General features: G+C 55.8%; 53 protein-coding genes (2 of these 53 only partly in view). 29 read left to right on the top strand and 24 right to left on the bottom strand.

The annotated features are described in order from the left end of the window. From rph to DBV39_RS05625, 4 genes are all read left to right on the top strand, one after another. Positions 1–637: the 3' portion of a ribonuclease PH gene (gene rph / locus DBV39_RS05640; protein ID WP_322348748.1), read on the top strand. The gene continues 116 nt to the left of window position 1, outside the view; 637 of the gene's 753 nt are visible here — the last part of the coding sequence; its start codon lies beyond the left edge, outside the window; the stop codon is at positions 635–637. Positions 638–885: 248 nt separating this feature from the next. Next, positions 886–1,386, top strand: coding sequence for a MaoC family dehydratase (locus DBV39_RS05635; protein WP_108620702.1), 501 nt, complete (start codon positions 886–888; stop codon positions 1,384–1,386). A gap of 61 nt (positions 1,387–1,447) precedes the next feature. Then, on the top strand, positions 1,448–2,242 hold the full coding sequence (locus DBV39_RS20425; RefSeq protein WP_108620701.1) for a GntR family transcriptional regulator: 795 nt from the start codon (positions 1,448–1,450) through the stop codon (positions 2,240–2,242). Between the two features lie 179 nt (positions 2,243–2,421). After that, a complete protein-coding gene (locus DBV39_RS05625; RefSeq protein ID WP_108620700.1) occupies positions 2,422–3,378 on the top strand; it encodes a methylated-DNA--[protein]-cysteine S-methyltransferase in 957 nt (318 codons plus the stop codon). 136 nt (positions 3,379–3,514) lie between these two features. Here the strand turns inward: DBV39_RS05625 and DBV39_RS05620 are convergent, their stop codons facing one another. From DBV39_RS05620 to DBV39_RS05605, 3 genes are all read right to left on the bottom strand, one after another. Next, on the bottom strand, positions 3,515–5,257 hold the full coding sequence (locus DBV39_RS05620) for a serine hydrolase (RefSeq protein ID WP_227870832.1): 1,743 nt from the start codon (positions 5,255–5,257) through the stop codon (positions 3,515–3,517). A 427-nt stretch (positions 5,258–5,684) separates the two neighbouring features. After that, the gene (locus tag DBV39_RS05610) at positions 5,685–6,128 is read right to left on the bottom strand and encodes a RidA family protein (protein WP_108620698.1); all 444 of its coding nucleotides are present in this window, start codon (positions 6,126–6,128) and stop codon (positions 5,685–5,687) included. 222 nt (positions 6,129–6,350) lie between these two features. Continuing rightward, positions 6,351–7,325, bottom strand: a complete 975-nt coding sequence (locus DBV39_RS05605) for an arsenic resistance protein (protein ID WP_108620697.1) — start codon at positions 7,323–7,325, stop codon at positions 6,351–6,353. Between the two features lie 359 nt (positions 7,326–7,684). Between DBV39_RS05605 and DBV39_RS05600 the strand changes: the two genes are divergently transcribed. After that, positions 7,685–8,356, top strand: coding sequence for a hypothetical protein (locus tag DBV39_RS05600; protein WP_108620696.1), 672 nt, complete (start codon positions 7,685–7,687; stop codon positions 8,354–8,356). Positions 8,357–8,446: 90 nt separating this feature from the next. Here the strand turns inward: DBV39_RS05600 and DBV39_RS05595 are convergent, their stop codons facing one another. Genes DBV39_RS05595 through DBV39_RS05585 form a run of 3 tightly spaced genes read right to left on the bottom strand, consistent with a single transcriptional unit; the run spans position 8,447 to position 11,792 of the window. Continuing rightward, positions 8,447–9,196 (bottom strand): glucose 1-dehydrogenase, encoded by a 750-nt coding sequence (locus DBV39_RS05595; protein WP_108620695.1) that lies wholly within the window; start codon positions 9,194–9,196, stop codon positions 8,447–8,449. A gap of 36 nt (positions 9,197–9,232) precedes the next feature. After that, entirely contained in the window at positions 9,233–10,618 is a 1,386-nt protein-coding gene (locus tag DBV39_RS05590) for an MmgE/PrpD family protein (RefSeq protein ID WP_227870831.1), read from the bottom strand. Positions 10,619–10,631: 13 nt separating this feature from the next. Beyond that, complete coding sequence (locus DBV39_RS05585; RefSeq protein ID WP_108620693.1) at positions 10,632–11,792, bottom strand: acyl-CoA dehydrogenase family protein; 1,161 nt, start codon at positions 11,790–11,792, stop codon at positions 10,632–10,634. A 433-nt stretch (positions 11,793–12,225) separates the two neighbouring features. On the opposite strand from DBV39_RS05585, the gene DBV39_RS05575 reads away from it, so the two are divergent. From DBV39_RS05575 to ntrC, 6 genes are all read left to right on the top strand, one after another. Further along, complete coding sequence (locus DBV39_RS05575; protein WP_108620691.1) at positions 12,226–13,176, top strand: LysR substrate-binding domain-containing protein; 951 nt, start codon at positions 12,226–12,228, stop codon at positions 13,174–13,176. Beyond that, the gene (gene rdgB, locus DBV39_RS05570) at positions 13,173–13,799 is read left to right on the top strand and encodes an RdgB/HAM1 family non-canonical purine NTP pyrophosphatase (protein ID WP_159078823.1); all 627 of its coding nucleotides are present in this window, start codon (positions 13,173–13,175) and stop codon (positions 13,797–13,799) included. Before DBV39_RS05575 ends, rdgB begins: the two co-directional genes overlap by 4 nt. Before the next feature lie 175 nt (positions 13,800–13,974). Next, positions 13,975–15,183: a radical SAM family heme chaperone HemW gene (gene hemW / locus DBV39_RS05565; RefSeq protein WP_407669277.1), complete on the top strand. Its 1,209-nt coding sequence runs from the start codon at positions 13,975–13,977 to the stop codon at positions 15,181–15,183. Positions 15,184–15,621: 438 nt separating this feature from the next. Next, the gene (gene glnA, locus DBV39_RS05560) at positions 15,622–17,034 is read left to right on the top strand and encodes a type I glutamate--ammonia ligase (protein WP_108623115.1); all 1,413 of its coding nucleotides are present in this window, start codon (positions 15,622–15,624) and stop codon (positions 17,032–17,034) included. Positions 17,035–17,076: 42 nt separating this feature from the next. Continuing rightward, complete coding sequence (gene glnL / locus DBV39_RS05555; protein ID WP_108620689.1) at positions 17,077–18,129, top strand: nitrogen regulation protein NR(II); 1,053 nt, start codon at positions 17,077–17,079, stop codon at positions 18,127–18,129. Further along, a complete protein-coding gene (gene ntrC, locus DBV39_RS05550; RefSeq protein WP_108620688.1) occupies positions 18,126–19,706 on the top strand; it encodes a nitrogen regulation protein NR(I) in 1,581 nt (526 codons plus the stop codon). The genes glnL and ntrC overlap by 4 nt, the downstream gene beginning before the upstream one ends. On the opposite strand, the gene DBV39_RS05545 is transcribed toward ntrC, so the two are convergent. The 3 genes from DBV39_RS05545 to DBV39_RS05535 form a co-directional block, all read right to left on the bottom strand. After that, a complete protein-coding gene (locus DBV39_RS05545) occupies positions 19,697–20,494 on the bottom strand; it encodes an ABC transporter ATP-binding protein (protein WP_108620687.1) in 798 nt (265 codons plus the stop codon). The two genes, ntrC and DBV39_RS05545, sit on opposite strands and share 10 nt — an antisense overlap. A gap of 3 nt (positions 20,495–20,497) precedes the next feature. Then, positions 20,498–22,192: an ABC transporter permease gene (locus DBV39_RS05540; RefSeq protein WP_108620686.1), complete on the bottom strand. Its 1,695-nt coding sequence runs from the start codon at positions 22,190–22,192 to the stop codon at positions 20,498–20,500. Positions 22,193–22,301: 109 nt separating this feature from the next. Continuing rightward, complete coding sequence (locus DBV39_RS05535) at positions 22,302–23,375, bottom strand: extracellular solute-binding protein (RefSeq protein WP_108620685.1); 1,074 nt, start codon at positions 23,373–23,375, stop codon at positions 22,302–22,304. 691 nt (positions 23,376–24,066) lie between these two features. Here DBV39_RS05535 and DBV39_RS05530 point away from each other — a divergent pair. The 9 genes from DBV39_RS05530 to DBV39_RS05490 all read left to right on the top strand — a co-directional run bounded on the left by DBV39_RS05530 (position 24,067) and on the right by DBV39_RS05490 (position 33,336). Beyond that, positions 24,067–24,453 carry a RidA family protein gene (locus DBV39_RS05530; RefSeq protein WP_108620684.1) on the top strand — a complete coding sequence of 129 codons (387 nt, stop codon included), beginning with the start codon at positions 24,067–24,069 and terminating at the stop codon, positions 24,451–24,453. Positions 24,454–24,573: 120 nt separating this feature from the next. Continuing rightward, positions 24,574–26,619, top strand: a complete 2,046-nt coding sequence (gene recG / locus DBV39_RS05525) for an ATP-dependent DNA helicase RecG (RefSeq protein WP_108620683.1) — start codon at positions 24,574–24,576, stop codon at positions 26,617–26,619. Positions 26,620–26,744: 125 nt separating this feature from the next. Further along, a complete protein-coding gene (locus DBV39_RS05520; protein WP_108620682.1) occupies positions 26,745–27,710 on the top strand; it encodes a LysR substrate-binding domain-containing protein in 966 nt (321 codons plus the stop codon). 350 nt (positions 27,711–28,060) lie between these two features. After that, on the top strand, positions 28,061–28,561 hold the full coding sequence (locus DBV39_RS05515) for a Dps family protein (protein ID WP_108620681.1): 501 nt from the start codon (positions 28,061–28,063) through the stop codon (positions 28,559–28,561). Between the two features lie 8 nt (positions 28,562–28,569). Continuing rightward, complete coding sequence (ubiA, locus tag DBV39_RS05510; protein ID WP_227870830.1) at positions 28,570–29,442, top strand: 4-hydroxybenzoate octaprenyltransferase; 873 nt, start codon at positions 28,570–28,572, stop codon at positions 29,440–29,442. Positions 29,443–29,498: 56 nt separating this feature from the next. Further along, positions 29,499–30,356, top strand: a complete 858-nt coding sequence (gene proC / locus DBV39_RS05505) for a pyrroline-5-carboxylate reductase (RefSeq protein ID WP_108620680.1) — start codon at positions 29,499–29,501, stop codon at positions 30,354–30,356. 256 nt (positions 30,357–30,612) lie between these two features. Further along, positions 30,613–31,707, top strand: a complete 1,095-nt coding sequence (locus tag DBV39_RS05500) for a tartrate dehydrogenase (protein ID WP_108620679.1) — start codon at positions 30,613–30,615, stop codon at positions 31,705–31,707. Between the two features lie 155 nt (positions 31,708–31,862). Continuing rightward, on the top strand, positions 31,863–32,666 hold the full coding sequence (locus DBV39_RS05495; RefSeq protein WP_108620678.1) for an aldolase/citrate lyase family protein: 804 nt from the start codon (positions 31,863–31,865) through the stop codon (positions 32,664–32,666). Between the two features lie 139 nt (positions 32,667–32,805). Beyond that, positions 32,806–33,336 carry a c-type cytochrome gene (locus DBV39_RS05490; protein ID WP_159078822.1) on the top strand — a complete coding sequence of 177 codons (531 nt, stop codon included), beginning with the start codon at positions 32,806–32,808 and terminating at the stop codon, positions 33,334–33,336. Between the two features lie 118 nt (positions 33,337–33,454). Here DBV39_RS05490 and DBV39_RS20420 read toward each other — a convergent pair whose 3' ends face one another. Together DBV39_RS20420 and DBV39_RS05485 are read right to left on the bottom strand one after the other, a co-directional pair. After that, positions 33,455–33,745, bottom strand: coding sequence for a tyrosine-type recombinase/integrase (locus DBV39_RS20420; protein ID WP_322348747.1), 291 nt, complete (start codon positions 33,743–33,745; stop codon positions 33,455–33,457). Beyond that, entirely contained in the window at positions 33,742–34,692 is a 951-nt protein-coding gene (locus DBV39_RS05485) for a tyrosine-type recombinase/integrase (protein ID WP_322348746.1), read from the bottom strand. The genes DBV39_RS20420 and DBV39_RS05485 overlap by 4 nt, the downstream gene beginning before the upstream one ends. A 381-nt stretch (positions 34,693–35,073) precedes the next feature. Here DBV39_RS05485 and DBV39_RS19435 point away from each other — a divergent pair, with 381 nt between their 5' ends. Beyond that, positions 35,074–35,409, top strand: coding sequence for a DNA-binding protein (locus tag DBV39_RS19435; protein ID WP_159078821.1), 336 nt, complete (start codon positions 35,074–35,076; stop codon positions 35,407–35,409). A 137-nt stretch (positions 35,410–35,546) separates the two neighbouring features. Further along, the gene (locus DBV39_RS19430) at positions 35,547–36,182 is read left to right on the top strand and encodes a hypothetical protein (protein WP_159078820.1); all 636 of its coding nucleotides are present in this window, start codon (positions 35,547–35,549) and stop codon (positions 36,180–36,182) included. 266 nt (positions 36,183–36,448) lie between these two features. Here DBV39_RS19430 and DBV39_RS05475 read toward each other — a convergent pair whose 3' ends face one another. The 3 genes from DBV39_RS05475 to DBV39_RS05465 form a co-directional block, all read right to left on the bottom strand. After that, entirely contained in the window at positions 36,449–37,948 is a 1,500-nt protein-coding gene (locus tag DBV39_RS05475) for a thymidine phosphorylase family protein (RefSeq protein WP_108620677.1), read from the bottom strand. A 232-nt stretch (positions 37,949–38,180) separates the two neighbouring features. After that, entirely contained in the window at positions 38,181–39,572 is a 1,392-nt protein-coding gene (locus DBV39_RS05470) for an MBL fold metallo-hydrolase RNA specificity domain-containing protein (RefSeq protein WP_227870829.1), read from the bottom strand. Between the two features lie 242 nt (positions 39,573–39,814). Next, the gene (locus DBV39_RS05465; RefSeq protein WP_108620676.1) at positions 39,815–40,192 is read right to left on the bottom strand and encodes a hypothetical protein; all 378 of its coding nucleotides are present in this window, start codon (positions 40,190–40,192) and stop codon (positions 39,815–39,817) included. A gap of 454 nt (positions 40,193–40,646) precedes the next feature. Between DBV39_RS05465 and DBV39_RS05460 the strand changes: the two genes are divergently transcribed. The 5 genes from DBV39_RS05460 to DBV39_RS05440 all read left to right on the top strand — a co-directional run bounded on the left by DBV39_RS05460 (position 40,647) and on the right by DBV39_RS05440 (position 44,838). Beyond that, a complete protein-coding gene (locus DBV39_RS05460) occupies positions 40,647–41,303 on the top strand; it encodes a peroxiredoxin (protein ID WP_227870828.1) in 657 nt (218 codons plus the stop codon). Positions 41,304–41,322: 19 nt separating this feature from the next. Then, positions 41,323–42,756 (top strand): deoxyribodipyrimidine photo-lyase, encoded by a 1,434-nt coding sequence (gene phrB, locus DBV39_RS05455; RefSeq protein WP_108620675.1) that lies wholly within the window; start codon positions 41,323–41,325, stop codon positions 42,754–42,756. Positions 42,757–42,778: 22 nt separating this feature from the next. Further along, positions 42,779–43,258 carry a glutathione peroxidase gene (locus DBV39_RS05450; RefSeq protein WP_108620674.1) on the top strand — a complete coding sequence of 160 codons (480 nt, stop codon included), beginning with the start codon at positions 42,779–42,781 and terminating at the stop codon, positions 43,256–43,258. Positions 43,259–43,361: 103 nt separating this feature from the next. Continuing rightward, positions 43,362–44,021, top strand: a complete 660-nt coding sequence (locus DBV39_RS05445) for a glutathione S-transferase N-terminal domain-containing protein (protein WP_108620673.1) — start codon at positions 43,362–43,364, stop codon at positions 44,019–44,021. Between the two features lie 22 nt (positions 44,022–44,043). After that, positions 44,044–44,838, top strand: a complete 795-nt coding sequence (locus tag DBV39_RS05440) for an RsiV family protein (protein WP_159078819.1) — start codon at positions 44,044–44,046, stop codon at positions 44,836–44,838. A gap of 186 nt (positions 44,839–45,024) precedes the next feature. On the opposite strand, the gene DBV39_RS05435 is transcribed toward DBV39_RS05440, so the two are convergent. The 6 genes from DBV39_RS05435 to mltG form a co-directional block, all read right to left on the bottom strand. Next, a complete protein-coding gene (locus DBV39_RS05435) occupies positions 45,025–46,446 on the bottom strand; it encodes a dihydrolipoyl dehydrogenase (RefSeq protein WP_108620671.1) in 1,422 nt (473 codons plus the stop codon). Between the two features lie 255 nt (positions 46,447–46,701). Next, a complete protein-coding gene (locus DBV39_RS05430; RefSeq protein ID WP_159078818.1) occupies positions 46,702–47,331 on the bottom strand; it encodes an ankyrin repeat domain-containing protein in 630 nt (209 codons plus the stop codon). 126 nt (positions 47,332–47,457) lie between these two features. Further along, positions 47,458–48,243 carry a TatD family hydrolase gene (locus DBV39_RS05425; RefSeq protein WP_108623110.1) on the bottom strand — a complete coding sequence of 262 codons (786 nt, stop codon included), beginning with the start codon at positions 48,241–48,243 and terminating at the stop codon, positions 47,458–47,460. Between the two features lie 343 nt (positions 48,244–48,586). Beyond that, the gene (gene holB / locus DBV39_RS05420; protein WP_159078817.1) at positions 48,587–49,630 is read right to left on the bottom strand and encodes a DNA polymerase III subunit delta'; all 1,044 of its coding nucleotides are present in this window, start codon (positions 49,628–49,630) and stop codon (positions 48,587–48,589) included. Next, the gene (gene tmk / locus DBV39_RS05415; RefSeq protein WP_108620668.1) at positions 49,627–50,265 is read right to left on the bottom strand and encodes a dTMP kinase; all 639 of its coding nucleotides are present in this window, start codon (positions 50,263–50,265) and stop codon (positions 49,627–49,629) included. The genes holB and tmk overlap by 4 nt, the downstream gene beginning before the upstream one ends. A 1-nt stretch (position 50,266) precedes the next feature. Next, positions 50,267–51,280: an endolytic transglycosylase MltG gene (gene mltG, locus DBV39_RS05410; protein WP_108620667.1), complete on the bottom strand. Its 1,014-nt coding sequence runs from the start codon at positions 51,278–51,280 to the stop codon at positions 50,267–50,269. A gap of 545 nt (positions 51,281–51,825) precedes the next feature. On the opposite strand from mltG, the gene ygfZ reads away from it, so the two are divergent. After that, entirely contained in the window at positions 51,826–52,809 is a 984-nt protein-coding gene (gene ygfZ, locus DBV39_RS05405) for a CAF17-like 4Fe-4S cluster assembly/insertion protein YgfZ (protein WP_108620666.1), read from the top strand. 211 nt (positions 52,810–53,020) lie between these two features. On the opposite strand, the gene DBV39_RS05400 is transcribed toward ygfZ, so the two are convergent. From DBV39_RS05400 to DBV39_RS05390, 3 genes are read right to left on the bottom strand one after another with little or no spacing between them, the layout of a single operon-like run. Further along, complete coding sequence (locus DBV39_RS05400; protein ID WP_108620665.1) at positions 53,021–54,169, bottom strand: enoyl-CoA hydratase/isomerase family protein; 1,149 nt, start codon at positions 54,167–54,169, stop codon at positions 53,021–53,023. After that, complete coding sequence (locus tag DBV39_RS05395) at positions 54,150–54,521, bottom strand: RnfH family protein (protein WP_227870827.1); 372 nt, start codon at positions 54,519–54,521, stop codon at positions 54,150–54,152. Before DBV39_RS05395 ends, DBV39_RS05400 begins: the two co-directional genes overlap by 20 nt. Further along, positions 54,518–54,955 (bottom strand): type II toxin-antitoxin system RatA family toxin, encoded by a 438-nt coding sequence (locus tag DBV39_RS05390; protein ID WP_108620664.1) that lies wholly within the window; start codon positions 54,953–54,955, stop codon positions 54,518–54,520. Before DBV39_RS05390 ends, DBV39_RS05395 begins: the two co-directional genes overlap by 4 nt. Positions 54,956–55,011: 56 nt before the next feature. On the opposite strand from DBV39_RS05390, the gene smpB reads away from it, so the two are divergent. Then, the gene (smpB, locus tag DBV39_RS05385) at positions 55,012–55,479 is read left to right on the top strand and encodes an SsrA-binding protein SmpB (protein WP_108620663.1); all 468 of its coding nucleotides are present in this window, start codon (positions 55,012–55,014) and stop codon (positions 55,477–55,479) included. 118 nt (positions 55,480–55,597) lie between these two features. Here the strand turns inward: smpB and ppsA are convergent, their stop codons facing one another. Next, positions 55,598–57,671, bottom strand: partial view of a phosphoenolpyruvate synthase gene (gene ppsA, locus DBV39_RS05380; RefSeq protein ID WP_108620662.1) — the 3' portion only. Its footprint extends 293 nt past the window's final position; only the last 2,074 of its 2,367 coding nucleotides appear in the window; its start codon lies beyond the right edge, outside the window; the stop codon is at positions 55,598–55,600.

The following is a 57,671-nucleotide window of genomic DNA, read 5'->3' as shown; positions in this document are numbered from 1 at the left end:
CAGCATGGGTGAAACCAAAGTCCTGTGCACGGCGAGTGTCCAGGAAAAGGTACCGCCATTTCTGAAAGGGAAGGGGCAAGGCTGGGTGACCGCTGAATATGGCATGTTGCCGCGCTCTACACACACCCGGTCGGATCGGGAGGCGGCCCGAGGCAAGCAATCGGGTCGGACCCAGGAAATCCAGCGTCTGATCGGACGCAGCCTCAGGGCTGTGATCGACATGAAAGCGCTGGGCGAGCGCACGATCCAGATTGACTGCGATGTACTCCAGGCCGATGGTGGTACTCGTTGCGCAAGCATCACCGGCGCATGGGTGGCTTTGGCCGACGCCATTGACGGTCTGCTGGCCCGGGGTGCGATCACCGCCAGTCCGCTGCTCGATAGTGTTGCCGCTGTTTCGGTCGGTGTGGTCAATGGTCAGCCCAGACTGGATCTGGACTATGAAGAAGATTCATCATGTGACGCCGATGTCAACGTTGTGATGACAGGGTCAGGACGGTTTGTCGAGGTGCAGGGTACGGCAGAAGGCCACACGTTTGATCGTGAGATGCTAGGTCAGTTGCTTGATCTGGCAGATAAAGGCATCCGGGAGCTGAATCAGGCTGCTGCTCACGCCAGAGTCAGTCAGAGAGGCTGAGCGCCACGCCCCGGACTGTGTGCGAGGGGCCATAGTGAGGGTTCTCTTGCATTGACGACCTGGAACGCGTGGGCGTCCTTGCGGACAATCCTGGCGCACTGGCCCCGTCTACCTCTATTGATACGTTGACATTCATGACGCACAGTGGCATCGTTTGTCCAGACAAACCTATTAACCATATGTTTGATTTGTTCCTCCCCGTCAGTGTCCGGAACAACTCTTTTTTATCTAACTGGAGCCAGTGAGCCATGCATGTCAAGACCGTCGGACCCAAGCGTTATCGGGCTGTTTATGGGCGTTATCTGGAAGATTTCGAGGTTGGGGCGGTCTACGAGCATTCTCCTGGTCGAACCATCACCGAGACGGACAACATTCATTTCTCGCTGCTGACCATGAATCAGCACCCGATGCATTGTGATGCCGAGTTTTCCGGGAAGAGCCAGTTTGGCAAACCGCTCGTGAACAGTACACTCACGCTGGCCGTGGTGGTCGGCCTTTCGGTCAATGACATTAGCGGCAAGGCCATCGCCAATCTGGGATGGAAGGAAATCAATCTGACCGCGCCGGTATTTGCTGGTGACACCTTGTACGCAGAATCTGAAGTGCTTGATGTGAGAGAGTCCCGCAGCGACAACACCCGCGGCATTGTGACGGTACGCACCCGAGGATCCAAGCAGGATGGAACCGAGGTGGTCTCGTTTGTCCGGAGTGCGCTGGTCCCCAAACGCGGTTACGGTGTCGGGGATTGAATTGTTCGTCAATCCACGTTTGAACTTGATCGACGATATTTGAAATGGAGTCAGTTCTTTGATGAAAGGTGCTGCGGGTCAACTGGGGACTTCTCTGGCTGCTATGCCGCGTTACGTGCAGCTCGCGACCACTTTGCTCAATGAAATCCAGACCGGGAAGTTTCCGGTAGGCAGTTTGCTACCGACCGAACACGTACTGTGTCAGCAATTTGGGGTCTCCAGGTTCACCGTGCGAGAAGCTATCAAGTTGCTGGTGCAACAAGGACTGGTTAACCGCCAGCCAGGTGTAGGGACTCGCGTGCAGGCCGTCGCGCCGACCGGACAATATACGCAGACCATGTCAGGTTTGACAGACCTTCAACAGTATGCGGTCGAGACCATGCTGGAGATTACCCGTCAGGAGGTGGTTGCGCTATCCCCGGAGAAAGCCGAGTCGCTTGACACCTCAGTCGGTGAGACCTGGCTCGAGATCGAGGGTCTGCGTTATGCGCCCGGTCAACCGCTGCCGTTTGCCTGGACGCGGGTCCATATTGCACCCAGATTTCGGGCGCTGGCCGGACTGACAGGGCAGGTTGACCAGCCGCTCTATCTGTTGATCGAACAACAGTTCGGTTGTCGCATACAGGTTGTCCATCAGGAGATCAAGGCGATGTCGCTTGATGCTGATCTGGCCCGGCAACTCAAGGTGCCTGCCCGAAGTGCAGGCATCTGGATACAGCGCCGGTACATGGACACTCACGATGAACTAGTCGAGCAGGCGGTCAATATTCACCCGGCCGATCGCTTCACTTACCGGGAGTCCTTCAGGCGCGAGTTCGCGGTGATGGCGCCTCAGGTCGGGGGCATCAAGCTGTAGTCTGATCGGTTACGCGGGCGTGATAGTGGTTACCGTTGTAGTGGTTACCGTTGTAGTGGCCACCATGACAGCGTGTGTGTTCTGCAGGCGACTGTCTATCAACACCGCAAGTTTCGGATTGAGCATGATGCTGATGCGGGATATGGTGAGTCAATACCAGACACGAACAGGGCGTCGCCATGTCAGCACAGCATCCAGAGGATATCCGTTCCTATCAGCAGGTTGCCCGCGCAATCGAATTCATCCGGGCGCATGCGCGCGAGCAACCAGGACTTGAGACGGTCGCAAGAGCGGTGGGCATGAGTCCATATCATTTTCAGCGGCTGTTTGCGCGATGGGCAGGTATCAGCCCCAAGCGATTCCTGCAAGTACTGACCCGAGACCATGCACGGTCGCTACTGCTTGAGCACGGCTCGACGCTTGAGATCTCGCATGAGCTGGGCCTGAGTGGTCCAAGCCGCTTGCACGACTTGATGATTTCCTGCGAGGCGATGACTCCCGGAGAAATCCGGTCGCAGGGAGGAGGGCTGAGTCTCCGGTATGCCAGGGCGGTTTCGCCGTTCGGTGTCACCCTGCTGGGGTGGTCGGAACGAGGTGTGTGCCACCTGTCATTCGAGGACGAGGACAGCGATATACCGCAGAGTGCGCGCGTATCTCCCGGTTCGGGAACGAATGACGGGCTTGTGCCTGGCTGCCTGCGATCCTTGTTGCCTGCTGCAGGCTGGATCGAGGACCGCGATGGGGCACAGGATCTGGTCAGACGAATATTTTCCGGGTTTGCCATCATGGGAGCCAACCCGGCGGAGCCTGCTCACGGCGTGTCGGCTGAACCTCACAAAGAAAAAAAAGATCACAGGATCCATTTACTGCTCAAAGGGACGAACTATCAGGTGAAAGTCTGGGAGGCATTGATCCAGCTAGGTGATCGTCCTGTCGTCTCCTACCAGCAGCTTGCCCGGGGGATTGGTCAGCCCGGAGCTCAGCGTGCCGTTGCCAGTGCGGTGGCCTCCAATCCGATCGGATGGCTGATCCCCTGTCATCGCGTCATACGGCAACAGGGGGAGTTTGGGCAATATCGGTGGGGTGCGACCCGCAAGCAGGCAATGCTGGGTTGGGAAATGGCCTCCCGAAGGTGACCAACTGTGAGCGCAAGCCCATGACTTTAGTCATGGGGTGGTTCAGGCTCAGTCAGAGGCCAGGAATCAGAGACCAGGAATCAGAAGCCAGAGAAATGGGTATCCGGGTCTGGAGAATTGTCGCGTTCGTGTCCGCTTATCTCGGTTTGCGTGTGAACGTGCCCAGATTGTTCTCGTTCAGCAGTTCAATCGAGACCCGTTGAGCCTGGCCTTTGCGGATATCCTCAAATTGCACCTTTGAGATTGATCCAATTGGCGCATTTTCGTTAAAGGGTATGAAGGTGAACGTATTGCCATCCCAGTGCGAGAGCTGCTTGACATCACGGCCAGGGCCGATCACAAGCGATAGCGAGTCACTCTGGGCCGTGTTGCTCTGTGACCGAACCTCGATATCCCCGAAATAGTCATTCTGATAAGTCCCTGCGTAGGTTTGCATGGATTGAGGTGGTGTCGGGGATGACGGGTGAAGGGCGCCCACCAGTTCGCCTGCTGGTGCGACCAGCGGGGCCATGACGGGTTGGTAGGCCGCCAGCCAGTCACGAGTGACGTGACCGAATTGCGCCATGTCCATGAAGGTGGCGCTAACGGCCTCAGCGGCGCCGATCGGTGATGCATTGGTGAGAACGACGATGCCCAGATCCAGAGAAGGAATCATGGCAAACGTGGTGCCAGTACCCAGATAGAACCCTCCTGAGTGACCGAGCATGACCCGTCCGGAGGGCTGCACACCGACATTAAAGCCATACCCATAGCTTGCGGCACGGGCGGCCGGAGAGGATGGCTGACCGGTGATCATCTTAGGGGTGATGGCAGGTAGCAATGCCTCTTTCGCAATGATAGTACTGTTCTCGTATTGACCATTTTGCAGGACCATCTGCATCCATCTGGCGACATCGCGAATGTTTGAGCTCACGCCTCCAGCAGGCGATTGTGCGTCTGGTTGACGCAGATCTGATACCTGATAGCCAGTTCCATTTTTGGCGAGAATATGGCCAGATGCCCGATTGGCTTGTGCCATGTAGTCGGCGTGACGGGAACTTGTGGAATGCATGCCAAGGGGTTCGTATAAGGCATCGCGCGAAAGCGTCGCCCAGTCGGTGCCTGCAGCCTGTGCAACGGATTGTGCCGCAGCCGTAATGCCGAAGTTAGTGTACGCGTAATGGGCCCGAAATGGCTTGAGCGGGATCAGTCGCAATCTTCGCAAAATCTCCTCTCGGCCATAGCCCAGGTCCTCCAGGTCGTCCCCCGCATGATCGGGCAGCCCTGAGCGGTGGGCGTAGAGGTCAGCAATCGTGACGTGTTTACTAACCCAGGGGTCAGACAGCCTGAACCAGGGCAGCAGTTTGCTGATCGGAGTATCCCATGTCACCTTCTCCTGATCGACTTGTGTGGCGATCACTGTCGCCCCGATTGGTTTGGATAGTGACGCCAGTTGAAAGACTGTCTGTGCATCGACAGGCAGAGCGGAGTCGATGCGTCTGACTCCGAAGCCCTTTTCAAACAGGAGTTCTTCGCCTTGAACCACGGCAACTGCCATGCCTGGAATACTGCTGCGTTTGAGGACGTCCTGGGCAACGGCATCAAGTCGTGCGATCGCACGACTGACGCGTTCGCTTGAGACTGTGACCGCTGAGTACACAGAAGGGGACGTGTGCGAGGCGGGGTAGGGAGTGTGTTGGCCGCCGCCGGGATAGTTGGTTTGTGTTGCATGTGCAGCGGTGACTGTTGCAATAATCCCGATACAGATCCCGACTGAAACCATGCGTGATGCCCGTGACATCGTTGCAGGCTCTACGTGCGCTTGTTCGAAACTTCTCTGTGCTTTGGTAAAACCGGACGAGAATGACATTTGCTCAGAATCTGAGATTTCATTCGACATGTCGTGTTTTCCTTATGAGGCAGTTTATGCACCGTCGATCTGCATGCTGGCGAATGTTTCGAGATGGGCCAGAGATCGTTGCATGCTTGGCGCTGGATGTGCTGTCAGTCCTGAAAACATCAGCCCAGACAAAATGAGAATGGCTACCTCGATGTCAGTTCTGACTGAAAAGACACGGGGGCTTTGCGTTTGCACCCAACACTGCAAGTCCAGCACAATCATGCGTAAGGCTCTTTGCCGTTGGCTTTGGCACCGGCTGGCGTGTTCGAGAAGAGCCAGGCTTTGCGGTAATGCACAACTGTGCAATGTGCAAACTACAAGCTGTTGATCCGGGAAAATCGGTCCTGGCCTGTGCCGACCCCGGGCAACGATTGCATTGTTGCCGGCAACGGCTCGAGGGCGACTGGCCAGGGGCTGGCGGCTCGCGTTATTCGATTCGGAAAAACGCTTCGACTTCGACCGCCGCGTTGCCGGGTAGGGCGCTGACACCAACGGCCGAGCGTGCATGGCGCCCTGCATCACCCATCATTTCTACGACCAGATCGGAGGCGCCATTCATGACCAGCGGCGTTTTAGTGAAAGGTGCCTCTGAGTTGATGTACCCAGTCAGGCGTACGCACTCCTTGACGCGGGACCAGTCACCATCGACAGCCTGACGCAGTGCTGCAAACAGGTTTTCCATACATATACGTGCAGCAGCATAGCCATCTTCTACACTCAGGTCAGATCCGATACGACCTTGATAGCGCATCTGCCCATCTCTCGAGCAAGTCTGACCGGACAGATAGACAATGTTGCCGACGGTTTTGTACAGCAGAAAATTGCCGACTGGCTTGGGAAGAACAATGGCGTCAATGGCGCTGGTATCCATGCAGAACTCCTTGTGAGACAGGTTGTTGAGTCAGTGTGTGAGAGCGCTACCCCCTGACAGGGATGGCGCTCTCACATCAGGGTCATGCAAATGTTGCACACATTGCCCGCGGGTTCAAGCCATTTTATGGAGAGGACCGTAACGAGTGACTGTCTTTGTAGAAGGTCATTGATAGGGGCGAACCGAAGATAATCGCTACGAACTCTTCGTACTTCGCTCAATTCACGACGGACCAGAGCGGATTGCCTGAGGAACCAGTCGCTCAGGTACCCACTTCAGATAGGCCACCATGCCAAACAATTCGATCAGTGACTGAAATATTACGATGGTGGCCACACCTTGCCAGGCGGGTGGCAATGTGAGTGCAATCGGTAGCATAACGAACGAATTGCGGGTACCGAAACTAAAGCAAAGTGTTCTGGTGATTGATGAAGGCAGATCAAACACACGTCCCAGAATCCTGCCCAGATACGCCGCGAAAACCAGATAAACCAGAAAAATCAACAGCAGCTGAATCCAGACCGCGCCAAGAAGGGCGACTGACTTCACTTGCGACGCGGCGATCACTAACACGACCAGTGCCAGCAGGGGCACAGGCAGATAGCTCAGTAATTCGATCGATTGGCGAGCGATTCTGTTTCGCTGAGCCAGTTGCTCGGTCATCCATGCCAGTATCAGCGGCGCGAGAATCAACCCCAGAAATGCGCCCAGCAAGCGCGTGTTGAGTGTTTCAAGCAACCAGTCTGATCCCAGGAACAGCCAGAGGTACATAGGCAACAGGACGAGTTGCATGAGTAGTAGCACGGGTGTCGCAGCCACAGCTCGTGCACCGTCTCCTTTACCCTGGTGGGTGAAGCTGATAAACCAGTCAGTGCAGGGCACGAGCAGCACCAGCAGGACGCCCGCCTGGACAGCAGGCGACAGCACAAACAGCGTTGTCAGAGCCCCCACAAAGAGCGGAATCACCACAAAATTGCCCAGTAACAAGGCGCCTAGAAACCGCCAGTCTTTCAGGCCGTGTCCAATCTGGGTAAATGGTATCTGGGTAAACGTGGTGTAGAGCAATACGGCAAGCAGTGGCCACACCGCCACGTCGAATCGGGCTGCAGTAGCGGGCTGACTGAGTCCGAGCAGCAATCCGGCGATAATGCACAGCAGATAGATCCAGGATTGCCGGATTTCCAGCCAGGCTCGCACTTGGTAGTTCCTCCCTCTGCATCGATTGGATGCGGCAGGCGCAATTGTCTCATCTTGATCGGACGTTGATTGCTCACGCGTTGTCCGTTTTATGTGTATTGTTTCGATTGTCTGAGGAACAGCGATCCCGCATCCTGCTGGATGTTGGCGCGGGTGAATGAAGGGGGTCGGGTTTTCAGATCGGAATGCGCGGCAAACCTCGTCCAAGTGATTTGGTTGCGTAGCAACCTTTAGGCGAACCCGCCGAAGCGACTACGCAGGAGCTTGCTCTTGTTTAGCGCCGTAGGAATTGCCTTCCTTCAGGTGGGCGAGAATGTCAAAATGCCGGTTTTCGTCAATACCTTCCAAGGAGTCCTTCTGTGACGACCAGACAAGATCCAGCGCAAACGTCAGATTTTGAGACGGCCCAGGTTACCAATTCGTCTGACAAGTCAGCATTGCCGGATTCACCAGAACTGACCGTTCGGCCGGCGCCATTCAGAAAGACTCGTTTCTACCGTCTCGATGGCGATGTGTTGCACTGGACGCTTGCCAGTCGGTCCTATCAGCTACGGTTGGCCGATATCAAGTCAATCCGTGTTCACATGCCGGGTGAGAGCCTGGAGTTGACTGCGCGTTGCATGATTGTCGATCGTTCCGGAAAGAAATTCGACATTGGAGATCGTCACTGGTTTGAGCCAGGAATGCGCCCACCCGGTTCACCCAGACGATTCGAGCGCAGGACCAGGGAGTTTGTGGCGCTTGTGCGAAGTATCGTTTCAAGGCTTGAAGCCATCAACCCGGAGACTGAGTTTGTCAAGGGGCCAGGATGGATCGAGTGGGGGTTCTCTGCCTTGGCGGGCGTGGCAGGCGTTGCCATTTTTACAACGGGAGCCTACTTCATGCTCTCAAAGGGCGTCTGGGATATCGCAGCGATTGCATTCATGTTGATGGTGGTGGCCTACATGCCATTTCTGTGGCCCATCATCCGGTCAGGTGGGCCCAGGCGGGTACCATCCCGGGAACTGGGTCTCGTTCTGGACAAATGCTAGGGGCGCTGGGCAGTCAGGATCTCACGACTGGTTTTATTCAGGTAGCATGCACTGGCCTGCAAGGACAGTGCACTACTTCTTCAGAAAATCTCAGACCGTGCGGCCGCCATCAACCGGGAGTTCCAGTCCGGTCAGGAAGTTTGAGCTGTCTTGTGCAAGAAACAGTGCCGCATTGGCAATATCGCCTGGCTGACTCATGCGACCCATTGGAATAGTGGCAACAAACTTGGCTCGATTCTCGGGAGTGTCGGGTACGCCCATGAAGTCGGCCAGCATCCCCGTGTCACCCATGACCGGACAGATTGCATTGACCCGGATGCCATCTGGAGCCAGTTCGACCGCGAGTGACTTGGACATCAGGTTGGCTGCACCTTTTGATGCGTTGTACCAGGTCAGCCCTGGTCGGGGACGAATCCCGGCGGTCGAACCAATGTTGATAATGCAGCCGCTCTTGCGTTCGCGCATCGCCGGTACGACAGCCATGATCATGTGATAGATCGCCTTGACGTTGACGTCGAACACCCGGTCAAAGGTGGCTTCGTCCACGTTGAGCAGCGGCTGGTTGCGATGCGTGAAACCCGCGTTGTTGACCACGATGTCCGGGACACCAAACCTGGAGATCGTCGCAGTCAGGACATGATCGATGTCAGGCCGCTTGCTGACATCGCACTTGACGGCAAGTGCCGCGGGACCAATTTCTTGCGCAACTTTCTGCGCACCGGCTTCATTGAGGTCCGCAATCACGACTTTGGCGCCCTCACGGGCGTAAGCACGGGCAATTTCGGCCCCGAATCCACTGGCTGCACCAGTTACGATCGCAATCTTGCCTTCAAGTAGCATGTCCTGTCTCCTGATCGTTGTCTGTTCAAACTCCGATTAGGCCGCAGATACCAGGATTGCGTCAAGGCTTTCTTGGTCCCGAAGTGCCCAGACGCGTGCAATGATGCTATCGATCTCCTGCTCGGTGGCAGCACCCTGGTAAGTCCCCAGACGACGGGTCTTGTCTTCGATTTCCGGGCGGCTCAGGGTGTTGCCAGGATCACCTTTGGGCTCATCGACACGGCCAGAAAGCGTGCGACCGTCCCTGGTGGTAACGGTCACTTTGCCGATCCAGCGCTGCGGATAGGCGTCATCGACTTCTTTGTCCAGCTCCATCGTCACCAGATCACGGAAGCGTTCAACCGATCCGTCACCGAGCGCCTGATCAAACCCGGCGAGGTCGGCCGAGTTGCGCAGGGCGATCAGCGCGAGCACGGTTCCCATCGAAAACTTTGACTGGTGCACGGTCTGCGGATCCGTGACAGGTCCGAGCACATCGATGGCACCTTGGTGTACGTGCGTCACGACCGAGACAATGTCGTCGACCTTCAGGCCGTGCTCGCGCATGACGGCCTGCAGTGCATCGGCCGCTGGATGGGTGTGACGGCAGGATGCGTGGAACTTGAACGATGTTTCCGCCAGTGTCCAGCGCGAACCGAGGCGGTCGACCAGCTTCTCGGGGTTGGCGTCATCGGACATGCCGGCACCCATGCCCTGTGCGCCCTCAAGGATGTGTTGCGCACCGGTGAAGCCTTCCTTGGCCAGGTACGCCGCCTGCATGCCTGCGGTGGCGGCATGTGCAGTGTGCAGTTGCTTGGAGTCGGCCGCATCACGCAGGAACTCCCACAGGCCGGCTGCAGTGGTGCCAGCCGAACCGATGGCATTGAGCATCTGGTCTGCGTCAAGCTTGAGCAAACGGCCAACTGCCACGGCTGCAGCCAGTGTTCCGGCTGTGCCAGTGGTGTGAAAGATTTTGTAGTGAGAGCGCCCAAGGAATTCACCTACGCGGATACCCACCTCGTAGCCCGCAACGCAGGCAGTGATGAATTCGCGTCCGCTGGCACCAATCGCCTGGGCGACTGCCAGTGCCGGCGGGAATACCACTGCGGCCGGGTGAAACACCGCGCCATTGTGAACGTCATCCTGCTCGACCACATGGGCTGCAGCCGCGTTAACCATTGCAGCAAAGTAGGGCGATGTCCTCGTACGGCGTACAAAGTCTTCGCTGGGGCCGTCAGCCGGTGCCATCTGGCCAGCAAAGCTGCCCATGCTGCGAACCGGTTTGGCGGACGATCCAGCGAGGATCGAACCCATGGTGTCCAGGAACAGGTCTTCACAGCGCCCGACCACGTTGGTCGGGATGTCTTCAAACTTCAGGCCAGCCGCAAACCCTGCGAGCGTGGCGCTCGGGTGCAGCATGGCAGTGGTAGATTCATTGGACATTTTTGTTGTCTCCTCAGAAGGAACGTGGCAGGCCCAGAATGTGCTCAGCAACATACGACAGAATCAGATTGGTCGAAATCGGAGCGACCTGATACAGACGGGTTTCACGGAACTTGCGCTCGACGTCGTATTCGCACGCAAATCCGAAGCCGCCGTGGAACTGCAGGCAGGCGTTAGCAGCTTCCCAGGAAGCATCCGCGGCCAGCATTTTGGCCATGTTGGCCTGCGCACCGCAAGGCTTGCCCTCGTCAAACAGGCGAGTTGCCTCGTAGCGCATCAAGCTGGCGGCTTCGACGTTGATGTATGCCTTGGCAATCGGGAATTGCACACCCTGGTTCTGGCCGATCGGGCGACCAAAAACCATTCTCTCCTTGGCGTACTTGGTGACGCGGTCGATGAACCAGTAGCCGTCACCGATACACTCGCCAGCAATCAGCGCGCGCTCGGCATTCAGACCGTCCAGAATGTAACGGAATCCCTTGCCTTCCTCGCCGATCAGGTTTTCTTCAGGAATCTCGAGATTGTCAAAGAACAGTTCGTTGGTCTCGTGGTTGACCATGTTCGGGATCGGGCGAACCGTCATGCCGCTCTTGACAGCGTCATGAATGTTGACGATGAAGATCGACATACCATCGGCCTTGCGGGTGACCTCTGCAAGCGGCGTGGTGCGGGCAAGCAGGATCATCAGGTCTGAGTGCTGAACGCGTGAGATCCACACTTTCTGACCGTTGATCACGTAGCGATCACCCTTCTTGACGGCGGTGGTCTTGATCTTGGTGGTGTCGGTGCCTGTTGTCGGCTCGGTCACACCCATTGACTGCAGACGCAGCTCGCCTGAGGCAATCTTGGGCAGATAGAGATCCTTCTGGGCCTTGGATCCATGGCGCAGCAGCGTGCCCATGTTATACATCTGACCGTGGCAGGCACCGGAGTTGCCGCCCGCGCGATTGATCTCTTCCATGATGACGGAAGCCTCGGTCATTGACAGGCCAGAGCCACCGTATTCCTGGGGAATCAGTGCTGCGAGCCATCCAGCTTCAGTCAGTGCCTTGACGAACTCTTCGGGGTAACCCCTCTCTTCATCGACTTTGCGGAAGTATTCATCAGAGAACTGGGCGCACAGGCTGCGAACCCCTTCACGGATATCTTGGTATTTCTCGGCGTGAGTAGTCATAGTCGGCTTAAAATCATGGTTTCAGACAGAATGACACTGTGCCCCATGGCACGCATGTTGCCAATTGATGATTCCTTAAGCCCGGGTTTTCCTGACATGAACTGGCGGCAAGATTCATGTGTCTGATGGATGGTTGCATGGCGCGCGTACTGGATCAGGTGGGCTGCTGAACTGCCTGCGGGAGTTTTGTTTAAAGGACTTCGCTCAAACTTTTAACAGTGTGAGTAATCGTCTGCGCGAGTGATGCATGCTGGTTGTCCCGAATCATCTGGCACGGCCCGCAGTGCAGAGAAGTTCGTAGCGGATTTTTCTCAAGCCTGAATCGAGTTCGTACGCCCTTGTTCAGTGTTTCCTGCTTTCTATTGCGTTCTATTGCGTTGTGCTCGTCACTGATCATTTTGATCTGCATTTCTTTACTTTTTTATAAGCATCCATGGCCAGCCATTTCGATCTGACAGATCTCCAACTTATCGTCAACATTGGCGATGCCAGCAGTCTGACGCGAGGGGCCGAGAAGTCACACCTCTCGCTGCCTGCTGCAAGCAACAGGGTCAAGAACCTGGAAGAGCATTTCGGGACCCGGTTGTTCAACCGCAATAGCCAGGGTGTCACGCTCACACCTTCAGGCGAAGCGTTTCTAAGGCATGCACGCAAGGTCCTTCAGCAGATTGACCAGTTGCGCGGTGATATTCACGAGTACTCTCGAGGGATCAAGGGCCAGGTCAGGATTTTTGCCAATACAACCGCCATGACCGAGTTCATGCCGGCAGTGCTCAGCCGCTATCTGGCTTCGCACGAGGACGTAAACGTCAACCTGCGGGAACGATTGAGTTATCTGGTTGCCAAAGGTGTGGCTGACGGGTCGGCTGATATAGGTATCGTGGCGGGACAACCTGCTGCCAATGGCATCGAGTATCTGCCGTATCGCAAGGACCGGTTGATTCTGGTCACGCATCCCGATCATCCACTGTCTGAACTCGAAGAGGTTTCTTTCGCGGACACGCTGGAGTACGACTATGTTGGCCTTTCTGAATGGAGTGCAATTCACGCCTTCTTGCTACAGGCTGCCGAGAATATTGGCTTTCCTTTAAAGTTTCGGGTGGAGGTCGCCAGTTTTGAGGCAGTCTGCCGGATGATTGAGGCCAGAGTTGGTATCGGTGTGGTTCCCGAGCGGGCTGCACGCCGGTACGCCCGCAATATGGATATCCGTCTGGTGCGTATTTCTGATGGCTGGGCCGAACGCAAATTACATATCTGTGTGCGCGATCTGGAGGCGTTGCCCGCGTTTGCCAGGGACCTTGTGGACCTGTTGCTCGAAGATGTGCCATGCGAAGCGCAAGGCCAGGCTAACTCGACGTCGAAGCAGTCAAAGGAGTCCCTATGATTCAAAAGCTGGTGCTGGCATCCGGTAACGCCGGCAAGCTGCGCGAGTTTGCGCGTCTGCTGACGCCGCTGGGCGTAGAGGTGGTATCGCAAAAAACTTTGGGAATTGAGCCCGTCCCGGAGCCTCACTGTACGTTCCTGGAAAACGCACTGGCCAAGGCGCGCCATGCTAGCGAGCAAAGCGGACTGCCTGCTCTGGCTGATGATTCTGGCCTTTGCGTGCCGGCACTTGGCGGTGCGCCTGGGGTACTGTCAGCCCGCTTTGCAACGCCACAGGCGGGTCAGGATCAGGATAGTCTCAATAACCAGAAGCTTGTCGAGTCAATGGCGGCGCAGTCCGATCGCAGGGGTTTTTATGTTGCGCTGCTGGTTCTGGTGCGCCATGCACAGGATCCGCTTCCGGTCGTGGCGCAGGCAGTCTGGCATGGTGAGATCGTGGATCAGGCCAGGGGCCAGAATGGGTTTGGCTATGATCCGCATTTCTGGCTGCCGGCGCGGCAGATGACCGTTGCGCAGCTTGATCCAGAGGTCAAGAACCGGATCAGCCACCGTGCCATGGCAACCGATGACCTGATCGCCCAAACGCAGACACTCGGTTTGATTGAGCCAGTTACCCCGCGCTGACAGCCAGGTGGTGACTCCCGGCCCCTGGGGGGGGTCAGCACCCGCAACGTTGCGGACAGGGTCATTCGGACCGAATTTCAGCACCATGATCCAGTACCCTATGCTGGTATCAGCATCAGTTGCTGGTGATTGTTTTTCAGGAGGGCAGGTGGCCCAACCGCATCGCATCATTCCCATCGTTGAGGCCTCCCGGATTCAGACATCCGGAGACCGTTCTGTCGTCTGGAAGGGTTTGCAGACGCTTCCGCCGCTGACTTTGTATATTCATGTGCCCTGGTGCGTGCGGAAATGTCCTTACTGTGACTTCAACTCGCATGAGGCTCCTGCTGATCTGCCTGAGGCCGACTATCTTGCAGCCCTCACCGCCGATCTCGAGCAGGCGCTGCCTCACATCTGGGGACGCCAGATTCACGCAGTTTTTTTCGGGGGAGGGACCCCGAGTCTGCTCTCCGAACAAACCATGGATCAGATTCTTTCCATGGTGCGCGCGCGAGTGGCATTGTGGGCCGATGCCGAGATCACGATTGAGGCCAACCCTGGTGCAGCAGAGATTGACCGGTTCAAAGGTTACGCTGCGAGCGGCATTAATCGCATCTCGCTGGGTATCCAGTCGCTTGATGACGCACAACTGATCGCGCTTGGCCGCATTCATGATGTTAGTCAGGCGCTTGCGGCGATCGAAATGGCTCGCTCGAGTTTTGGGAGGGTCAATCTTGACTTGATGTATGGTCTGCCTGGTCAGAGTGCAGAGCAGTGGTGCCAGACTTTGCGGCAGATCCGGCAGTTTGACACCGAGCACCTCAGTCTTTATCAGCTGACTCTTGAGCCGCAGACCGTGTTCGCGAAGTATCCGCCAGTACTACCTGACGAGGATGTGATCGACCAGATGGAGTCGGTGATCCAGGAGGAGATCGTTGCACAAGGCTGGGACCGTTACGAAGTTTCGGCGTATGCCAAACCAGGGGCTACCAGTCGCCACAACATGAATTACTGGACGTTCGGGGATTATCTGGGCATCGGACCGGGTGCGCACAGCAAGATTTCGTTTCCGGACCGGATTGTGCGTGAGGCGCGTACGCGCAGCCCGCTTCAGTGGATGCAGCGAGCCGTGCAGTGGGATGGCTCGCATATACCAGAGTCGGTTTCGATAGCCGAAGCCGAGTTGCCCTTTGAGTTTATGCTCAATGCGTTGCGTTTGCGCGAAGGGGTTTCGTCCAGTCTGTTCGAGCAGCGCACCGGTATGCCCCTGCACCAGATTCATCCACAGATCCAGAAGGCAATTGACAAGGGGCTTCTGGCACCTTGGGCTGACCGCATCGTGGCGAGTCCGCTTGGGTGGCGTCATCTCAACACGCTACAGTCCCAGTTTCTATCAGAGAGTTGATCTGCCAGTACAGTGGATCGTGCGCTGCATTGCAAAGATTCATGACTTGTCGCAAGGAAGATCATCTCTGGCCATCTCGGGCTGCGCGCAACTGGGCGACGTCAAGTGAGTGATGCGAATAGATGACGCCAGGAATGGGTGCAAACACGGAGGACAGCTACCAGACGGGCGATATCGATCTAAGTGTTTGCACTCAAACAGTGCCATAAATGGTGCACAAAGCACTTGTCTGGTGCATTATGCTGGTTTGATCGTGCGCGCTTCGGGTGCGTTCAAGTTGGCACGGAAGTTGCTTGATGTGTTTCAAGCATCAAAACGAGTCATCAACAAATCACCTGACTTGCATTGAGCAGCAGAATGAGAGGTCTCTCAGAAGAACCGCTCGTTCCTGATTTTAAAGTTAATTTTTACACTGAACCTGTCATCACCGGAGTCAACATGAGCACCACTGAAGACGTTTTGAAATTGATCGCTGATAACGACGTCAAGTTTGTCGACTTGCGTTTCACCGACACACTTGGCAAGGAACAGCACGTTTCCATTCCCGCTAAACTGGTCGATGCTGACAAGCTGGAATCCGGACAGGCTTTTGATGGATCTTCAATTGCCGGCTGGAAGGGCATCGAAGCGTCAGACATGTTGCTGATGCCCGATCCTGCAACAGCCCACATGGACCCCTTCCGTGAGGAGTCCACACTGATCCTGACGTGTGACGTGCTTGAGCCGTCTGACATGAAGGGATACGACCGTGATCCACGTTCGCTCGCCAAACGTGCGGAAGCCTATCTGAAATCGAGTGGACTTGGCGATACGGCCTACTTTGGTCCCGAGCCTGAGTTCTTCGTGTTTGACGGCGTGTCCTGGGACGACGACATGTCGGGCTGCTTCGTAAAAATTCACTCGGAAGAGGGTTCGTGGAGCCGTGGCAAGGACATGGATGGCGCCAACATGGGCCACCGTCCCAAGGTTAAAGGCGGTTACTTCCCGGTTCCCCCGGTTGATACCTTCCAGGACATGCGTTCGGAAATGTGTCTGCTGCTCGAAGAGCAGGGCGTGCCAGTGGAAGTCCACCACCACGAAGTGGCCGGCGCAGGACAGTCTGAAATTGGTACGGTCTTCAACACACTGTTGCGTCGCGCTGACTGGAACCAGATTTTGAAGTACACGGTTCACAATGTGGCCCACGCGTACGGCAAGACGGCAACCTTCATGCCCAAGCCTGTCGTTGGTGACAACGGGTCCGGCATGCACGTTCACCAGTCAATCTGGAAAGATGGTCAGAACCTGTTTGCAGGTAATGGGTACGCCGGTCTGTCCGAATTCGCGCTGTATTACATCGGCGGCATCATCAAGCATGCCCGTGCTCTGAATGCCATCACCAACCCGGGTACGAACTCGTACAAGCGTCTGGTTCCTCACTTCGAAGCACCGGTCAAACTGGCTTACTCAGCCCGTAACCGTTCCGCATCTATCCGGATTCCTTACGTCGGCAACCCCAAGGCGCGCCGGATCGAGGCCCGCTTCCCGGATCCTCTGGCCAACCCGTATCTCGCATTCTCTGCTCTGATGATGGCTGGTCTTGATGGGGTGCAGAACAAGATCCATCCTGGCGATCCAGCGGACAAGAACCTGTACGACCTGGCGCCTGAAGAAGATGCAAAGATCCCGACCGTATGCAGTTCGCTCGAGCAGGCACTCGAGGCGCTCGACAGCGATCGCGAGTTCCTCACCCGTGGCGGCGTGTTCAGCAACGAAATGCTTGATGCATACATCGAGCTGAAGATGCAGGAGGTTACTCGCATGCGTGTGACTGCCCATCCGGTTGAGTTCGACATGTACTACAGCCTGTGATTGACTTTGTATAAGGGGTCGGGCCACCCCGGCCCGACAACCATGAAAGTTGCTGAAATACTGAATCTGCTCTCGACAACAGTGTTGTTGCTGGACCGCGATGGCGTGGTGTCCCATGCCAACGCGGCTTCCGAAGACTTGTTTGGACGGTCAAGACGTCAGATCGAAGGGCAGATGGCGATTGCGCTCTTTGACGAAGACCTTGCGCTGGCCCAGTCAGTGCATCACGCCTGTGAAGGCTCGCTAGAAGGTATGCGGCAGGTCGTGAAGATGCACCGTAACGGGGTTTCTTCCGAAGTGTCTGTTACCACCATGAGTCTGGTTCATCAGCCCTGGGTGGCAATCATGGAAGTCACCGATCTGGAGCATCGTCTCATCGTGGATCGCACGCAGCGTCTGGCCGACGAAATCGCGGCCCAGCGTGAATTGCTGAGAAATCTTGCCCACGAAGTCAAGAATCCACTTGGTGGGTTGCGTGGTGCGGCGCAGTTGCTTGAATCCGAATTGCCCGACGAGCGTCTGACAGAGTACACACGGGTGATTATTTCCGAGGCTGATCGCCTTCAGGGACTGGTCGATAGACTGACAGCACCTGGCAATACGCCCTTGCATAAAGAACACATCAATATCCACGAGGTGTGCGAGCGGGTGTGTTCACTGGTAGCAGCCGAGTTTCCCGGTATTCATCTGATACGGGATTACGACGCGTCGATGCCCGATGTTTATGCTGATCCGGCCCGTCTGGTGCAGGCGCTTTTGAATGTGGTGCGAAATGCAGCGCAGATTCTTGCCCAGCACCCCGAGGTTCAGGATGCGAGGATTCAGGTCAGAACACGGATTGCCCGGCAGGTCCTGATGCATCGTCGACAGCACCGTCTGGCTGCTCAGATTTCCGTGATCGACAACGGTCCTGGCGTTTCGGATGCGGTGCGGGAACGGATATTCCATCCGCTGGTCACGGACCGGCAGGGGGGCACAGGCCTGGGGTTGAGCCTGGCTCAGGATCTGCTGCAACAGCACGATGGTTTGATCGAATTCGATTCGAGGCCAGGCCGCACAGAATTTAAATTGTTGTTACCACTGGAGCTCTCATGAAACCCGTATGGATCGTAGACGATGATCAAGCCATTCGCTGGGTGCTCGAGAAGGCGCTGACCCGTGCTGGAATCGAGACGGTCAGTTTCTCTAGTGCGCAGGAAGTGCAGACCGCGCTGCATGATGATGTCCCGGCAGCACTTGTGTCAGATATCCGGATGCCAGGTAAGGATGGACTGGCGCTCCTGAAAGACGTCAAGCGGGCTCATCCCGCACTGCCTGTCATCATCATGACCGCGTTTGGTGATCTGGATAGCACCGTCTCGGCGTTCCAGGGAGGTGCTTTTGACTATCTCCCCAAGCCCTTCGATGTAAACGAAGCTGTATCGCTTATCAGCCGGGCCATTCAGGAGTCCAGCCAGGCAGAGCCAGGTGCCCAGGACGCTGGAACAACTGACGGGGCCGGCGAGTCTTCGCCCAAAGCGATGCTGACTCAGTCAGCGTCACCTGCGATGCAGGAGGTGTTTCGGGCCATTGGGCGACTGGCCCAGTCCAACGTCACAGTGTTGATTACGGGTGAGTCGGGCAGTGGTAAAGAATTGGTGGCAAGGGCCTTGCACCAGCATGGTATGCGTTCAAAGGGACCGTTTGTAGCGCTTAATACGGCAGCGATTCCTCGTGATCTGCTTGAGGCCGAATTGTTTGGTCACGAGCGCGGGGCGTTTACCGGAGCCAACACTACCCGTCGTGGCCGTTTTGAAGAGGCCAGTGGCGGCACCTTGTTTCTGGATGAGATCGGGGACATGCCGTTTGAACTGCAGACACGGTTGTTGCGTGTGTTGTCAGATGGTACGTTTTACCGGGTTGGCGGGTCGCAGCCTGTGCGTGCGGACGTTCGCATCGTGGCAGCGACTCACCAGCCCCTGGAAGAGCGTGTGCGTGAAGGCAAGTTCCGGGAAGATCTGTTTCACCGTCTGAACGTGATTCGTCTGCGTCTTCCGCCTTTACGAGAAAGACGTGAAGATATTGAGCAGCTTGCCAGACACTTTCTGGCAGTCAGTGCCAACACGCTGGGTGTGCCAGTGAAGAGGCTCTCGGACGCGGCGCTTGATGCACTCAAACAATTTGATTTTCCGGGGAACGTCAGACAACTGGAAAACTTTTGTCACTGGTTAACAGTGATGGCTCCCGGTCAGACGATTAATCTGGATGATCTGCCACCGGAGATTCACACCCCCAGCATGCTGGTGAGCGATTCCCCTGTTGCAGTTTCAATGGATGCCCAGGCCCCTGTGCCTGAGTCGATGACGCCCGGGCGATGGACTGACCGGCTTGTGCGCGACGCCACTGAGCGCCTGATGAAGGCTGAGCCCGATCTCTGGGGGTCCTTGACCAACGAATTCGAACGGGCAATTCTGCAAGCTGCACTGGATGTCTGCCGAGGTCGCAGGGTTGAGGCAGCGGCGCGCCTGGGGATGGGGCGTAACACGATCACACGCAAACTGCGCGAGCTTGGCATGGATCAATCGTCTCTGGATCAACCGATACAGTCTCCAGGGGCCATTGGTGATCGGGCTGAAGAGCCTGACGATTCACACCGGGCTGCCAGGGAATCGGCGACCGCTGATCATTCCTGATCGTCTCTGATCGTTTCTACCGGTTTGCCGCGAAGGCGTGCTGCCGCACGCTTCTCGGCGAGCACCTCGCGGTGCAAAATATCACTCACATACGAGTTGACCGGGTGATCGTACAGGATGGCAGGCGAAGCCCACTGTTGTAGTTTGCCCTTTGCCATGACGCCGATCTGGTCTGCAAGCGCGAAGGCTTCATCATGATTATGCGTCACGAGCAGCGCAGTGTGGCCTGTCTGTTTGAGGATGTCTCGCAGCTCGAAAGCGAGTCTTTCTCTCGTGTCCACATCAAGATTGGAAAATGGTTCGTCCAGCAACAGGAGTTGCGGTTCGGGGGCGAGCGCTCTGGCCAGAGCCACGCGCTGTTGCTGACCGCCTGACAGTTCATGCGGATAGCGATCTTCGTAGGCCTTGAGTCCAACGAGTTGCAGCATTTCGTCGATCCGGACCTGGCGCTGCTGTCTGGGAAGCTTTCTAAGTCCGAATCCGATATTCTCGCCGACTTTCAAGTGAGGGAAGAGGGCGTAATCCTGAAACATCATGCCGACCTGGCGCTGCTCGGGAGGCAGTACCTGGGTCGGGGATGAGATGACTTCGCCGTTGAGCAAAATCGTTCCCTTCTGTAGCGGTTCAAATCCGGCAATGCTGCGCAGGATCGTGGTTTTACCGCAACCAGACTCGCCTAGCAGGCAACCGATCTCACCTTGCCCGAGTTGAAAGCTGACATCCTGGGCGACAGGGACGAATTGGCCACGGGCGTTGTAGCCGACAGTGATGTGATTGACATCAAGCATAAATCAGGAGGAAAGCAGAGGTTTTGATTGTGTCCGAGCCAGAAGGATAACCGGTATCAGTCCTACCAGTACAATCAGGAGCGCTGCGATCGCGCCTTCCTCGTAGGTTCCACGCGACGCCTCCGCGTAAAGCCAGGTGGCCAGTGTCTCGAAATTCATCGGGCGCAACATCAACGTGGCTGGCAGCTCCTTCATGGTGTCCACAAACACTAGCAAGGCCGCCGAAGCGAGCGCCGGGCGAAGCAGCGGCAAGTGAATCTTCCACAACGTCAAGCTTGGGGGCGTGCCAAGTAGTCGCGATGCTTGCTCGATCGAAGGCGGAATCCGTGATAATCCTGCCTCGATCGAACCGACCGATATGGCAAGAAAGCGGATGGTGTAGGCCACCAGAAGGCCGCCCACAGACCCAAGGAAAACAAGTTCTGTGATCGGATTTCCCAGCAGGGTTGATACCCATTCGATCACGTGATCGACAAACAGCAGAGGGGCGAGCAGACCAATGGCCAGAACCGTTCCGGGAATCGCGTAGCCAAGGCTTGCGGCCTTGGCCAGCCAGTTGACCCAGTTGTGAGTGGTGGCACTTTCTCTTATCCTTCTGGTGGCCCATGCCACGACCAGTCCACACGTCAGCGTCAGTATCGTTGCCACCACCGAAATCGAGATGGTGTTGAAGGTTGCCGCAAGGATCTGGTCGGATACCGCCCCGGCCAGCTCAAAACGCTTGATTGCCTCGTTCAGCAGGTAGCCTGCAGGCATCAGAAAACCGATCGTGACCGGGATCCATCCGAGCATGACTGCGATCCATTTTCCCCAGCCCTTGAGTTGGTAGGGTGCCATGGGCCGCATCCGCTGAACGGTCGAGTAGCGTTGCCTGGCGCGTGCCTGGCGCTCGACCTGGATCAGAAACACGACGATGAGCAACATGGTCAGCGCGATCTGGGCGGCGCCAGCGAGATCGCTGCGCGTGACCCAGGTGGTGTAAACAGCAACCGTCAATGTCTGTACACCGAGAAACTCGGACGCACCGATGTCGTTGAGTGTTTCAAGCAGTGCCAGGCTTACTCCAACGGCAATGGCTGGCCGCGCCAGCGGTAACGCTACGCGAGTGACGACTCCGAACCGTGATTCGCCCAGTGCTCTCGCTGCCTCAATCATGCCGGCGGCCTGGGTCAGGAACATGAAGCGAGTGCTGAGATAGACGTAGGGATAGAGGACAAATCCCAGCAGGATGACGGCACCCGGCAAGGACCGGACATCAGGCAATCGCAGGCCTCTGGGAGAATCAATGCCAAGAATCTCGCGCATGATGGTCTGGATTGGTCCTATCGGGTGCCACAAATCCAGATAGGCAAACGCGATGATGTAAGTCGGTACCGCCAGCGGTAGCAGCAGTGCCCAGCTGAGCCATCGCCGGGTCGGAAACTCGTAGGCAGTAACTAGCCAGGCTGCGCCGGTGCCGAGGCACGTTACCAGAATTCCGACGCCAGTCAGGAGCAAGAGGGTGTTCCAGGTGGCCTGGGGGAGCACTGTCTGAAAGAGGTGGTCCCAGTGATCGAAGTTGCCTTGCAGGGCAGATGTCAGTAGCGACACCACAGGCGCAAAAACCGCGATTGCAATAGTGATTGCAATCACGGTCCAGAGAAAGCCGCCTTCGAAATGACGATTCAGACGGCGGTTCAGACTAGCGCTAAAAGACAATATGGCTTCCTTGTCAGGAACTTCTCCGACGAACCACCACCGGAGAAGTCAGAACAGGAACCGAAGTGTAAACGCAGGCGGTACACCTCAGATCCGTCAGTTCGCCGACTCAATCGTTAAAGCGTACCGTGTCAACCATTTCGCTGGCCTGCTTGCGGTACTTGGCGACTTCTGTCAGTGGCAAGTTGTCCACAACCAGTTCGCCAAACGATTCCACGGTCGGGTTTGTCGGTACACCCGCCTTGACCGGGTACTCGAAGTTGGCGTTTGCATACATCGTCTGAGCATCGTCTGACACCAGAAACTCGAGCAGCTTGATTGCTTCGTCACGATTCGGAGCAGATTGTGCAACGGCTGCACCGGTGATGTTCACAAACGTGCCGCCTGACTTCTGAAAAGTCGGACGGATCACTTCAATCGCGTCACCCCACTGGCGATTGTCGGAACCGGGCTCGGCTGTTTTCATTTGCCCGGCGTAGTACGCATTGGCCACACCCAGGTCGCAGATGCCACCCAGAATGTCGCGTGCAACGTGGCGATCTCCACCTGTTGCCTGGCGAGCCAGGTTGGCTTTAAGGCCACGCAGCCATTGCTCGGTCGCCTCAGCACCGTTGTGCGCGATCATGGCAGCAAACAGGGCCGTATTGTACGGGTGCTGGCCGGAGCGGATGCATACCTTGCCTTTGTATTTCGGGTCAGCGAGTTCCTCGTATGTGATCTCGGTCAAGCCACTGTCCTTGTCTGTATAGACCACCCGGTCACGCAGCGAAAGGGCATACCAGTTGCCGTCGGGACCACGCAGGTTCTCAGGAATGGCGGCGTTGAGAACGTCGGAACTGATCGGTTGTGTGACACCGTTCTCGACCAGGTCAATCAGGTTACCCACGTCTACGGTCATCAGCACGTCGGCAGGGGACTTGTCGCCCTCGGCCTTGACGCGCTCGATTAACCCGTCCTTGACAAACACAGTGTTGACTTTGACACCGCTTTGTTTGGTGTATTCCTCCAGAATCGGCACGATCAACTTGGGTTCACGGGTGGTGTACAGGTTGACTTCCTGTGCGCTGGCTACAGTCGGTGCTGCACTGGCGGTCGCGAGTACCACGGCTGCTGCGCCGAGCAGGACACGCCCTGATTGCTTGAGCGAAACAGGGGGTGAACGGTCAAAATTCACGAATCTCATCAATCAAACTCCGGAATATCGGGTTGTTTTCTGGGTGGAAATGTCAGATAGCCATCCTCTGGAACACCTGGGCGCACTAGCGTGCACGAGGACAAGGGACTAGATCTGTCATGTATTTAAAAAAGCTCTAACGGTATTGCGGAAGGTTTCGCCGGTGGCAAGCATTGCCTGAAATCAAACCGCAAACACCTGAGAGATTTCTATCATTAATGAAATCGAAACCGAAAGATAAACACGAACGATAATAAATCTCAATAAATCAATATTACTACAAAGGACTCAAATTGCGGTTACGCTTAGCCAGTTCGCCTGGATTGCACCTGTTTCTCCTTGGTGCTGTTCGTGAGGGCTGAGGGTGGTTCACTGGTTGCGTGGCCCTGATTGGCCGCCAGCACCGTCTTTGTCACGTTTTGATGGTGTGTATGCATCGATGTTGGCAGAATGACCGGTGAAAGACGCTGGCCGCATCAGTGAGCGCACAAGCAGGACATATTTATGGGGGAAATTGGTTGGGAAATTGTCTGAGTCTATTAAACTCTATGCATCTATAAATGTTCTTGAAGTGGTGTCTTGCCCAGCCCGGTTGAACAACTGACCTGTCAATGTCTGATTCGGGTTGAGTGAGTTGGCACCTGATGAGTAAAACCCTCCGGCGCAATCAGTGACGGAGAATCTGCTGTATGAGGACTGTATGAGTAAGCAAATCATTCACACCGAAAGAGCACCGAGCGCGGTTGGGCCCTATTCTCAGGCCGTTGGTGCACCCCAAGGAAAGACGTTTTATCTCTCTGGTCAGATCGGACTGGAGCCGCAGACGGGCTCTCTGATTGAAGGCAGCTTCCAGGATCAGGTGCGTCAGGCGTTTGACAACATGCAGGCTGTCATCGAGGCTTGCGGGGGAGACCTGAGCCATGTCGTCAAGCTGACCCTGTTTCTGACCGATCTGTCCCGTTTCGGTGAGGTCAATAGCATCATGGCCGAAGTGTTTTCCGAGCCATACCCTGCTCGCTCCACGGTTGGGGTCTCGAGCCTGCCAAAGGGGGCTGAGTTCGAAGTTGAAGCGATTGTTGTCGTGTAATGAATGAACGCGTGGAATGACCGCGTGGAATGAACGCGTGCGGTCGACGCGAAACTGTTGTTTGATCGCGCGTCAAGCCTTGTTCACAACATAGATCAATCAAGGTACAGGCATCCAGCCATGACCCAGTCAGGTGTTTCCTCTCAGTCCGTACTCGAGCGACTTGGACTGTCAACACCCATGGATCTCGTGTTGCACTTTCCGCTTCGCTATGAGGACGAAACCCGGTTAGCGAGCCTGGCGCAAGCTCGTCCGGGTCGTAGCCTCAATGCAGAAGGTGAAGTGGTCAGCGCGCACGTGGTGACTCGACCCAGACGTCAGCTCGTGGCGCAACTGCGTGATGATACTGGGGAAATACAACTGCGCTGGCTGCATTTCTATCCCAGCCAGCTCCAGCAGATGCAGCCCGGAAAACGCTGGCGGGTCAGGGGAGAGGTACGATCCGGGTTCAACGGGATCCTCGAGCTGGTTCACCCCAAGGTCTCTCAGGCCAGTGCGCCTTTGCCGCAGCGTCTGACACCAGTTTATTCATCCAGCGAGGGGCTGGCCCAGAAAAGCATCATGCGGGCGATCGAGTCAGCGTGCGCCCAGCTGCAACTCACGGATACGCTGCCTGAACCGGTTCTTGCCGAGCTCGGTCTGATGAGTTTTGAGGATGCCATCCGGACATTGCACTGGCCCAGACCGCAAGAGGATATTCATGCTCTCGAGTTGCGCACACACCCGGCGTGGGTTCGGGTCAAATTCGACGAACTGCTCGCCCAGCAGCTTAGTCTGGCCAACGCGCGCGCGTCCCGGCAGTTGCGTCGCGCTACACCGTTGCCACCTGTCCCGGCCAGCAAGTCTGAAGCACCTTCTCTCACCGAGGCGCTACTGGCGCATTTGCCGTTTGAGCTGACCGGTAGCCAGACACGATGCCTGCAGGAGATTTATGCCGATCTGCTCAAGCCACATCCAATGCATCGTTTGCTTCAGGGTGACGTAGGTAGTGGCAAGACGATTGTGGCGATGCTTGCGGCTTTGCGTGCGGTCGAGAACGGTCAACAGGCAGCGGTCATGGCACCCACCGAAATTCTGGCCGGGCAGCACTATCTCAAGTTTGACGCCTGGTCCAAAGCGCTCGGTTTGCGTTGTGTCTGGCTGTGCGCAGGATTGGGGGCAAAGGTCAAGCGCCAGGCTCTGGCCGATATTGAGTCTGGCCAGGCGCATCTGATTGTTGGCACGCAAGCATTGATTCAGGACGGTGTCGTGTTTCACAATCTCGGACTGGCAATTGTGGATGAACAGCACAGGTTTGGCGTGTCGCAAAGACTGGCGCTGAGCAGAAAGTCCGATCACGATCTGTTGCCTCATCAGCTGACCATGAGTGCCACGCCGATTCCGCGTACGCTTGCCATGACATTTTTTGCTGATCTGGATGTATCAGTGATCGATGAGCGCCCGCCGGGGCGCAAACCTGTCAAGACCAAGCTGGTGAGCGCCGGGCGTCGCGACGAAGTGATTGCCTCGATCGGTCACGCAGTACGTGACGGAGGGCAGGCATACTGGGTTTGTCCGCTGGTTGAGGAAAGCGAGGCTCTGGAATTGCAGACCGCAACCCAGACCTATGAAACGCTGGCGTCGATGCTGCCAGACCTGCGAGTTGGTATGGTGCACGGAAGATTGCACCCCAATGAAAAAAGTCAGGTCATGCAGAATTTTTCCGCCGGCGAAATTGATCTGCTGGTGGCCACTACCGTGATCGAGGTGGGCGTGGATGTGCCCAACGCGGCGCTCATGGTAATCGAGCACGCCGAACGTTTCGGGCTCGCGCAGTTGCATCAGTTGCGTGGCAGGGTTGGGCGCGGTAGTGAACAGTCGGTTTGCATCCTGCTTTACGAACAGCCACTGTCCCAGCAGGCCCAGGTGCGGCTGCGAGCCATGTACGAAACAGAGGACGGGTTTGAAATAGCAAGACGGGACCTGCAGTTGCGCGGACCGGGAGAGATTCTGGGCTCCAGGCAATCCGGACTGGCATTGCTACGGTTCGCCGATTATGAGGCCGATGCGCTGTGGGTCGAGAAAGCCCGGGATCTTGCTGCGCATCTTCGTGAGACTTATCCCGAGATCGCTCAGGCGCATCTTGATCGCTGGTTGCAGGGGCGACAGGAGTTTCTCAACGGGTGAAGCAGTGCCGATAGAAAGGCAGAGCGAAATGACGAAAGAGCTGACGACAGTTGGAAGAACGCAGCGGTTGTTGCAGTGGTCCAAGACTGGGTCCAGTCCGCAGGAATGAGCGGGAGTATCAGGTTATGACGTTGACAGAATTGAAGTACATCGTGGCGGTGGCTCGGGAGAAGCACTTCGGGCGTGCAGCAGAGAGCTGTTTTGTGAGCCAGCCGACATTGTCGGTTGCTATCCGCAAGCTTGAGGACGAACTCGGGGTCACGTTATTTGAACGTGGTGGCTCGGAGGTGAGCACCACGTCGATTGGCGAACGGATTGTGGCGCAGGCGCACAAGGTTTTGCAGGAAAGTGCAACGATCAAGGAAATCGCCAGGCTCGGTCATGATCCGCTGGCTGGTCCATTGAGAGTGGGCGTGATTTACACCATCGGCCCTTATCTATTGCCCAAGCTGATTCCGGTTCAGGTGCAAAGAACGCCTCAAATGCCTTTGATTCTGCAAGAGAACTTCACCGCCCGCCTGGTCGAACTACTGCGCCAGGGCGAACTCGACTGTGCCATCATGGCGCTGCCGCTGCCCGACGCGGGACTCGTTACCATGCCACTGTATGACGAGCCTTTTGTGGTGGCCATGCCGGCATCGCATCCTTGGGCCAGTCGAGAATCGATCTCTGCAGAGGATCTCAAGCAGGAGAACATGCTGCTATTAGGCAGTGGCCATTGCTTCCGGGATCAGGTCCTGGGTGTGTGCCCCGAGCTGTCACGTTACTCGGATACGACAGAGGGCATGCAGCGCACGTTTGAGGGTTCTTCGCTCGAAACAATTCGTCACATGGTGGCAGCCGGAATTGGTCTGACGGTCATGCCGGTCACTGCACTCTCGACGACAGACGTCAACGAGTCTGCACTCATTCGGTACGTGCCGTTTGAAGAGCCTGTGCCGGATCGACGTATTGTGCTGGCCTGGCGCAAGACTTTCACCCGGTATGCGGCAGTAGAGGCGCTCGCTCAGGCGGTCCAGGCGTCAGATCTGCGAGGAGTCAGAATGATCGAGGCAGACTCCCCGGTGCGGGCCATTGTCGATGCGACGTGAGTCCGGGTATGTTTGGCAAGGGGATGTCAGGAGGCCGCGCTTGATGGCGGACCAGATTTTGGTGATCGGGTGTTTGAGGGACGTGAGAGACGGTTTTTTCAGGCGTACTCGTGTTTGACTAATTGTGATCGCAAGCCCCTGACTTTAGTCATGGGGTGGTTCAGAATGTCGACACGTCAGCGGCTGTCGTCAAAAGCCGGCGCAGTCTGATTCGAATGTCAAATTCAGTCTGAATTGCATTCGATCTGTATGCGACTGTCAGCACAGAATTCACATTGCCGAGTCGCTACCGTCTGGCTCGTGGTGTTATGCTGAGAAGGGTATCTCAGCTTTTATAAAAGGGAGTTTTTATGGGTAAAAAATCGAATTCAACCGCCAGTGCTCCGAATATCAACATCGGGATTTCCGATAAGGACCGAGCATCGGTCGCCAAGGAACTGTCCAAGCTGCTGGCAGACTCTTATACGCTTTACCTGATGACGCATAACTTTCACTGGAACGTTACGGGTCCCATGTTCAATGCCCTGCACCAGATGTTCATGACGCAGTACACCGAAGAGTGGACGGCGCTTGATGACATCGCGGAACGGATCCGTGCACTCGGACACTACGCTCCCGGCACCTATGCTGAATACTCCAAGCTGACCTCGATTTCCGAGCCGACCTCGGTGCCCGATGCTGCTGCAATGATTCAGATGCTGGTTGAAGGCAATGAGGCCGTCGCCAAGACAGCGCGTGCTGCATTTGACAAGGCGGATGCTGCTAACGATCAGCCTACTGCAGACCTGCTGACCCAGCGTCTGGACATTCATGAGAAGAATGCCTGGATGCTTCGCTCAATGTTGCAGTGATGGAAGTAATGGGTTCTTCTGCCGTTATGCACCGGCTCGGGCTCTATGCCCGGCTGGTTCGGATAGACAAGCCGATCGGCACACTCCTGCTGCTGTGGCCCACTTTGTGGGCGCTCTGGATGGCAAGCGAGGGTGTGCCCTCATTGCATTTTCTGGTGATCTTTGTTGCCGGAACCTTCTTGATGCGTTCGGCCGGTTGTGCGATCAATGATTACTTTGACCGGGACTTCGATCTGCATGTGGAACGCACGCAGCACAGGGTCCTGACAACAGGCCAGATCAAGCCGAAAGAAGCGCTTTACGTCGCTGCAGGTCTGGCGTTGTGTGCGTTCGCACTGGTGCTTACGCTTAATGCCTTGACGATTGCTCTGTCATTCCTGGCATTGTTCATTGCGGCCACCTATCCGCTCATGAAGCGTATTTTCGGGGTGCCTCAAGCTTACCTGGGTATTGCCTTTGGGTTCGGCATGCCGATGGCGTTTGCAGCAGTCAACGCAGAAGTTCCAGCCATTGCCTGGATCATGCTGGTGGCGAACCTTTTCTGGGCAGTTGCCTACGACACCGAGTATGCCATGGTAGACAAGGAAGATGACATTCGTCTGGGCCTGAAGACTGCAGCCATCACCTTTGGCAGATTTGATGTGCTGTTCATTGGTGTGTGCTATGCAATGACACTGGCACTCATGGGCTGGGTTGGTGTGTTGTTGTCCTACGGATGGCCGTTCGTGCTCGGTCTTGTGACGGCTGGGGCAATTGCGTGCGTGCATCTTTACTGGATCCGTGGTCGGGATCGGGCGGCTTGCTTCAGGGCCTTCCGGCACAATAACTGGTTCGGCGCTGCCTTGTTTGCAGGGGTTGCGCTGGAGTATCTCAACGTCTGAACCAGTGGTTCAGTGCTAGCCAGTCATTCGTATGACCGGTTTTTTTGCGAAAGATCATGGTTGAATTTCCTCGAATTGCGTTTGTTGGTGGCGGTAACATGGCTGGAGCCTTGATTGAGGGGTTGCTGGCAAGAGGTTGCCCGCCTTCAAGACTGGTGGTGCTGGATGTGCACGAACCGACACGCCAGAAGTGGCAGGCTCGCGGCCTGGAAGTGCTGGAAGGGCCGGATTCGAGCCTGACCGGGTGCGATGTCTGGCTGCTTGCCGTCAAGCCACAGCAACTCAAGGAAGTTGCGCAGGCTGCCAGACCCTGCCTGGGGTCGGATACGCTCGTGGTGAGTATTGCCGCTGGCATTGCACTGTCGAGTCTGTGTGCCTGGTTCGGAACGGCGGATCACCCGTGGGCAAGTGTGATTCGTGCCATGCCTAACACACCAGCCCTGGTAGGGCAGGGCGTGACCGGTCTTGCTGCCGCTTCAGGTGTGACCGACGATCAGCGTCAATTGGCGACACAGATCCTGTCCACCGTGGGCGAGGTGGTCTGGGTGGACAGTGACGATCAGATTGATGCCGTGACCGCTTTGTCAGGAAGTGGACCGGCCTATGTTTTTCGGTTTATCGAGGGGATGGTTGCTGGCGGACAAAAGCTTGGATTGAGTGCTCAGCAGTCGCAGTCTCTGGCCATTGCGACAGTGGCCGGGGCGGCACGCCTGGCTGCCCAGTCAGGTGATCCTGTCGAGACCTTGCGTGAGAAAGTCACGTCCAAAGGCGGGACGACTGCCGCCGCCCTGGATGTCATGCAGCAGCGACAGTTTCTTGAAACGCTGGTTGCTGCCATGCAGGCAGCACACCAGCGAGCAGGGGAGTTGTCTGCCGAATTCGGACGCACCGAGATTGGACGTGCCGAAGGCTGATGTGCTTTTGCGGCAAGTGATTGTCTAGCGTCTGATCCCTGGTGGCCAGTCAGATCAGATTGCCCGTTCCGACCGGTCGCTTGTGCGGACCGATACCCGGTGTGCATACCTCTCTATGCCAGTGGCGACATCTGCTTGGTATGTGGGTCGCCACACGTTACAGTTACGTTCGGATTCTGTGGCGCCGATTCAATCGGAACGCGGCGACACCAGCGTTTGCATAGTCATCGAAACAAAAATTGGAGATTCATTAGAAATGAGCCAGCCATTGCGTATTGCAGTACTACCCGGGGACGGTATTGGCAAGGAAGTCATGCCGGAAGGACTGAAGATTCTGGAGAAAGCGGCCAGTCAGTTCAATCTCAAGCTGAGCTTCGAGCATCACGACTGGGCGAGTTGCGATTACTACGCGGAACATGGTCAGATGATGCCAGATGACTGGAAGGCACGAATCCAGGACTGCCAGGCTCTGTATTTTGGGGCTGTCGGCTGGCCCGACACCGTGCCTGATCACGTCTCACTCTGGGGTTCTTTGCTGAAGTTCCGGAGAGAGTTTGACCAATACATCAATTTGCGTCCGGTACGCCTGTTTGATGGCGTGCCTTGCCCGCTTGCTGGCAGAAAGGCGGGTGACATCGATTTTCTGGTCGTGCGCGAGAACACCGAAGGTGAGTACACATCACTCGGTGGAACCATGTTTGCCGGAACTGAACGAGAGATTGTGATTCAGGAGTCAGTGTTCAGTCGTATCGGAACCGATCGCGTGCTGAAGTATGCGTTTGAAGTTGCAAAGCAACGGGCGCGCAAGCATCTGACCATTGCCACCAAATCCAATGGCATCGCAATCAGCATGCCTTACTGGGATGGTCGCGCCGAGGAGATGGGCAAGAACTATCCTGAGGTCACGACAGACAAGCAGCATATCGATATCCTCTCTGCGCGCTTTGTTCTTCAGCCTGATCGCTTTGATGTGGTAGTGGCGTCAAACTTGTTTGGAGACATCCTGTCCGATCTGGGCCCCGCTTGCACTGGGACAATCGGTCTGGCACCGTCCGGTAATCTGAATCCCGATCGTCTGTTCCCGTCACTATTTGAGCCGGTCCATGGTTCTGCCCCGGATATCTATGGCAAGAGTGTAGCCAACCCGATTGCAATGATCTGGTCAGGCGCGATGATGCTCGAGTTTCTGGGTCGAGGCCTGCCGCAAGGTGAGCAGGAATCATATTTAAAGGCACATGATGCCATCGTTAAAGCCATCGAAACCGTTCTGGCTAGCGGCCCTCGCACACCGGATCTTGGTGGCGATGCAAGTACACAGCAACTTGGTGATGCCATTGCTGCGTTGATCTGATCTGAATCTGCCTGTCATGCGGGCAGGCATGATGTGTTAACCGTCATAGATTGCCTGCATGATTGCTGCAGAAAGAATATTCTGTAAAAGAAGCGTTCTGTAAAAGAAGCGTTCTGTAAAAGAAAAGAACCAATCACGGAGACTGAAGGATACATATGACTCAGACATCGCAGGATTTGCCCAGACATCATTCCTTTGATAACCAGTTCAAGGCGCGCCTGTTGGCGGGTGAGGCCCAAATCGGACTCTGGCTCTCGATTCCCAGTGCCTTCACTGCTGAAATCTGCGCCACGGCCGGCTTCGACTGGTTATTGCTCGATGGGGAACATACGCCCAATGATCTGCAGACCACCTTGTCGCAGTTGCAGGCAATCGGAGCCTATCCACAAACGCAGGCGATCTCACGGCCGCCGATCGGCGATTCGGTCATCATCAAGCAATTGCTGGATATTGGTGTTCAGACGCTTCTCGTTCCCATGGTTGATACTGCCGATCAGGCAGCTGAACTGGTACGTGCCACTCGCTATCCCCCGCATGGTATACGAGGTGTCGGATACGGGACCGCAAGGGTGTCGCGCTGGGATTTGAGAACGGATTATACGAAGCTCGCCAACGATGAGGTCTGTCTGCTTGTTCAGGCTGAAACGCAGACTGCAATGGACAATCTTGATTCGATTTGCGCGGTCGATGGGGTAGACGGTGTGTTTCTCGGACCCTCGGATCTCGCAGCCGCCTATGGGCATCTAGGTAACCCTTCACATCCTGATGTGCAGGCTGTGATCGAGAATGGCATTGCGACTATCCTCAAGCATGGCAAGGCGCCGGGTATCCTGACGCCTGATGAAACGCTTGCCAGGCATTATCTGTCGCTGGGTGCCAAGTTTGTGGCGGTCGGGCTAGAAGCCAGGGTGCTGGCACGAGGGGTTCGGGAGTTACGGCAGCGGTTCACGTCGGTCTGACCTTGTTGAAAGGGGCTCGATAACAAGGGTTCCATAACCGGTCTTTGAGTGTGGTGAACGAGGGCGAGTGTACTGTCTGGGGTTGGCCACAGGTTGTCTGGTCGGCAGGCGCAACGTTCAATCGCGATTGCATTTTCGAATGAGTGACTTGGAAACATCAACTGAGAAGTCTCTGCGTACCCCGATTGTTTCAATTATCGTCGCCCTGCTCCTGGGGGCTGGCGCAGGGTACTTCTGGGTCTTGCCAGCCTTGCAACAATCACGTTCAGACTGGATTGCCCCGTCGACTGATCAGGCTCGCATGCAGGGGAAGATTCTCTATGAGCAGTACTGTGCAAGCTGCCATGGCGTGAATCTGGAAGGCCAGCCTCGCTGGCGTGATCGCATGTCCAATGGTCGTCTGCCGGCCCCACCTCACGATGTAACCGGACATACGTGGCACCATCCGGATGCTGAGTTGCGCAGTCTGATACGAGATGGTCTGGTGCCTGGCATAACAGCGCCACCCGGGTATGAGAGCGATATGCCTGCCTATGGTGAAATTCTGACCGATGAACAGATTGATCTGATTCTGGCCTACATCAAAGGCTTCTGGCCCGAACAAGCGCTTGATGCCCAGCGGGAGATCACTATCAGCTCACAAGAACGCCGTCACTCCGCGGGACACTGAGCGGATTTTCGTTCTGTATAAAGCATGTGCGACTGCTTTCCAGCCGAAGGACGAGCTACACAGGAAGCTTGCCCACCGCGAGAACAACGACCCGCGGTCGTAAACCGTGGCTATCGTATCACCAGCCGATTTTGTGGTGTCTCTCTGTGTCCTGATGTCGTGCGTCATCGGTCGAGTGCAGATAGCGATTTGTTGTATTCAAAGATTCGTGCCCAAGATTGTCGCGCACGTGGCGAAGGTCAATCTGGTTGTTGGCCATGTGCGAGCCTGCTGTGTGTCGCAGCCAGTGCGCGGATGCCCGTTCGATCTGTTGTGCCCGCATCTCCTGCGCCGGATCACGGGTGCGGATCTGTTCGGCTGTGCCTTTAAACACGTTTTTGATGATCAGGTGAACCGCCGCCCGGGTCATGGGGCGAATCTGTTCTCCAACAGGAAGGAGTAGCGGGGTGGTTTCACCCGACTCAGGGTAGGGGGCAGCCCCTTCTCTCGCCGGTATCGCACCAGTTCGCTCATTAATTCACTGGTGGCCGGAATGATCCGTACTTTGCCCCCTTTTCCGGTGACTTCCAGCCACCACTTTTCTTCGCCTTGCCGGGTTCTGCGGCAGAAAAATCCGCCCATGGTGTTCTGTGTGACTTCAGAGATTCGCAGTCCGCATAGATAGAGCAATGAGAAGAGCCACCGAACTCGAGTGGCTTGTTCGCGATCTCGGTCGCTTTCCTTTGGTAGTGACTCGATACAGCGTCTGACTTCGGACCAGATCTCGTCATCCAGATACCGGGTGATCTGTGGTCTTGCCTTGCGAGTTCGCTGACGAGAAAGTGAGAGAGGGTTGCCTGCCAGATACCCAGCCGACACCAGCCAGGAGAACATGGTATTCAGAATGATGATCGCCTGACGACGACTTGTCGATGAAAGAGGGCCCGCAAAAGGGCGCCAGTCCCTGTGTGAGCGTGCAACCTTGCGTGACGATTGCATGACCCACTCTGCCTTTGGTTGGGGATTCTCCAGAAACTGTTGATAGGCCAGAAGATCTTCGTGGGTCAGCGAAGAGACCGGTTTGCGCGCCGCGATCGTCGACCATAGCAGCAGACGTTCGGCCTCCTTGCGATAACTGTTGAATGTGTTGGGTGAGTCAGTCACCCGGGCCAGCCAGGCGGTAATGGCATCGATGTCAGTGTTGGCACGGATCTGCGTACGCTGACCGCTATCCGCCCGGTTGGTCCCGGTCCGTCCATCCACATCTGATGAGATTTGCAGCCCCGCGAACGGGTTCGGTCCTCGGTGCGATGATCCATCCACGGCGGGCAAGCGCTGGGAAGTCTCATGCATCGAGTCATGCTTCGAATCCTTCATCGAATTCCTGTCCGTTCACTGAGTTTGTTTCGGGTCGTGATTTCGGCCCACGCTTCTTGCTTCCAGAACGGGATATTTGCCGTGGGTAACTGGCTCAGTCGTGATCCCCGTCTGGGCTAAAGCCAGCCAGTCTATCCAGATCGATTGATTTCCCAAAAATCCACCATGAAAACTCCCATAAAACCACCGAGAGTCGCTCGGCTATCTTTACAGGAGGTTTATAGCAGTTATTTTGACATTATAGAAATAATGTCAAAAAATATTATTCTTTTATTAGTAATACAACGTATTATGTAGTAAAAATTGACGTTGTTGCATATCAATCTTTTCTTGAGTTGTTTGCAAACTTATTCTTGGTTTCAGTGATGCATAGGTCAGAACATGGATACAGTCAGATCAGTTGAAGAGTCGCTCGCGCAGGATGTTGATGCATTGCGTGACCAGTTCACCGAGACCCAGACGCTTTATCGCGAGGTCTGTGCGTTACTGTTCTTTCGATATGGCATGACGCCAACTGCGAACAAGCTCTATCAGCTTGTGAGAAAAGGCAGTATGAGTGCGCCGGCACAAGCGTTGGCCCAGTTCTGGACCGATCTTCGGGAGAAAAGCCGTAACCGGGTTGAACATCCTGATTTGCCACCGGAGTTCCAGGCTCTGGGGGAGAACTGGTTGCGCGACTCTGGGAAGCTGCACAACGTGCTGCAAATGAGTCGCTGACGGCATATCGAGAGGAGGCTGCTCAGACGGTCAAACTCGCCCAGGACGAAATCCAGGCCCTGCAGACCGAGTGCGCTGACAAGCAGGGGCAGATCGTCATCCGTGAGGGCGAACTTGCACAGGCACAGGATGCGATCATGAGCCTCAAAGGCGATGTTTCCGGTCTGCGGGCGCAGTGCGCTTCGCTTGCCGCTTTACGAGAGAAAGAACGCGAAGAAAGTCAGCTCCAGAAGTTAAAGCTGGAAGGGCGTCTGGAAGAAAGTCAGCAGGCATTCGCCAGTGAACTGTCAGGCCTGCGCGCAGCGATGCAGCTTGCAGAAGAACGGTCGCGATCCAACGAGAAGCGCGTCCTGCTGGAGCTTGACAGGGAGCGTATGACTGCAACTCGGCTGCAAAAGCAACTCGAGACGGTGCAATCCAGATCCTCTCAGGAGCTAAAGCAAAGTCAGGAGAAACTGACCCAGACCCATCAGGAGCTTGTTGAAAGTCGTGAGAAGTCCGGCAAACTTGAGTTGCAACTCGAGTTGACGCGGGAGCGGCTTGAGACCACATATCGGGAGACGCTCGAGTTACGCCAATCGTTATCCGAGGTCCAGGACGACGCAAGAAATGCGCATGCGAGTCTGCGTGAGGCAAGGCAGCAACAAGAGCGTCAACTGCAAACTGACTCAGGCCAACGTCATAAACAGGCTCAGCGTGCAATGCGACGTGTGGTGCGTGGTACTCGATCAGAATCGATGCGAGATCGATTCGACAAACGCCGGGACGTCTGATGCTGGGTGGCCGTCAGGGCACAACATGCCAGATGACAGACACCAGGCTGATATCGGTGCGTTAGCGAAGCATCTGAGCATGTTTATCTATTTAACTTTACATAATATGCATTATGCGGTTTTACGTATTCATGAAACGACGCGTGTGCTGCCTGATTTCGGCTTGATCCTGGAGGTTTTTCCTGACAGACATCCCTTCGAGCCGACTTGCAGGCGGTCTCTTTGTTTTGCATATCTTTCGACCTGACTTGTCGGCCATCGTCGGATCAGACCGCTTCAATCAGGAACAAAGGATGGGTATCAAGATAATTCTTTGCATAGTCCATCTCGCCGTCTGCCTGTGCGTGCAACGTAAACAGAGGCTGGCCAGATTCGACGTGATCGTTCAGGTTGACGTGCAGATCCAGGCCAGCTGTCTTGGCTTCAGGTGCACCGAGCAGTTTGGCCAGTCGTGACAGACGCCTGTTGTCGACGGTTTTGATACGGCCAGCCTGATTGGCGTGAACGACGTACTGGATGGGCGCCACCTCGGGCTCCTTGAATCCGCCTTGTGCCTGACAAATTGCCTTGAACTTGCTCCAGGCAGCCTTGTTGTCGAGCACATCTGTGGCTTTTTCGAGTCCCTGCCCAGCTGGTACTGTCTGGCAGAACTCCAGCAGTTCACCCGCCAGGCGCAACGCACGTTCTCTCAGATCGGCTGGCGCGTCGTGTTCACACCGCAAGACCTTGAGTACGTCTCGGGCTTCGAGTGCGGGACCGATGCCGCGTCCGACAGGCGCACTGCCGTTACTTTGAATGACCCGGATGTTCAATCCATTGGCAAATCCGACGTGCGTGAGCACGTTCTCGAGATGATTCGCCTGTTCCCGGTTCCGGACTTTGGCTGTTGGGCCGACCGGAATGTCGATCACAACATGCGTGGCACCTGCTGCAATCTTTTTCGAAAGCACGGAGGCCACGAGCTGTGCGTCGCTATCTAGTTCCAGTGGTCTGGCCACCCGGATCAGCAGGTCATCTGCCGGACTGAGTGCGAGTGACCCTCCCCATACAAAGCAACCGCCCTGCTCCCTCACCACCCTTTTCATGTCCTCAACGGATAGATTCACCGGTGTCATGACTTCTACGACATCCGCCGTTCCCGCGGGTGATGTAATAGCCCGTGAGGAGGTTTTGGGCATGGTCAGCCCGCAGGCACTAACGATGGCAACTACGATTGGTGTGGTCCGGTTGCCCGGAAGCCCTCCAACACAGTGTTTGTCGGCGACCGGCGTGGTGCCCCAGGACAGGTGTTCACCCACATCTACCATGGATGAAGTCAGATCAGTGACTTCCTGAAGATTTGCACGATGAGCTGCCATAGCCGTTAAAAACGCCGCAATGTGAATGTTGGCGTAGCGGCCGGCTGAAATGTCCTTCATGATGGCATCGAAGGCATTGCGTTCGAGGCGGTGCCCGAAAATCTTGGCCCGCATCTGGCTCAGTGAGTCCAGAGCGGGCGCTTGACTGATCTCGATTTTTTCGCCCGGTTCGGCCGACAGCGCAGCCTGGGCACTCATCGAGAGTCCGATCTCGCCGCAAGCGATAAGGTCCGAATGGATCACATGTACTGTGGCAACAATGCTGCGTTGGTTGCAGACAAGTTCGACTCGGGTCTGGGCCTCGATTCCTTCTGAGCGCACAACATGGCAGTCTTCTTGCAGGAATGCGACGTACTCCTGCAAGGTATCGATACCGAGCTCTTTGTATATGAGGGCTGCCTGTTGCATGGATACTGTCTCTCAAGAGGCATGCCGGTCGTATCGCCTGATTGCTGCGGCCTACGGCATGCTGGATGCTGATTGTTGGTTGCAGGAGCGTCCCAGTCAACGAGTTGTGATCGCGGTCCGACCACGGCCTAATCACAGTCCGGCTCGCCCTCAGGATGCTCCCTTTCAGTCTGAATGATACGCCGCAGTCAGTCGCCGCGCAGATATCGGCCAGGACGAGTCGTGGTGCCGTTCAGTCGAGAGAGACTTTCTCTCCCAGCAGCGGGACCTGGCACTCGAGTCCGAGTTCTCTTTCGACTCTCTGGCGCAAGATGTCTGCCGCTTGTGGTTCACCGTGATTCAGAAAGACGCGTCTGGGCTGGGTGTTCGCACCACCCAGCCATGTCAGCAACTGATCGGCATCTGCGTGGGCCGAGTACCCTTCGAGGTTGTAAAGCCGAGCCTTGATCTGCAGGTCTTGGCCGAATATCCGGACCGTTGGCTCTCCTGACAGCATCCTTGCACCACGCGTTCCAGCAGCCTGGAAACCTGCAAAGACGACCGCATTGCGATGGTCGCTTACCAGGGTTCTGAGGTGATGAAGCACTCTTCCGCCAGTGGCCATGCCGCTGGCGGAAATAATGACTCTGGGATAACGCAAGGCGTTGAGTGCCTTGGACTCCTCGACGGTTTTGACTGAATAGGCGACATCAAATGCTTTTGCGATCTCCTGCCTGCTAAAGCGATGATCCTTGTGATGACGCTCGTAGAGTTCGGTCATGTTGATGGCCATGGGGCTGTCCAGAAACACAGGGACATCACCAATGATCTTGTCGGCTTTCATCTGGGCGATCGCCAGCAGTAACACTTGTGCGCGTCCGAGTGCAAAGGATGGAATCAGGACTGCACCACCAAGGCCTGCCGTTTCGTTGATGATCGCCGCGAGCTCGGAGGTCGGGTCCTCGTTCTTGTGCGTCCGGTTGCCATAGGTGGATTCCATCACGACGTAATCCGGTTTGCCAACTGGTGCAGGGTCCATCATGATAGGGGCATCTGGTCGTCCAAGGTCGCCCGAGAACAGAATTTCCCGGCAATGATCGGGCTTGTTCGGGTCTCCCAGTTTCACTCGCACGGAGGCGGCACCCAGGATGTGCCCGGCATGCTGCAGCCGGATGGAGACATCAGGAAGCAGTCCCTCATCCTGATCAAACGGGATGGTTTCAAATAACCCCATTGTTTCTTCGACATCCTGGCTGTTGTACAGAGGCTGTGCCGGGGAGTGCTTGCTGGTGTGATGCCGGTTGGCGTACTCAGCCTCCTCTTCCTGAAGTTTGGCGCTGTCCTTGAGCAGGACTGCAACCACATCGACAGTGGCCTCAGAGGCGAAAATCGTACCGGAAAATCCCTGACGTACCAGTAGCGGCAAGGCCCCACTGTGGTCCAGATGTGCGTGCGTGAGGATCACCGCATCTATCTCGGCCGGATTGAATGGAAATGGCGCCCAGTTCAACTGCCGCAGATTCTTGAACCCCTGAAACAGGCCGCAATCGACCAGAATCTTGTAGTCCTTGTACCGGATCAAGGTTTTTGAGCCGGTAACGGTTCCGGCTGCCCCTAGGAATTCCAGTGTGATTGATGGCTCCATTGATACTCCTGGTGTTGCAAGTGGTGTTGCAGATGATGCTGCAAGTGATTCTTCAGTTGATGCATTGACAGCCTACATGGTCGCGCCAGAGGCTTGCACTGCAATGGGACCAAATCGTCCTGCTTCGTATGGCTGGATAAGACTGGCCAAGGTTCGATCCAGCATCGATCTTTCCGGGAAGGTGCACTTGTTTCGTGGCGGTATGGCCCCTGAGATAGGTTGCGGGTTGGTCGCGAGAACCTTCAGAAGCCCATGTTTGCACGCTTTTCCGCATAACGCATGTCTGCATCAAACTGCAGCTTGGCTTTGGCAAAGCAGATCTGTTGCTCCTGCTCGCTCGCAATCGACTGACAGTTCTTGCGCGCCTCTGCGTAAGCGGCGTGCGCTTCTCGCTGGAATGTTTTCAGGACCTCCTCGCGTGTCGCGGGTGCGTTCGAGTCTGCAGAGGGTGTGGTGGCAGATGAGTAGACGCCAGTTGTGCTGCCGGCAGTCTGAGAATGGGCCGGTGTCCAGGCCAGCGTGGCAATACACGTTGCCAGTGCTACGACCTGGCCGAAAACCAGGAGAGGCGCGGCAAATCGGGAATGAGTGAGGGGTTTGGTGGACGAACGTGATGACATGATCTACTCTTGACCTCCGGCAAATGGTTCATTCAAGACGGTTGGAGCGTCTCGTCAGGATGGATCTTCCTGGATCAGCGCAAGTGCCCGGCCAGTTCTCCAGCCCGTGCCCCAGGACGACAAGACGTATTTCGTCAAAGCGCCTGCCATGTCTGGTGGACGGCATTGAAAGTGATCTTGTCGTACGGCATCAGGATAGCCGGTATTGCCATTCCGGGGGGCGTTTCCGGGTCAAGTGAGGTTCAAGTGCGGTTCAAGTGGGCAAGGCCGAGTGGGCGTGGCCCGGATAATTGCCCGAGGAGGCTCCCCCACTGATGTTCCCCGGATCAGTCTGATCATTTCCCTGACAGAAGGTGTGCTTGACAGAAACCAGTATGAAATATGTGAATCTGAGGCTCGCGAATTCAAGCCGGTGAGCCTCGTGCTAATTGATCCCGTTTTGAGGAAGGCCGAAATGACCCGTTTCCATCAGATACTCAGTAGAGCCAGACAAGACGCGTGCGTCAGCCTCATGGCGGACATGGCTGGTATTGTTCGCAATGGGGTCCGCAGGGCTGTTCCTACAGCAATTGGCGGACTCATCGCATTGACTGCTATCTGGATGTTTGCGCAACCTTTTGCAGTGAGAGCACAACTCGCGCAGGGTGCAGCAGCCCCTGCGTTTAGCGCTCCTGCTGCACTGGCTGGACAGCCGTATGAGTTCGATTTGCGTCAGGCACTGGATAAAGGTCCTGCTGTGGTCTATTTCTATCCAAAAGCATTTACGTCGGGATGCACCATTGAGGCGCAGATGTTTGCGCAGAGCATGGACGAATTCAACCGACTAGAAGCAACTGTAGTTGGGGTTTCAGGTGACGACATCCAGACATTGAAGAAGTTTTCTGAAGGTCCGTGTGGTGGCAAGTTCGCTGTGGCTGCTGACAACGATCGGTCCATCATGGCAGCGTATGACGCATCCAGACGGATCCAGTCAGGCATGGCTGACCGGATCTCTTATGTGATTGCGCCAGACGCGACGATTCTTGCCGTCTTTGACGGCATCAGCCCCGTCGAACACGTCAACCGGTCATTGCAGGCCCTGCAGGCCTGGCACACCCAGCAAAACAAATAGTTGAGGTCATGTAAAAGTCGTGAAAGCTGCATGCTGGTTTCGTTGCGATCTGAGAACTGCAGATCATCCCGCACTCAGTGCGGCTTGTGAGATGGGTGCTCAGGACGCCCTGTTTGTGATTTCGCCCCGGCAGTGGTCGATGCATGACGATGCGCCGGCCAAGCTGCTTTTCTGGCGTGAAGCACTCAAGTCTCTCGCGCAGGCGCTTGCCGAGCGAGGGATTGTACTGAGATTGCTGAAGGTGGAAAGTTGGGAAGAGTTGCCCGGTGCGCTGGTGACGTTCTGTCAGACCCATGCGATCAGTGCGCTACATTGCAATCGAGAGCAAGGCGTTTACGAGAGGCGCCGCGATCGTCAGGCCTACACCGAGCTCAAGGCGCAGGGTATTGATCTCGTCGGGCACGATGGACAGACATTGTTTGCGCCCGGTTCGCTCAAAACAGGTGCAGGTGACTACTACCGGGTCTTCACGCCATTTTCAAAAACGGCGATCGCACGTCTGTCTGAGTCGGCTGTCAATGTACTGCCCTCCCCGAGCCTGAAGTCTCCGATTGAGGCCGATGCCGTTCAGGCGGTGGTCCATGATATTGATCGATTCTGGCCAGCTATCGAGCTGGAGAACGCGCATCAGGAACGTCTGCTGGCGAGCTGGCCTGCCAGCGAATCCGAGGCACTGCAGCGCCTGGATACCTTCACGACAGAACGCGTCGAACACTACCACAGTCAGCGGGATTTCCCGGCCCTGACTGGGACCAGTACGCTGTCGCCCTATCTGGCAGCGGGTCTGCTTTCTCCTGGCCAGTGCTTGCGCGCTGCTTTGCAGGCCAATGGCGGTGAGTTCACCTCGGGTCTGCCCGGGGTGCGCACCTGGATCAATGAGTTGCTCTGGCGGGAGTTCTATCGGCACCTGCTGTTCGGGTTCCCTCACCTGTCCATGCATAAGCCTTTGCGCGAACAGACCGAGAATGTGCAGTGGCGCGATGCACCGCAGGACTACGAAGCATGGTGCCAGGGGTGTACCGGGATTCCGGTGGTGGATGCTGCCATGAGGCAACTTCTTGAAACTGCCTGGATGCACAACCGTTTACGCATGATTGTGGCAATGTTTCTGACCAAGAATCTGTTGATCGACTGGCGTAAAGGCGAGGCTTTCTTCATGCGCCACCTGATTGATGGTGATCTGGCTGCCAACAATGGTGGATGGCAGTGGAGTGCGTCGACAGGTGCTGATGCGGCCCCCTACTTTCGGGTTTTCAATCCGTTGAGCCAGTCGCAAAAATTTGATCCAAAGGGCCTGTTTCTCAGGCGCTGGCTACCCGAGTTGTCTGATCTGGATGATCGCAGCATTCATGATCCGGACAGCCAGCAAAGAGCAAAACTGGGATATCCCGAACCGATTGTTGACCTTAAAACGAGCCGCCTGCGAGCCATTGCGGCTTTCGAGAATATTTAAATTTCTTAGTGACCACATTATTATGGCAACTCTATCTGACTTTGAGGTTCAGGACATTCATGGCAAGAGCCAGTCCATGGCGAGTTATCTTGGCAAGGTGTTGCTGGTGGTGAATGTCGCTTCGCGTTGCGGATTCACCAGTCAGTACGGTGGTCTGCAGACGCTGCAGAATGCCTTTGCTGATCGTGGGTTCTTTGTGCTCGGGTTTCCATGCAACCAGTTTGGTGCGCAGGAACCCGGCAGCAACGACAGCATCCACGCATTTTGTGAGACGACATATGGGGTGACATTCCCGATGTTTGCCAAGATTCACGTCAACGGCAGCGAGGCAGATCCGCTCTTTGAATGGCTCAAATCTTCGGCACCCGGTGTGCTGGGAACGCAGGCCATCAAGTGGAACTTCACCAAGTTCCTGATTGATCGGCAGGGCAATGTGGTCAAGCGTTATGCGCCAAACACCGCACCTGAAGCGATCCGGACGGACATCGAAGCCTTGCTATGACGCGTTGAGAAGCATATTTGAGATGTGTATTCACCCAAAGCACTTTTGTATCGGTTGCTGACCGACTTACCCACTGAAACCCAATAGAGATGGAAGACAAAACATGATTGATCTGTATTACTGGACAACACCGAACGGCCACAAAGTCACGCTTTTTCTGGAAGAAACCGGGCTGCCCTACACCATCAAGCCCATCAATATTGCCAAGGATGAGCAGTTTGCGCCGGATTTCCTGAAGATCTCGCCTAACAATCGCATTCCCGCGATTGTTGACCACGAGCCAGAAGATGGTCAGGGGCCCGTGTCCGTATTCGAGTCCGGGGCCATCTTGCTTTATCTGGCAGAAAAGACCGGCCAGTTCCTGCCTGCGGATTCACGCAAGCGACTGCAGGCACTCGAGTGGCTGTTCTGGCAGATGGGAGGACTTGGACCGATGGCTGGACAGAATCACCATTTCGGGGTGTTCGCCGCAGAAAAGATCCCTTATGCCATCGAGCGCTACGTGAAAGAAACGGCGCGACTGTACGGCGTCCTGAACAAGCGTCTGGCTGATCGCGAGTTTATTGCCGACGAATATTCAATTGCCGATATGGCATGTTTTCCCTGGATTGCTTCCTACAAGCGCCAGCAACAGAATCTGGATGACTTCCCTCATCTTGCACGTTGGTTTGATGCCATCGCTGCACGTCCTGCGACGGTTCGTGCCTATGGCCTGGTCGGGCACTACAACGACAAGGCAGTGGGGTTGCCCGATAGAGGTTAATTGTTTTTGTCAAGGAGATCTCATGAAATTCAAGCAAAGCATGTTGAGTCTGGCTGTTGCCGGTTTGCTGACAGCAGGTGTCGGTGGTCTGGCAGTTAGTCCATTAGTTGCTCAGACACTGCCAGCACCTGTCACATTGAGCTCAGGCAACCCTTTGCCGTTCTCGGAAGTCAATCAAGTGATGACCGGCCAGTGTGTCAAGGATATGTGTGCCAACCTGAATGTACGGACCGCTGAGTTTGCAGATCACCCTGGCTTTTCGAAGCTGTTGACCCGTTCTCTGCTGTCCATGGCGGCGACGTATACGGACAAGCCTGCAACATTTGCCTCGGTCCAGGAGTTGATCTCGTATTTTGTGGCCAATGCAACACCGCAGACCAGTGAGTATCTGCAGGCCAATGTGTTGCGCAGCGAGAGCGATCTGGTCGTGGTTGAGCTGGTTCACTACATTTTTAGTGGTGGCGCGCACGGGGAGACTACCTCGCAATATGTTAACTGGCTGCCGCAGAATAACCAGGTGGCAACGCTCGAGACCATGCTCCAGCCTGGTGCCAGGCCGGCATTCGAGACGGTTTTGCGGGAGGAATACGTTGCCTGGCTCGATACACAGGGGAATGCGATCGATGATCCTGTTACATTCCAGCAGACCTGGCCCTTCAAGCCGACTGATAACGTGGCCTTGATGCCAGACGGCGTGAAAGTGACGTACGAGCGATACGCTATTGCGCCAGGTTCATTTGGGCAGCCGAGCTTTGTGATCCCTTACTCCAGGCTCAATCATGTTCTCAAGCCTGAATACATTCAGGTCGGACTTTGACAGGAATGGGCGCCATTGAACTTTTGGATGGTCACGCTTTCGACGCAATCGGCATGTGATTGCGTCGGAAGCTTTCATGCATACGGAATTGATTGCGTGAGGGATTGTTCTCGAAACTGACGTTCAGATCATTTGATCAGGAGTCCGGGTCGCTCACTATCAAGCACCCGGACGCCAGTTGTTCAATCAGGAACCTACTGCAGTCGTGATCTCGGATGCGGCGGTCAGTTCAGCCGCTGCATGACGTAAAGCCGTACGCAAACCTTCCTCGATTACGGGATGATAGAACGGCATTTGCAGCATCTGATCAATGGTCATTTCCTGCTGCACAGACCAGGCCAGCAAATGTGCAAGATGTTCTGCGCTCGGTCCAATCATCTGTGCGCCGACAAACCGGCGAGTTTTGATATCGGCGTAAAGGTGCAGCAAGCCTTTGTTTCTGAGCATCACCCGGGAGCGCCCCTGCCCGGTGAAGTCGAGTTCACCTGTCACAAAACTTCCTTTAGGCAGTTTGTCGGGGCCCTGTCCCACCATCGCAATCTGGGGTTCTGTGAACACGATGGCCAGTGGCGTCGTTCTCAGTCCCGGTTGCACGTCCGGGAATCTGGCGGCGTTCAAGCCGGCAATGTGACCTTCATCTGCCGCTTCATGTAGTAGCGGAACGTCATTGTTGACGTCTCCCGCGATAAACACAGGCAGATCGTCGATTTGCATGGTGCGCCTGTCAAATGAAGGCATACCCTTGTCATCGACGTCCACATTCGCCTTGGCGAGATCAAGTGTGGACAGATTGGCTCGTCGTCCGGTTGCAACCAGGGCGTAATCGAACCGTTCAGTGCATTCGCTGTTGTCCAGGCGTACATAGCGGATCACGATCTCGTCACCTTCGCGTTTCGTCTCGAGGACTCGCGCGTCCGGGTCCAGATAAAACTCCTGCTGAAATATCTTCTTGGCACTCTGACGAACTTTGAGATCCGTCAACCCTGCCAGCGAGCCGCTCACCCCGAATACTCGGATAGTGACTCCCAGGCGTGCAAGCGCCTGACCGATCTCAAGTCCGATCACGCCCGGCCCGAATACGGCGACCCGGGCTGGCAGATCGTCCCAGGCGAATACATCATCGTTGATGATGACCCGATCGCCAAGCTCCTTGAACGGAGGCGGAATGTGGGCATTTGAACCTGTTGCGATGACGACACTCGAGGCTTTGATGCGGGTGTGATCATCCACTTCCAGCGTGTTCGGACCGACGAAACGGGCATACCCCCTGATCTTGTCTTGCGCCGGGATATTCTCCAGACCATCGAGCACAAATCCCACGAAACGGTCTCTTTCACGCTTTACGCGGTCCATGACCTCCTTGCCATTGATTCTGACTTTGCCACTGATGTGGACGCCAAACGGTACGCCGTTCTGTGCAACATGCGCAGCCTCTGCCGCCGCAATCAACAGTTTGGAGGGCATACAGCCCACTCTGGCGCAGGTGGTTCCATAGGGCCCCCCTTCAATCAGTACGGCTCGCTTTCCAGTCTTGGTGGCTGCCTTGTAAGCAGATAGTCCGGATGTGCCCGCACCGATCACGGCGACGTCAGTTTCAACGACCTTCATTGCTTCTCCTGTTTAATTTCCAGTAACGGTCAGGCTCATTCGAGTGGTTGTCAGCCTTGCCAGAGACGATTCCTCAAAACGGGCATCGTGACGAGTGCGCCATTCCCGCTCCAACAAGGAGTCATCAATCACTGCAAGCGCCGACAGAATGCCAGATAGCGCATCAACATGGCGAACCGCCGGGCCGTTTGTCCGGCTATCCGGTTATTTGCCCGCTCTCTTGTTTCCTGGTCTTGTTTTCCTGAGCACATTATCCTAGCGTTGGCTGCGTTGAGCGATGACCTTGGTCAAAGCATCGGCAAGTTCCGAGTGTCCGTGATCCCGGGCAGTGGATACCGCGTTGTCGCCATTGATATTAATGGCCGCCGGATCAGCTCCAGCATCAAGCAGTGCCTGAACCGCATCAACGCTTCCTGTGCGGGCCGCCATCATGATGGGACTGGTGCCATCTGGTGCTGGTGCATTAGGCATAGCGCCCTGCTGGAGCAGATACTTCACGACGTCGGTGTGGCCCTTGGATGCGGCATAGTGCAAAGGTGTCCAGCCGAGGTGGTTGACCTGGGCGCCTTTGGCGATCAGTCGCTTGACGCGGTCCAGATCTCCCACGATGCTGACATACATAAGCGGTGTTTCCTGGTAGCCGTTCATGATGTTGATGTCGGCTCCGGGATAGTCAAGCACCAGATCGAACACAGCCCAGGCATTGTCCCGCACGGCCTGCATCAGGAGCGGATTGCCAATCTCGGTTCGGGTGTTAGGGTCAACTCCCTGGTCCAGCAGGGATTTGACGTAGCCATCACGGTCGTTTTGAACGTAAATCCAAAAGTCCTCCCGATTCTGCGATTGCGCACTGAAATGCCATCCTGAAATCAGGATAAAAAACATTAAAAATAAATACTTATATTGATTTTTTAATGTATCTTGTTTCATGTGATTTCTTTAATGTTATTTGCTCGCAATGGCTGGTACGCTACTGATGTTTCAGCTGATTGCTGTGAGCTCTATTAGTTGCTAACTTGCTTTAGGAATATCTTTTATCTTATTGAATAAATTGTAAAAATTATCAGTTGTCTGTTTGGCAACCTGATCAAACGATACTTCTTTGAGTTCAGCGATTTTCTCGGCGACATGTGCGACCAGCGAGGGGTCGTTGCGTTTGCCGCGATGCGGCACAGGCGCCAGGTATGGTGAGTCCGTTTCGATCAGAATACGTTCCAGCGGCAACTGTCTGGCTGTCTCCTGCAGGTCTTTTGCGTTCTTGAAAGTCACGATACCAGAGAAAGAGATGTAAAAGCCCATTTCGATGCTTGCGCGCGCCATCTCCAGACTTTCGGTAAAGCAATGCATGACCCCGCCGACCTCAGCCGCATTTTCCTCCTGAAGGATGCGGATGGTGTCTTCACGGGCCTCTCGGGTGTGGATGATCAATGGAAGTCCGGTTTCTCTCGCGGCACGGATGTGCGTGCGAAAGCGATCCCGCTGCCAGGTCAGATCACCTTTGATTCGAAAGTAGTCTAGTCCTGTTTCCCCGATTGCCACCACTTTCGGGTGCTGGCTGCGACTGACAAGGTCCTCGACCGTTGGTTCGACCTCCTCTTCGTAATCCGGGTGTACACCTACCGATCCGTATAGCGTAGGCTCGTGTTCCACCATACTCATCATGGCCGGCCAGTCCGGCAGGTTGACGCTTACGCAAAGCGCACGATGTACGCGATTGGTGTGCATGCGTTGAGCAATATCGGAATAGTCTTCACGGAGGCCTTCAAAGTTGACGTGGCAGTGTGAGTCGATCAGGATGGTCATGTCGGTCAGGTTACTCAGTTGGCTGGTAAAGAATCAGCTAAATTCAGAATCAGAGAAATCAATAAAGGAAAGCAGGCAGCAATGTATCAGATGCGCCTCGGAAACGTTAAATCACCGCGACTACAGGCAAATCGTCCGATGCTGCTGCGAATGATGGCGCCCCTTGAACTGTCAACATGATACTCGGCGCGAAGCAGATCCGTGTCGTACAGTAATCATCCAGAATGCGCTCGCCTGCTGGCTGTGCTGGTGTCTCTGGATTTGCTGTGTTTTATGAGACGTCGCTAAATGCCAGAGGATGCAAGGAAGTAGATGTCCCACCAGAAGGGTGTGAACGTCAGACTGTCACTACTTTTTGCAGACATGCCTGCGCGAATAGTTTGGCGTTTAACGGATGGTGGCCCAGCGGGATCTGGCTGGTGATCCAGTGCTCGATCGCTGTCCATTGAGTCAGGGTGCGCTGCCGGCCAAGTCTGCCAAGCTCTGTTTCAAGCCCGACAAAATACCGCGGTTTCAGACCAGCACAGGTGAGTGAGACGTCTATGCATAGTCGCTGCAGATCGGCCAGCCAGCGATAGGCGGGCTCTTTGCTGAGATTCTCGGCAATTTCTGTGACAGGAACTGCATTTTGCTGCGCCATGTCCCGCACCATCTGTCCCAGCCACCCGGCATAGGGTTCGGGTTGATTCTGCGATAGCTCGAGTGCTCTCAACGGGGCGCCACCGGCGACGGCCAGCCACTGCTCCGAATCCTTGAGACCTTGCTGTGTCAGCCAGGCAGTGGATGCAGCAGCGTCCGGGAGTGGCAGTTTCATCTTCTGACACCTGGAAAGAATTGTCGGCAAAAGTCGATCTGGTGAGTCAGATATCAATAAAAACAACGTACTTTCCGGGGGTTCTTCAAGTGCTTTGAGAAGTGCGTTGGCACTTTCTGCCATCATGCTTTCGGCAGGATACAACAACACGATCCGCCAGCCAGCCCGGTGCGTGGTTCGGTGATACCACGGCTCGAGTAAGCGGATTTGCTCAACCTTGATGATCTCCGATGGCCTGGCGCTATTGCTACGGCTTGCCGCAGCGCTGTCTGCTTCTGTTCTTTGATAAATCCCTTCTTCAAGCTCCTGAGCCTCTGGTCTGACGCGCATCAGATCTGGATGGTTGCCCAGTCTGACCCACAGGCAAGCCTGGCACTGGCCGCAAGCCAGGTGGTCGACAGGTTGTTCGCAAAGCAGACTGGTTGCCAGCGCGAGACCGAACTGCCGCTTTCCAATACCCGTCTGGCCGTGTATGAGCCAGGCGTGCGCAAGCTTGTCGCCTCGCTTGATCCAGGGCGTTGCAATGTCGACCTGCCACGGCAGGAACGCGGGAATTGCGGCGGTCAAGTCGTGCGCTCCTGCCACCGGGCAACCAGTTGCTCAAGATCGGCCTTGAGATCCTCGCGGATAGCGGTGATTGACTGACTCGCATCGACGACCATGAAGCGTTCAGGGGACTGCGTCACTAGTTGATGGTAGCCACCCCTTGTGCGAGTGAAGAATTCGGCACCCTCGCGCTCGAACCGGTCGAGGTCGCGGCTAGCGGCCAGGCGTTCGCGGGCAATACCCAGATCGAGGTCGAACAACCAGGTGCGGTCTGGTTCCAAATCGGGATGAACCCATTTCTGGAGTGCAGTCACTCGGTCGACCCCAAGTTCTCTGCCAGCCCCCTGGTACGCATAGGTGGCATCTGTGAAACGATCGCAGACAACCCAGGTTCCGCGGGCCAGCGCGGGTTCGATCACGGTCCGCAGGTGTTCGCAGCGAGCCGCAAACATCAACAGTGTCTCGGTTTCGAGGTGCATGGGTTCAGCTAGCAGTATCTCGCGCAGGCGCTCACCGAGCGGCGTGCCACCCGGTTCCCTGGTCAATAGCACATGTATGTCCTGGGCACGCAGATACTCCGCCATCCACTCAAGATGGGTGCTTTTGCCGGCGCCATCGACACCTTCAAGTGTCAGAAACTTTCCTTTAGGTGTCATGTCACTTGCCCAGTATGTATTTGGCGACGTTGCGATTGTGCTGTCGAAGGTCCTTTGCGAACTCGCTGGTGCCATCACCACGTGCAACAAAATAGTAGAAATCGTGCGACTCGGGGTGGAGCGCAGCCTCAAGTGATGCCCGACTGACGGCCGCAATTGGAGTGGGTGGCAGCCCTGGGCGCGTATAGGTGTTCCAGGGGGTGTCACGCTGCAGATCCGCGCGTCGGATTCTGCCCTCATACCGATCGCCCATGCCGTAAATCACGGTCGGATCGGTCTGTAGCGGCATACCCACGTTGAGCCGGTTGATGAACACGCCGGCAATGCGAGCCCTTTCACCGTGAAATCCTGTTTCTTTCTCGACGATTGAGGCAAGAATCAAGGCCTCATAAGGCGATTTGAGAGGCAGGTCAGGTGCCCTGTTCTCCCATGCTTTCTGCAGCGCATCCTGCTGGGCCTTGAGCGCCTGTCGCAGAATCTCTTCATCTGTTGATCCGACCGGAAACACATATGTGTCGGGAAAAAGCAAGCCTTCGACATGTTCGGTGTCCAGGCCGAGCCGCTTGGCCAGCGCCTTCTGGTCGTGCAAGGTCACAGGATCGATGGTTGTCTCGATGTCGGGGTGGTTTGCCAGTGCCTGCGCGATCTGCGGGACAGTCCAGCCCTCAATGAGGGCGACCTGTCTCTGCGTGACTTCTCCTCGTGCCATCTTGTCGAGAACCTGCCACAGGCTGTCACCCGTCTGGATCTGGTAACCACCTGCCTTGATCAGGCGATCCTTCTCGGTCAGCCTGGCCAGCAGAATAAAGGATTCGCGTGGCATGTTGATCCCCTGACGAATCATCTCGTCGGCAATCACGCCCGGGCCTGATCCGCTGTAGACGCGGATGTCCACTTCCGGTTTTGGTAAATCAAGTGGCTTGTTGACCCAGTGCCACGAAAAGGCAGCGACGCCGCCTGCGGCCAGTACGGCAAGCAGCAGTATCCAGAACAGCATTTTAAAAAGCCAGCGCATCGGGCGTGTGTTCTCCTCGTTCGACCCCGTGAGTTTAATGGAACCCCGAGGTGTCCGGTCCCAAATCCGTACAAATTTGGCAACTGCCAGCCATGTTTCAGGATGGTGCGCAGTAACGCTCAAAGACCAGCTGTCAATGCTTATGGCCTGGTGTCACAGATTCAGGTCTTTCGCTGGGGCTTCGCAACCCCAGTCGGGCTGATTCCGGATCATCCTGCTTGCGGATACTCTCCCGACTTGTGGGCAATCGATACCCGCCCCTCTTGACACTGCTGCTATACCGGGCGATATGGATTTGCGTTGCTATCATAGGCCGAAGATACAGTGCGAGAAACACAGTGCGAGAAAATCGGGCGTCGAAGTTCAGGCAGGCAGGGGCACTGTTGAGTTGAGACAGCTGTGGTCGAGCAGACAGTCAGTGCCGCCAGCACAGGTCTGATTTTGTCATGACTCATTTGTGTCTGACGCGCGCTCCGGTTTGAACGCTTGATGCGTGTTTCTAGCCGATGTTTACATATCAACCTTAATACTGGGAATAACAGTCCATGATCGCAACAGATGGTGCTATTGATCTTTATCCTTGCAACGAGCTGGCTTGTCTGGAGATCACCGGACAAGACAGTGTGAGTTTCCTGCAGTCTCAGTTGACCCAGGATGTTCAACTGTTGAGTCAGGGGCGTGCGGCGCTCACCGGCTATTGCTCGGCCCAGGGGCGACTGCTTGCGAGCATGGTCCTCGTGCCTACAGATAACCCACAGACCATGCTGGCGCTGGTTCGGCAGGATCTGCTGGAAGGTCTCGTCAAAAGATTGCGCATGTTCGTCCTGAGGAGCAAAGTGGTCTTGCAAGTGCGCGATGACCTCAGGGTCTGGGGTCTCGTGGCCGATGCGCAATCGGAGTTTGAATGCCCGCAAGCCATCTGGGGTGTCAGTTCTGTTTCGGTCGGCCTGCTGGTTCGTGCCCCCTCTTCTGGCACCCATCAAACCCGTTGCTGGTTGATCTCGTCTGTCGCATCAACGGTCGGGGCGGATGATCAAACTGACTCCGATCCTCGGTCGGCAGCGCCTGCCATCGCCGGATCGGTTCTGCATCAGGATGCGGCTTCGTGGAATGTGCAGGACATTCTCGCGGGTCTTCCCTGGATTGCAGAAGCAACCAAGGACCTCTTCATTCCCCAGACAGTCAATCTGGATTTGATCGACGGTGTGAGTTTTTCCAAGGGCTGCTATCCCGGGCAGGAAGTTGTTGCGCGGGCCCACTACCGCGCCAAGGTCAAACGGCGCATGCATGTCGCCAGGGTGAGTGGCACGGCAGAGATTTTGCCTGCATCAGATGTGTTTGTCGGCGCGAATCCAGATGATCCTGTCGGTCGTGTGATTCAGGTGGCGCGTGAGGAGGATATGACCTACATTCTGTTTGATGCACCATTCAAGGTGTTGTCTGAGGGTGGTCTGGTTGCAGGAGAGGCTGCAGGCCCTGTAATAGAGTTGCAAGCCTTGCCTTACTCCATTGAGGAAACAGGGGGCTGAAGGGGTTGTTCAGGATCCGTTATCGTGACGCATGGTTGCGATACTCGATAGCAGTACTGGAGCGTGACACCGTCTGGTGATTGATCTTCAGTGCCTTGGCAGAGAATCGTAAAAGGGGCGATCCGATGGGATCGCCCCTTTTTCCGGGCCTTGAACCTTGGGCCTTTGGGTCTGAATCGAATTTCAGTCAGGCTTGACTGAATGAGTGGATTCAGCGCCCCAGTCCTGCAAGTGGGTGCGCTGGGTCATCGATGGACAGTGAGAAGTAAGGTTTCGCCCAGTCGCCGGCCGTCTCGGCCAGTGTGGCAGGTTGCCATTTCGGGTTTCTGTCCTTGTCGATCAGGACTGCACGAATACCTTCCTGGAAATTGCCGCGGGCAGCACATTCGATAGCGACACCGTATTCAATCCGGAATATTTCTGCCAGCGAAAGGTGCCGTGCCTGGCGCAGCAGCAGCCATGACAGTCTGGCCGTCGCAGGACATCCCTTTTGATACGTCTGCGAGGCCTTGGTGAGCCAGGGGTCCTCGTGAGTGCCAAGTTCGACCAGGTTGGCTGCGATTTGCTCGAGATCATAGCCTTGGCAGGCACGGTCGATCAGTTCCCGATTCTTCTGGAGTGGGCCTGGCTGCAGCTCAAGCCTGGGCAGAGCGTGAATAACATCTGTCACCCCCTGAAAATCTCGCTCATCGCGCTTCCATGGCGCAGCTTTGAGTGAGGCAACAAGACCCTCCCACTGATCACGTGCGACCGCATGGTCGGCCATGCTTGTATAAATCGCATCGGATGCACCAATCAAAGCACCCGTCAGGGCCAGGAACAGTCCGGTCTGCCCAGGGCAACGCGACAGTAACCACGATCCACCAACATCAGGGAAAAGACCGATATTGATCTCCGGCATGGCAAGCCTGGACGTATCGGTCACGATACGGTGGCTTGCACCTGCCATCAAACCCATGCCACCGCCCATGACAATACCGTCTCCCCAGCAAATGATGGGCTTGCTGTAGGTGTGGATCAGATAGTCCAGTGCATACTCTTCCGAAAAGAAGTCACATGCATACTGGTTTGCACTGGCGGGCTGGCCCTTATGCTCGATCATCTCATGGTACAGACCGTGCAGGTCACCGCCTGCACAAAATGCCTTTTCTCCGGCGCCTTTGAATATGACTGCCACGACGTCATCGCGCTCGGCCCAGTCTTTGAGTGCCTTGTCCAGTAGTCGGGTCATGTCCAGGGACAGGCCGTTCAGGGTCTGTGGACGATTCAGGGTAGCAACCCCGATAAGGCTGCCGTCAGCGCACGACAGAGTTTCAACCAGCAGGCTGTCATCAACCTGGTCAGCGACGTGATCGTTCATTGGATACCTCTCCTCTCAATAGTTTTTCACGGCGATGCTGAGCTCGCCGGCGTCTGGATTCTTTGGGATCAAACACCAGGGGACGGTAGATCTCGACCCGGTCCAGATCTTTCAACTGCGTGTCCGGACTGCAACGTTCGCCAAACAGGCCGACACCTGCTGTGATCCAGTCCACCTGAGGGTGTTCCCGTTCAAAGCCACTTGCCCGGACCGCATCTGCAATGCAGGCGCCATCCGGTAGCTGACAGGTCTTATACCAGATTGCCTTGCTTGACGTGGCATAGCAGACGTCCACACGGATACCGTGCCTTTGGTGGTTCGCGTCTGATGCGTGATGGTTGTCTGATGTCACGAATGCCCGTAGCAGGACTCGGCCCGCTTGGTAAATGAGTCGATGAAACTCGATGCAATCCGGTTAAAGACCGGGCCGACGAGCTTTTCGAGTGTTCGACTTGAAAACTCATAATTGAGCGTGAAGTGAACCTTGCAGGCATCGTCACCCAGGCGGATGAATTCCCAGCGCCCTTTGAGCGCAGAAAAAGGACCATCCACCAGATTCAGTTCGATCAGACGCGGGTAGTCGTGATGATTCTGGGTCGTGAATGTCTGCCGGATACCGGCCAGGGCAATTGTGACCGACGCACGCATGCCTTGCTCATTCTGATCATGGATGACTGCCCCGCCGCACCAAGGCATGAATTCAGGGTATTTGTCGACGCCCGCAACCAGGTCAAACATCTGTGCGTCGCTAAAAGGAACCAGTACTGACCGCTCAATAGAGTGCATCTCAATTCACAAATCGCTAGAATGGGAAGATTTTAACGTTTCAAGCAAAAACTGACATGAGCATCATCGATAACCGCAAAGCGTTTCATGACTACTTCATTGAGGAGCGGTTCGAAGCCGGCATGGTGTTGCAGGGATGGGAAGTCAAAGCCATTCGTGCCGGGCGGGCTCAGATCAAGGAAAGTTACGTCGTCATCCTCGACGCAGAACTGTGGCTGCTCGGTATGCACATCAGTCCGCTGGCCTCGACTTCCACGCATACGATTCCTGACGCCACTCGAACCAGGAAGTTGCTGCTCAAGGCCGAGGAGATCAGCAAACTCATTGGCAAGGTCGAGCAACGTGGCTACGCGCTGATACCGCTGAACATGCATTTTCGTAACGGGCGAATCAAGCTGGAAATCGGGCTCGGGCGCGGCAAGAAGCAGCACGACAAGCGTAACACTGAGCGCGACAAGGACTGGGCACGTGAGCGCGAGCGCATTATGAAGCATGACACCCGCAGTAAGCCAGGGACAGACTGAGACCCCAGGCCAGGCAACTCACTCCTGACATGATCAGGGCCATCCGCATGGATGGCCCTGATATCTTGCTTGCTGCCCGGTCAGCCAGGAACTGGACTGACTATGGCAGGTTACGTCTTTACTTTGCAGCCAGACCTTTCCAGGTTTCAACCACGGTGTCCGGATTCAGCGAGATCGAGAGAATGCCCTGGTCCTGCAGCCACTTCGCGAAGTCAGCGTGATCACTGGGCCCCTGACCGCAGATACCAACATATTTCCCGGCCTTCAGGCAAGCCTGGATGGCTCGGCGCAACATGAACTTGACAGCGTCATCGCGTTCATCGAAGTCAGCAGCGAGCAGCTCCATGCCAGAATCCCGGTCCAGGCCCAGAGTGAGCTGGGTCATGTCGTTCGAGCCAATGGAGAATCCGTCGAAGTATTCGAGAAACTCGTCGGCCAGAATGGCGTTGGATGGCACTTCGCACATCATGATGATGCGCAGTCCGTTGCTACCACGTGCCAGGCCGTGTTCTGCGAGTAGTTCTGTCACTCGCCTGGCCTGGTTGACGGTGCGAACGAACGGGACCATGATTTCCATGTTGGTCAGGCCCATTTCGTTGCGTACCTTGCGAACCGCCTCGCACTCCATCCGGAAGCATTCTGCAAAATCGTCTGCGAGGTAGCGTGATGCACCTCTAAAGCCTAGCATGGGGTTTTCTTCCTCGGGCTCGTAACGCGAACCACCGACCAGTTTGCGATACTCGTTCGACTTGAAGTCTGACAGACGCACGATGACCGATTTAGGTGCGAACGCTGCCGCAATGGTGGCCATTCCCTCGGCAAGCTTGTCGACAAAGAACGATCTGGGGCTGGCATGGCCGCGGGCTGCAGACTCGACTGCCATCTTGAGCTCAGGGTCGACATTCGGATAGTCCAGAACTGCCTTGGGGTGAATGCCGATATTATTGTTGATGATGAACTCGAGACGAGCCAGGCCGACACCTTCATTTGGAATCTGTGCGAAATCAAATGCCAGCTGGGGGTTACCCACGTTCATCATGATTTTCAGGTCGATGGGGGGCATTTCGCCACGGCGAACCTCTTCGACCTCAGTCTCGATCAGCCCGTCGTAGATCCGGCCCTCATCACCTTCAGCGCAGGATACCGTGACCGACTGACCATCATTCAGAACATCAGTCGCATCTGCACAACCAACCACAGCCGGAATGCCCAGTTCACGCGCAATGATCGCTGCGTGGCAGGTTCTGCCCCCACGGTTGGTCACGATTGCCGCTGCGCGCTTCATGACGGGTTCCCAGTTGGGGTCGGTCATATCGGTCACGAGCACATCGCCTGCCTGAACCTTGTCCATCTCGGAGACGTCAGCCACGATACGCACTTTGCCCGCACCGATTTTCTGGCCGATCGCGCGACCCGTGATGAGCACATCACCGGTGGCCTTGAGGCGATAGCGATACTGGACATCGTGCGCGGACTGCTGCGATTTCACTGTTTCAGGGCGGGCCTGCAGGATGTAGATCTTGCCATCGAGCCCGTCACGACCCCATTCGATATCCATCGGACGCTGATAGTGCTTCTCGATGATCACCGCATAGCGGGCCAGTTCGATGATTTCGTCGTCGGTCAGCGAGTAGCGGTTGCGTTCGGAGACGGGGACGTCGATAGTACGTACAGCGTGTCCACTGGTTCGTTCGGCATCAAACTCCATCTTGAGGAGCTTGGAACCGATGCGGCGGCTGACGATCGGGTAATGGCCTTTTTCAAGGGAGGGCTTGAAAACGTAGAACTCGTCAGGGTTGACCGCACCCTGGACGACTGTTTCACCCAGACCGTAGGACGATGTGATGAATACCACGTCTGGAAAGCCAGATTCGGTATCAATCGTGAACATCACACCTGCACTGCCGCAATCCGAACGGACCATGCGCTGGATGCCGGCCGACAGAGCGACTTCAGCGTGCGCGAACCCTTTGTGAACGCGATACGAGATAGCACGATCGTTATACAGCGATGCAAACACCTGGCGGATCTTGTCGATGACATCGTCGATGCCGACAACGTTCAGAAATGTCTCCTGCTGACCAGCAAACGAGGCATCAGGCAAGTCTTCTGCTGTGGCGGAGGAGCGCACGGCAAACGAGCCATTACCGTCCTTGTCAAGTTCGGCAAACGCAGTGCGGATCTCGCGGTCT

It is taken from the genome of Orrella marina, assembly GCF_003058465.1.
Classification (GTDB): Bacteria; Pseudomonadota; Gammaproteobacteria; order Burkholderiales; family Burkholderiaceae_B; genus Algicoccus; species Algicoccus marinus.
The sequence above is the reverse complement of the archived record's forward strand: the minus strand, read 5'-3'. Positions and strand labels throughout refer to the sequence as shown.

Coding starts and splice junctions, on each gene's coding strand:
- DBV39_RS05635 (WP_108620702.1), top strand. CDS start 886: ATGCATGTCAAGACCGTCGGACCCAAGCGTTATCGGGCTGTTTATGGG.
- DBV39_RS20425 (WP_108620701.1), top strand. CDS start 1,448: ATGAAAGGTGCTGCGGGTCAACTGGGGACTTCTCTGGCTGCTATGCCG.
- DBV39_RS05625 (WP_108620700.1), top strand. CDS start 2,422: ATGTCAGCACAGCATCCAGAGGATATCCGTTCCTATCAGCAGGTTGCC.
- DBV39_RS05620 (WP_227870832.1), bottom strand. CDS start 5,257: ATGTCGAATGAAATCTCAGATTCTGAGCAAATGTCATTCTCGTCCGGT.
- DBV39_RS05610 (WP_108620698.1), bottom strand. CDS start 6,128: ATGGATACCAGCGCCATTGACGCCATTGTTCTTCCCAAGCCAGTCGGC.
- DBV39_RS05595 (WP_108620695.1), bottom strand. CDS start 9,196: ATGCTACTTGAAGGCAAGATTGCGATCGTAACTGGTGCAGCCAGTGGA.
- DBV39_RS05590 (WP_227870831.1), bottom strand. CDS start 10,618: ATGTCCAATGAATCTACCACTGCCATGCTGCACCCGAGCGCCACGCTC.
- DBV39_RS05585 (WP_108620693.1), bottom strand. CDS start 11,792: ATGACTACTCACGCCGAGAAATACCAAGATATCCGTGAAGGGGTTCGC.
- DBV39_RS05575 (WP_108620691.1), top strand. CDS start 12,226: ATGGCCAGCCATTTCGATCTGACAGATCTCCAACTTATCGTCAACATT.
- rdgB (WP_159078823.1), top strand. CDS start 13,173: ATGATTCAAAAGCTGGTGCTGGCATCCGGTAACGCCGGCAAGCTGCGC.
- glnA (WP_108623115.1), top strand. CDS start 15,622: ATGAGCACCACTGAAGACGTTTTGAAATTGATCGCTGATAACGACGTC.
- glnL (WP_108620689.1), top strand. CDS start 17,077: ATGAAAGTTGCTGAAATACTGAATCTGCTCTCGACAACAGTGTTGTTG.
- ntrC (WP_108620688.1), top strand. CDS start 18,126: ATGAAACCCGTATGGATCGTAGACGATGATCAAGCCATTCGCTGGGTG.
- DBV39_RS05545 (WP_108620687.1), bottom strand. CDS start 20,494: ATGCTTGATGTCAATCACATCACTGTCGGCTACAACGCCCGTGGCCAA.
- DBV39_RS05535 (WP_108620685.1), bottom strand. CDS start 23,375: ATGAGATTCGTGAATTTTGACCGTTCACCCCCTGTTTCGCTCAAGCAA.
- DBV39_RS05530 (WP_108620684.1), top strand. CDS start 24,067: ATGAGTAAGCAAATCATTCACACCGAAAGAGCACCGAGCGCGGTTGGG.
- recG (WP_108620683.1), top strand. CDS start 24,574: ATGACCCAGTCAGGTGTTTCCTCTCAGTCCGTACTCGAGCGACTTGGA.
- DBV39_RS05520 (WP_108620682.1), top strand. CDS start 26,745: ATGACGTTGACAGAATTGAAGTACATCGTGGCGGTGGCTCGGGAGAAG.
- DBV39_RS05515 (WP_108620681.1), top strand. CDS start 28,061: ATGGGTAAAAAATCGAATTCAACCGCCAGTGCTCCGAATATCAACATC.
- ubiA (WP_227870830.1), top strand. CDS start 28,570: ATGGGTTCTTCTGCCGTTATGCACCGGCTCGGGCTCTATGCCCGGCTG.
- proC (WP_108620680.1), top strand. CDS start 29,499: ATGGTTGAATTTCCTCGAATTGCGTTTGTTGGTGGCGGTAACATGGCT.
- DBV39_RS05500 (WP_108620679.1), top strand. CDS start 30,613: ATGAGCCAGCCATTGCGTATTGCAGTACTACCCGGGGACGGTATTGGC.
- DBV39_RS05495 (WP_108620678.1), top strand. CDS start 31,863: ATGACTCAGACATCGCAGGATTTGCCCAGACATCATTCCTTTGATAAC.
- DBV39_RS05490 (WP_159078822.1), top strand. CDS start 32,806: ATGAGTGACTTGGAAACATCAACTGAGAAGTCTCTGCGTACCCCGATT.
- DBV39_RS20420 (WP_322348747.1), bottom strand. CDS start 33,745: ATGACCCGGGCGGCGGTTCACCTGATCATCAAAAACGTGTTTAAAGGC.
- DBV39_RS05485 (WP_322348746.1), bottom strand. CDS start 34,692: ATGAAGGATTCGAAGCATGACTCGATGCATGAGACTTCCCAGCGCTTG.
- DBV39_RS19435 (WP_159078821.1), top strand. CDS start 35,074: ATGGATACAGTCAGATCAGTTGAAGAGTCGCTCGCGCAGGATGTTGAT.
- DBV39_RS19430 (WP_159078820.1), top strand. CDS start 35,547: ATGAGCCTCAAAGGCGATGTTTCCGGTCTGCGGGCGCAGTGCGCTTCG.
- DBV39_RS05475 (WP_108620677.1), bottom strand. CDS start 37,948: ATGCAACAGGCAGCCCTCATATACAAAGAGCTCGGTATCGATACCTTG.
- DBV39_RS05470 (WP_227870829.1), bottom strand. CDS start 39,572: ATGGAGCCATCAATCACACTGGAATTCCTAGGGGCAGCCGGAACCGTT.
- DBV39_RS05465 (WP_108620676.1), bottom strand. CDS start 40,192: ATGTCATCACGTTCGTCCACCAAACCCCTCACTCATTCCCGATTTGCC.
- DBV39_RS05460 (WP_227870828.1), top strand. CDS start 40,647: ATGACCCGTTTCCATCAGATACTCAGTAGAGCCAGACAAGACGCGTGC.
- DBV39_RS05450 (WP_108620674.1), top strand. CDS start 42,779: ATGGCAACTCTATCTGACTTTGAGGTTCAGGACATTCATGGCAAGAGC.
- DBV39_RS05445 (WP_108620673.1), top strand. CDS start 43,362: ATGATTGATCTGTATTACTGGACAACACCGAACGGCCACAAAGTCACG.
- DBV39_RS05440 (WP_159078819.1), top strand. CDS start 44,044: ATGAAATTCAAGCAAAGCATGTTGAGTCTGGCTGTTGCCGGTTTGCTG.
- DBV39_RS05435 (WP_108620671.1), bottom strand. CDS start 46,446: ATGAAGGTCGTTGAAACTGACGTCGCCGTGATCGGTGCGGGCACATCC.
- DBV39_RS05430 (WP_159078818.1), bottom strand. CDS start 47,331: ATGTTTTTTATCCTGATTTCAGGATGGCATTTCAGTGCGCAATCGCAG.
- tmk (WP_108620668.1), bottom strand. CDS start 50,265: ATGACACCTAAAGGAAAGTTTCTGACACTTGAAGGTGTCGATGGCGCC.
- mltG (WP_108620667.1), bottom strand. CDS start 51,280: ATGCGCTGGCTTTTTAAAATGCTGTTCTGGATACTGCTGCTTGCCGTA.
- ygfZ (WP_108620666.1), top strand. CDS start 51,826: ATGATCGCAACAGATGGTGCTATTGATCTTTATCCTTGCAACGAGCTG.
- DBV39_RS05400 (WP_108620665.1), bottom strand. CDS start 54,169: ATGAACGATCACGTCGCTGACCAGGTTGATGACAGCCTGCTGGTTGAA.
- DBV39_RS05390 (WP_108620664.1), bottom strand. CDS start 54,955: ATGCACTCTATTGAGCGGTCAGTACTGGTTCCTTTTAGCGACGCACAG.
- smpB (WP_108620663.1), top strand. CDS start 55,012: ATGAGCATCATCGATAACCGCAAAGCGTTTCATGACTACTTCATTGAG.